Genomic DNA, 55703 nt, shown 5'->3' with positions numbered 1-55703 from the left:
GGCGCGCATCACCTCGTCGTCTCGCAGGCCGGATATGCCGCGGGCAGCCTCGGACAAGGTCTCGTTTTCCTTGTAAAAATCCGCGAAGTGCGGCGCGAAGAGACGGATCAGGCCGCGGGTCTTCTTGATCGCCTTGCGCAGGGCGTGAACCGAAGGATCGGGTTTCCCAGCCAGTTTGATGGCCGTCCCAAGCTCGCTGCGCGCGATGCGGCGAAGGGCTTTCGTTGGGGTCTTGTCGTCGGGGGATATGGCGTAGACCATCTGCGCTCCTCTCGGCTGCACTCCCGATGTGGCGCGAGGATATGACAGGCGCATGACGCTGTCATCTGCGAAGCGGGAGAGGCGGCGCGGCGCGCGGAGGTATCAGGTCTTCTTTAATCTTTCCTTCTAGCTCTTTTCGGGCTGAAGCGCGGGCGCTTTCGGCGGGTTCCGAGGCGCATGGCGCGATGCGCGGGGCGCGCGCGGGTGGAAAATGGACGAGAGGATTGCAGATGAACGTCGCGATTACCGAAGGGCTGGTGCTGACCCCGCCCGCATTCGCCGAAGGGCTGGATCAATGGTCGAGTGAAGATGGCACGCCGGGCTCCACGACCTATGAGAGCTCGGGCAATGCCGCGCTGGTTCCGGCGGATGCGGATTTCGGCGGTTGTCTGGAAATGCTCAAGATGCAGACGGTGCAGAAACTGCGCTACATGGGCGACACGCCGATCCTGCCGGGCGCCTATCTGCGCATCCGGGCGCGGGTGAAGGCGGTGAGCGGCAACCTGCCTGAGGTGAGGATTGCAGGCTATGCGGTGACGGGATCGGGTAGCCACGTGAGCGGCGTGGTCGAGGTGGGGCCGACGGTGGCGCTGCAAAGCTATGGTGAGGTGGTCGAGGTTTCTGCGATCGTGGGCACCGGCTCGCGCGACGGTGTCGATATGTCGTGGGGGCTGGATGCGATTTACGGGCATTTCGGGCTGGACCTGACGGGCGCGACTGGCGGGGTCGTGCGCATCGACGATATCGAGATCGAGGATGTGACCGAGGCCTTCCTGCGCGAGCTGATGGGCTGGGTCGATGTGAAGGATTACGGCGCGGTCGGGGATGGCGTCACGGACAACGTCGCGGCCTTCAATGCGGCCGATCAGGCGGCGAACGGGCGCAAGGTTCTCGTCTCGGAGGGGAATTATTATCTGGGCAGCTCGATCTCGATCTCGTCGCCGGTAGAGTTCGTGGGCACGCTGGTAATGCCGGTGGCGGCGAAGCTGGCGCTGATGTCGTCTTTCGACTTCCCGACCTATGCGGCGGCGTTCGGCGATGAGCTGGCTGGGTTCAAGAAGGCGCTACAGGCGCTGTTCGGATATACCGATCATAACGTGCTGGATCTGAAAGGGCGTCGCGTCGAGGTGACCGAACCGATCCGCATCGAGGAGATCGCGCCGGACCTGTCGAGCTTTTCGAACCGTCGGGTTCTGCAGAATGGGCAGATCAACGTGATCGCGGGATCTGGTTGGGACGATGATGTGGTGACGTCGCAGGCGACCTATTCGGTGAGCCAGTCGATGCAGCTGAGCTCGGTCGCCAATATCGCCAATATTCCCGTTGGCGCGCGGATCACCGGCACCGGCGTCGGGCGCGAAGTCTATGTGAGGTCGAAGAATAACGGCGCGCAGACGCTGTATCTCTCGCAGCCGCTTTATGGCGGATCTGGGACGCGGACTTATACCTTCACACGTCACCAATATGTGCTGGATTTCTCCGGGATGGAGAAGCTCGACCGGTTCAACATCGCCAATGTGGAATTCCTCTGCAACGGCGCGGCGAGCTGCATCATGCTGGCGCCCGACGGGCAGATGTTCCAGATCCGCGGAAGCTATGTGGTGCGACCCAAGGATCGCGCGATCACCTCAATCGGGCGCGGGTGCCAGGACCTGCTGATCGATGGCTGTCAGTTCCTGTCGGACGAGATGCTGGTGCCCGCGCAGGATCGCAAGTCGATGGTGCTGAACGTCAACGCAAATGACAGCAAGATCCGAGACTCACGCTTCGTGCGCTTCGGAACGACCTTCGTGCTGAATGGCTCTGGGCATCTGATCGTCGGTAATCACTGGTTTCAGGGCGACGAGGAAACCAGCGGCGTGCGCGTTGCGGGGCTCGTTTTCACGCAGACCAATGTGCAATCGGCGGTGACCGGAAATTACATCGATAACTCGGTCATCGAATGGACGAATGAACACGATGCCGAGCCGGATTTCGCGAGCGAGTACAGCTTTGGCGGGCTGACCGTGACGGGCAATACCTGCGTGTGCATCAACGTCGCGCCTTGGTTCACGTGGCTCTCGATAAAGCCCTATGGGCCGGGGCATTTCATCCAAGGGCTGAGCGTGACGAACAACGTGTTCAAGTCGCTCAACGGCAGTGTCGACCGGATCGAGAAAATCGATACGAGCTTTGCCGATATCGACCGCTCGCGGGTGCGCAATGTGGTGTTCGAAGGGAATATGTTCAACGGGATCAAAGAGATATCGCAGAACCCGGTGATGGTCGAGGTGAACCAGTCGGCTGCGCAATCGGTCTGGACGGCGGATGCGAGCGAGTACCTGCCCTTCGCGGGCTGGGCGCGCAATGTTCAAGGCCTGATCGCCGAGGGGATGGTGCGAGATAGCTCGGGCGCGCGGATCGACGCAATGCCCTATGTCGCGGTGGAGCAGGGCGCGGCCAAGAACCAGATCACGGTGAACTGGCCGGAGGCGGCGAAGGGGCGGCTGCAAGTCACGCTGCGGATGGATAACCCGATCTGACGGGGTGCTTGGGCTGTGCCGATCCGGGCCGGGGCGGACGGATTGGCGATGCGGCGCGTGGGATGAAAGTCTTGCGCGCCGTTTTCATGTCAGGTCCGCAGACATCAGGCGAAAAGCGCGGCCGAAGCCGCCATTGAGGCTGGCCGAGGTCGGGCGGAGATCGAAGAAAAAGAAATCGGGCAGGTCGATACAAAGCTTCGATTTCGGATGATCGGCGAGCCAGCGGTCGCGCATCGTCGGGAAGGCGGGGTTGTCGCGTTCGACGGCATGGGCTTCGACCTGCAGCGAGAGGCGCGGATGGGTGAGCGGATCGCCTTTCGGGCCGGGCTCTCCCAACAGCAGACCCGCGCGGCGATCCCGCAGAAGGGCTGTCGTATGCGCCGCGAGGCTGGATACGAAGATTAACAGTTCCCCCTGAGGGCCGGGCCCGAGGGCGACGCGGGTCACGACCGGCGCGCCCGTATCCGGGTCGAGCGTGCCGAGCGCCCCGAACCGGGCCTCGCGGATCAGGCGTTGCGCCAAGGCGCGGGCCTCGTCATCCGTCGGGCGAATTGGGTCGGTCGTTGGAGTTGGTTGCGGCATGGGCGACTCCTCGCGGACGTCCTAATGCTAGGACTCAGCCACGCCGTCCGCAATCGACGTCGTCGGCTTTAGGATGACGTAACGACAGATTGCGTACCGAATCACCCCGTGGTGCCATGTTCCCTCTTCTTGGTTGCCGCCCGCTTTTAACCATGAGGTCGATTTTCAGATGCGGGCTCCGCGCGCATGAAACGCTACAGGCAAGCGCTTGATTAAGCGTGACTATTTTCTGCCTCATTTCCGTGCATTTACAGCGTTAGCGCAATCGGTGTCAAAAAGTTTACAAAAAAATTCAGCGTATAAAGGGGGTTACATGAATCTTAACCTTTGAGTTACAGTGGCGCGGGGTAGAGGGCCTGCACCATGACGCGGGCGACATGCGGACACGCCGTGCCGCAAGGCGAAATTGCTGGGAGGAAACTCATGACTGCGCAAGACAAGGTGACTCAGGTTCCAGAGGTCAAAGAGGTCCCGCCGGGCTTCGAGAACGCCCATGCCGACGCTGCGAAATATCGCGAGATGTACAAGGAATCGATCACCGACCCGGAGAAGTTCTGGGGCCGCGAGGGCAAGCGCCTCGACTGGATCACGCCGTATACCAAGGTGAAGAACACCGATTTCACCTTCGGCCATGTCGATATCAAGTGGTTCGAGGACGGCGTGTTGAACGCCAGCGTGAACTGCATCGACCGCCACCTTGCGACGCGCGGCGACCAGACCGCGATCATCTTCGAGCCCGACGATCCGGAAACCCCGGCGCAGCACATCACCTACAAGGAGCTTTCCGAGAAGGTGAACCGCTTCGCCAATGTGCTTTCGAGCCAGGGCGTGATGCGCGGCGACCGCGTCGTGATCTACCTGCCGATGATCCCCGAAGCGGCTTACGCGATGCTCGCCTGCGCGCGCATCGGCGCGATCCACTCGATCGTCTTCGCGGGCTTCTCGCCCGACGCGCTGGCGAACCGCATCAATGACTCGGGCGCGAAAGTCGTGATCACCGCCGACACCGCGCCGCGCGGTGGTCGCCGCACGCCGCTCAAGGCCAATGCCGACGCCGCGCTGCTCCACTGCTCGGACAAGGTGCGCTGCCTCGTGGTGAAGCATACCGGCGACCAGACCACCTGGATCGACGGGCGCGATGTCGACGTGAAGGCGATGATGGAGAACGTCTCGCCCGATTGTCCGGCGCGTCCGATGAACGCGGAAGATCCGCTTTTCATCCTCTACACCTCGGGCTCGACCGGCAAGCCGAAGGGCGTCGTGCACACGACCGGCGGCTACATGGTCTATGCCGCGATGACGCATCAATACACGTTCGACTATCACGACGGCGACGTATTCTGGTGCACCGCGGATGTCGGCTGGGTCACCGGTCACAGCTACATTGTCTACGGGCCGCTCGCGAATGGTGCGACGACCGTCATGTTCGAAGGCGTGCCGACCTATCCGGACGCGGGCCGTTTCTGGGCCGTGTGCGAGAAACACAAGGTCAACCAGTTCTACACCGCGCCCACCGCGATCCGCTCGCTGATGGGGCAGGGGCCGGAATGGGTCGAGAAATACGATCTGTCCGCTCTCAAGGTGCTGGGCTCGGTCGGCGAGCCGATCAACCCCGAGGCCTGGGCCTGGTACGACAAGTATGTCGGAAAGGGCAAATGCCCGATCGTCGACACGTTCTGGCAGACCGAGACCGGCGGTCACATGCTGACCCCGCTTCCGGGCGCGACGCCCACCAAGCCCGGCTCGGCGACCCGTCCGTTCTTCGGCGTGAAGCCGGTCGTGCTCGACCCGCAGACTGCGGTGAAGCAGGACGAGACCGAGACCGAAGGCGTGCTCTGCATCTCGGACAGCTGGCCGGGCCAGATGCGCACCATCTGGGGCGATCACGAGCGCTTCCAGGAAACCTATTTCAGCCAGTACAAGGGCTATTACTTCACCGGTGACGGCTGCCGCCGCGACAGCGACGGTTACTACTGGATCACCGGCCGCGTCGACGACGTGATCAACGTCTCGGGCCACCGCATGGGCACGGCGGAAGTCGAGTCCGCGCTGGTCGCGCACCAGGCCGTGGCCGAGGCTGCCGTGGTGGGCTACCCGCACGAGCTGAAAGGGCAGGGCATCTACGCCTATGTCACGCTGATGAACGATGTCGAACCTTCCGACGAGCTGCGCAAGGAGCTCGAGAAGTGGGTCCGCACCGAGATCGGTCCGATCGCGAAACCGGACATCATCCAATGGGCGCCGGGCCTCCCGAAGACCCGTTCGGGCAAGATCATGCGCCGCATCCTGCGCAAGATCGCCGAGAACGATTTCGGCAGCCTGGGTGACACCTCGACGCTGGCCGACCCGTCGGTCGTCGATGAGTTGATCGAAAATCGCGGGAACAAGTGATGGCCGACAGCACGACCATGACGCGGACCAAGCCTGCGGTTCTGATCCTTCTCGGCCCGCCGGGCGCGGGCAAGGGCACGCAGGCGCGGATGCTCGAAGAGAGGTTCGGCCTCGTGCAGCTCTCGACGGGCGATCTTCTGCGGGCCGCGGTGTCGCAGGGCACCGAGGCGGGCCTCGCCGCGAAAGCGGTGATGGAGGAGGGCGGTCTCGTCTCGGACGAGATCGTTCTGGCGATCCTGCAAGATCGCATGGCGGAACCGGACGTTGCTAAAGGGGTGATCCTCGACGGGTTCCCGCGCACCGCCGGGCAGGCTGCGGCGCTCGACAGGCTTCTGGAGGAGAACGGCCAGTCGGTGACCGCGGCGATCAGCCTGGAGGTCGACGACGAGGCGATGATCGCCCGCGTCGCCGGCCGCTACACCTGCGCCAAATGCGGCGAGGGGTATCACGACGAGTTCAAACAGCCCGCGGTCGCGGGCGTTTGCGACAAATGCGGCGGCACGGAATTCAAGCGCCGGGCCGACGACAATGCCGAGACGGCGCGCGCCAGGTTGGAGGCCTATCACGCGCAAACGGCACCGCTGATCGCCCATTACAAGGCGCTCGGTGTTCTCGAGGAAATCGACGCGATGGGCTCCATCGACGAGATCGCCTCGGGCCTTGGGTCGATCGTAGAGCGCGTCTCGGCCTGATTTTTGGGGAGGGGCGGGCCCATGAGGGGCCCGTCTGGAGAGAAACTAAAGGGAGTTAGTCTCATGGCGGACAAATCCTCGTCCAACGCCTATTGGAAGGCGAATATCCGGACCATCCAGATCTCTCTGGTGATCTGGTTCATCGTGTCCTTCGGCTTCGGCATCCTGCTGCGCCCGATGCTGGCAGGCATCAAGATCGGCGGCACTGATCTCGGCTTCTGGTTCGCCCAGCAAGGCTCGATCCTCGTGTTCCTGGTGCTCATCTTCACCTATGCGTGGCGGATGAACAAACTGGACCGCGAGCACGGCGTCGAAGAGTAATCTCAGGGAGGAGAGAGGGATATGGATCAGTTTACCCTCAACCTGCTGGTGGTTGGCGCGACGTTCGTGCTCTACATCGGCATCGCGATCTGGGCCCGTGCGGGTTCCACGTCGGAATTCTACGCCGCCGGTCGCGGCGTTCACCCGGTCGTCAACGGCATGGCTACGGGCGCTGACTGGATGTCGGCCGCGTCGTTCATCTCGATGGCGGGCATCATCGCCTTTGGCGGCTACGACACCTCGGCCTACCTGATGGGCTGGACTGGCGGCTACGTGCTGCTGGCCATGCTGCTTGCGCCTTACCTGCGCAAGTTCGGCAAGTTCACCGTGCCGGAATTCATCGGCGACCGTTTCTACTCGCAAACCGCGCGCACCGTGGCCGTGGTCTGCCTTATCGTGGCGTCGATCACCTACGTTATCGGTCAGATGACCGGTGTGGGCGTCGCGTTCTCGCGCTTCCTCGAAGTCGACAACACCACCGGCCTCTTCATCGGCGCGGCGATCGTGTTCCTCTACGCGGTTCTGGGCGGCATGAAGGGCATCACCTACACGCAGGTGGCTCAGTACGTCGTGCTGATCATCGCCTACACGATCCCGGCGATCTTCATCTCGCTGCAGCTGACCGGCAACCCGATCCCGGGCCTGGGCCTGTTCTCGAACGACGTGAACACCGGCGAGCCGATCCTGTCGACGCTGAACGGTCTGGTCTCCGATCTGGGCTTCGCGTCCTATACCGGCCAGCATGACACGATGCTCAACATGTTCCTGTTCACCATGACGCTGATGGTCGGCACCGCCGGTCTGCCCCACGTCATCGTGCGCTTCTTCACCGTTCCGAAGGTCGCCGACGCGCGCTCCTCGGCGGGTTGGGCGCTGGTGTTCATCGCGCTGCTCTATCTCACCGCTCCGGCTGTGGGTGCGATGGCGCGTCTGAACCTGATCTCGACCTTCTACCCCAATGGCGTGAACGAGCCGGCGGTGGAGATGACCGCGATCGAGAACGATCAGAACCTGTCGTGGGTGCGCAACTGGGCCGCGACCGGTCTTCTGTCCTTCGACGACAAGAACGGCGACGGTCGCATCGAGTACAATGCGGGCGACACCAACGAACTGACCGTGAACCGCGACATCATCACCCTCGCCAACCCCGAGATCGCCAACCTGCCGGGTTGGGTGATCGCGCTGGTGGCGGCCGGTGGTCTGGCTGCGGCTCTGTCGACCGCTGCGGGCCTTCTGATGGCGATCTCGTCGGCAGTCTCGCATGACCTGATCAAGTCGCAGATCAACCCGGGCATCTCGGAAAAAGGCGAGCTTCTGGCCGCCCGTATCTCGATGGCCGTTGCGATCGCGATCGCGACCTATCTGGGTCTGAACCCGCCCGGCTTCGCGGCGCAGACGGTGGCTCTGGCCTTCGGTCTGGCGGCGTCGTCGATCTTCCCGGCACTGATGATGGGCATCTTCACGAAGCGCATCAACAACACCGGTGCCGTCGCGGGCATGCTGACCGGCCTGATCACCACGCTGGTCTACATCTTCCTGCACAAGGGCTGGTTCTTCATCCCGGACACCAACATGTTCTCGGATGCGAACCCGATGATCCTCTCGATCAAGTCGACGTCCTTCGGCGTGATCGGTGCGGTCCTGAACTTCATCGTCGCCTACTTCGTCTCGAACGCGACGAAAGAGACCCCGGAAGACATCCAGGAGCTCGTCGAGTCGATCCGTGTGCCGAAAGGCGCCGGTGCGGCAGTCGACCACTGAGACAGCGGCGCGGGACGGGGGAGCCCTCGTCCCGCCCCTCGAAAATCCGGCAGGCGCCCCGGGGGGGCGCCGCCACTTCCCGAAGGAAAAGATCATGGCCGCCGATCTGACCCCGATCCTCGCATTTCTCGAAGGCGTCCACCCTTACGACAATCTGCCGCGCAACGAGCTGGAGCGTGTCGCCAGTTCCTTCCGTCGCAGGGAATTGCCCGCCGGGCAGACCGTCTATTCCTATCGCGAGCCGCTCAAGGGCATCTATCTGATCAAGCGCGGATCGGTCGAAGTGACCGACCAGAACGGGGCACTGGTCTCGATCCTCGGTGCGCGCAACACATTCGGTGAGCGCGGTCTGATGCGCGACGGGCTCGCCGCAACCACCGCGCGCACGACCGCCGAGACCGTGCTGCTGGAACTGCCAGTCGACGAATTCCGGGAGCTGTCGCAGAACACCCCCGCCTTCGCGCGGTTCTTCAACCGGGTGCGCGGCGGCGAGAGCCGCACCAACTCAATCGCGACGATGAAGATCGCTGATCTGCTGGCGCAGGAGCCGATGGGCTGCGCGCCCGAGACCACCGTGACCGAGGCCGCGCGGCAGATGCGCGACGCACATATCTCCTCTCTGGGCGTAACCGATGCGAATGGCGCGCTGGTTGGGATCGTCACCGTGCGCGACCTGTCGAACAAGGTTCTGGCCGAGGGGCGCGCACCCGACACGCCGGTAGGCGAGGTGATGACGCCCGATCCGGTGACGCTGACGCCCGACGGGCTGGGGACGGACCTTCTGCATGTCATGCTGGAAAAGCGCGTCGGGCACCTGCCGATCACCGATCGCGGGCGCTTCGTGGGCATGATCACCCAGACCGATCTGACCCGCTTTCAGGCCGTGAGTTCGGCCGTGCTGATCCGCGATGTGGCGGGCGCCGAAACGGTGGCCGAAATGGCCGCCGTCACCGCGCGCATCCCGCAGCTTCTGGTGCAGCTCGTGGGCGGGCATCACGCCCATGAGGTCATCACGCGGCTGATCACCGATATCGCCGATGCAGTCACGCGCCGGCTGCTGAAGATGGCCGAAGAGACGCTGGGGTCGCCGCCTGTGCCCTATCTCTGGATGGCCTGCGGCTCGCAGGGCCGACAGGAGCAGACAGGCGTCTCCGATCAGGACAACTGCCTGATCCTCGACGATGCGGTGACCGAGGCTGATATGGAGTATTTCCGCCAACTCGCGAAGATCGTCTCGGATGGTCTGGACGCCTGCGGTTACGTCTATTGCCCGGGCGACATGATGGCGACGAACCCGCGCTGGTGTCAGCCGGTCCGGGTCTGGCGGGACTATTTCAACGGCTGGATCGCCAAGCCGAACCCCGAGGCGCAGATGCTGGCCTCGGTGATGTTCGACCTGCGCGCGATCGGCGGCAACGGGGCGGGGCTGTTCCAGCAGCTGCAGGTAGAGACCTTGGCGAAGGCGTCGAAGAACTCGATCTTCGTGGCCCATATGATCGCCAACAGCCTCAAGCATCACCCTCCGCTCGGCCTGATCCGGGGCTTCGCCACGATCCGCTCGGGCGAGCATCGCAACCACATCGACATGAAGCATAACGGCGTCGTGCCGGTGACCGATCTGGCCCGCATCTACGCGCTGCAGGGCCGCCTGCCGGAGGTGAACACCCGCGCGCGCCTGATCGAGGCGGAACATGCAGGCGTGCTGAGCCATTCCGGTGCGCGCGATCTGGTCGAGGCCTATGACCTGATCGCATCGATGCGGCTCGAGAACCAGGCGCATCTCGCGCGCTCGGGGCGCAAGCCGGACAATTATCTTGCGCCGTCGGACCTGTCCGATTTCGAACGCTCGCATCTGCGCGACGCTTTCGTTGTGGTGCGAACGATGCAATCGGCCGCCGGTCACGGCAAAGGCGCGATGAGCTGAGGAGAGCTAATGACGAACGATTTCATCTCGACCATTGCCGCGGGCCTGCTGGCCGCCCTCGTGGTCTTTCTGCTGTCGCATCTGAGCAAGCGGATCCGCGGCGAGAAGCTGCCGAAATGGGTGATGCCGGCAGCAATTGGCGCGGCGCTGATCGGCTATACGATCTGGAGCGAATATTCGTGGTTTCCCGAAATGCGCTCCGAGATGCCCGACACGGTCGTCGTGCTGCAGAAGATCGACGAAAGCGTGCCGTGGCGGCCCTGGACCTACCTTGTGCCGATGGTCACGCGTTTCATGGCGGTTGATGGCGGCAAGGTGGAACATCCCGTCGCGGGCAAGCCGGAACTGGTCGAGACCGATCTGCTGCTGATCGGACGCTGGCAGAATCTGCAGACGGTGCCGACGGTCTATGACTGCAAGACCGACAGCCGCGCCGATCTGGTAAACGGAGCCACGCTGTCGAAAGACGGAGAGCTGTCGGGCGGCGGTTGGCTGAAGCTCACGCCCGACGACCCGGGGCTGAAAGCGGTATGCGCAGGAGGATGAGACCATGCCGGGGGGGAGGAAACATCGCGTCCTGATCGTGGAGGACGAGGACAATATCGCGATCGCGCTCGACTACCTGATGAGCCGCGAGGGCTACGAGCATGACCGGATCGATACCGGGCGCGGCGCGCTGGAGAAAATCCGCGAGACCCGCCCCGATCTGGTCCTTCTCGACGTGATGCTGCCCGAAGTGTCGGGCTACGAAATCTGTGAAGGCGTGCGCGCCGACAAGGGCCTCGGCGATGTGAAAATCCTGATGATGACCGCGCGCGGCTCCGCGATGGAGCGCCGCAAGGGGCTCGCGCTCGGAGCTGACGGGTTCATCGCCAAACCCTTCGAACTGCGCGAATTGCGCGAGGAGGTCCACCGCATTCTCGACGGGGAGACGGCCTGATGGATCTCACCCGGCTCTCCCTGCGCACCCGGGTGTTCCTGTTCTTCGCCGCGCTCGCGCTTGGAAATCTGGCGGCGCTGGTGGCGGGGTTGTGGTTCGGCTTCACCCGGCTTGGCGATCCCGATTTGCTGAACGCTATGGTGATCGGCGGCACGGTCGCGGGCTTCGCGATCCTTGGGCTGATCGCCTGGATCTGGTTTCTGTTCGACGAGAACGTGGCCAAACCGATCGAGCGGCTCTCGGGGATGCTGCGCGCCCGCACCACCGCCGAGATCGAGGGCGAGATGGATGTCGATATCGCGCGCCATCTGGGCGATCTGGCTCCCGCCGCGGCCTCCGTCACGCGTCACCTGTCGGAGACCCGCAACGCCCTGACCGAAGCCGTTCAGCGCGAGACGACGCGGCTCGCGCAGGAGAAGGAGCGGCTCGAGGCGCTCCTGTCGGATGTGCCGGTGGGCGTGTTGCTCTGCACGGCCGATCATCAGCTGGCCTTCTATAACGGGCAGGCGGTGGAGCTCTTGGGCTCGGCCCATGCGCCGGGGCTCGATCGGCGCGTTTTCGATTACCTCAACCAGCCGCCCATCGCCCATGCCTATGAGCGTCTTCTGGCGACGGAAGACCCCGATGCGGCCTCGGATCTGCTGTGTTCGACCAAGGCGGAGGGGCGCGTGCTCGCCGCCCGGATGCGGCTGCTGTCGGAGGGTGAGGATCACTACGTCTCGAAGCGCCCGGGCTACGTGCTGACGCTGCGCGACGTCTCGGGCGACATGGCCGCTCATGCGCAGCGCGAGCAGTTGATGGATGAGCTGTTCGACCGCATCCGCCGCCCGGCCGCCGCGCTGCAATCGCTGATCGGGGTCCTGACCGCCGACGACGGCCCCGCCCCGGGTCCGGAGCGGGACCGGGTTCGCGAGGCCGCCAATTCCGAGGCGCATCACCTCTCCGCCGCGATCCACGAATTTTTCGAGCGCCACGAGGCAAACCGCGCCGATTGGTGGCCGCTCGCGATGATCCGCGCCTCCGATCTGGGGCAGGCGGTGGCCGCGCGGGTAGCCGCCGAGGGGGGAGCGATCCTCCCGGTCACGGCCGCGCTGATGCTGCGCTGCGAGGGTTTCGAGATGGTCGCGCTTCTGGCGGGTCTGGTGCGTCGCCTGACCGACCGGCGCGACTTCCGGCTGGAGATTACAGAGGACGGCCCCGGCGCGCTGATCGCGCTGGAATGGGAAGGCGCTCCGCTTCCGATCGGAGAGCTGGAGCGCTGGCTTGCCGAACCGCTCGACACCGGGCTGGAAGATGTGACCGGGCACCGGGTGCTCACCACCCATGCCGCCGAAATCTGGCCCGAGAAGCTGGGCGACACGCGTGCGCGCCTGTGTATCCCGCTCCGCGAGGCGCGCCATGTCACCAAACGCCCGAAGCCGGTGCCGCGCGCGGTGGTCTACGATTTCGACCTGCTTGCGCGCGAGCGCGTCGCCGAGATCGCCGACACGCCGCTGACCGATCTGACCTATGTCGTGTTCGACACCGAGACGACCGGCCTGCTGCCCACCGAGGGCGATGAGATCGTCCAGATCGCCGCGGTCCGGATCGTCAACGGGCGGCGGATCGATACCGAGGTCTTCGACACGCTCGTCGATCCCAAACGCCCGATTCCGCCCGGCTCGACCGAGGTGCATGGCATCTCGAATGCGATGGTCGAAGGCGCGCCCGACATTGCCAAGGTGGGGCGCGACTTCCATCGTTTCGCCGAGGGCGCGGTGCTGATCGCGCATAACGCGCCCTTCGACATGGAATTCCTGCATCGCAAGGAAGGCGCGATCGGAGAGCGGTTCGATCATCCGATCCTCGACACGGTGCTGCTGTCGGCGGTGGTGTTCGGGCAGTCGGAGAGCCACACGCTCGACGCGCTGACCCACAGGCTTGGCATCACCATCCCGGAGGAGGCACGCCACACCGCGATCGGCGATACGGTCGCGACGGCGGATGCTTTCCTGAAGATGCTGCCGGCGCTGCAGGCGCGCGGCTTGCGGACGTTCGGCGAATTGGTGGCGGAGCTGCGCAAGCACGGGCGGCTGCTCAAGGATCTGAACGGGTAGGGGGCTCTGCCCCCATCTCCTCCGGAGAGCCCCCGGATATTTGGGCCAAGGCGAAGTGCGGCCGCGCCCCTGATGTCAGAGAATCTCGAGAACCGTTTCCGGCGGGCGGCCGATGCGGGCCGCAGTCTCGGTCAGCACCAAGGGGCGCTCGATCAGCTTCGGGTTGGCGGTGAGCGCCGAGAGGATTTCGTTTTCGCCGGCCTCCTTGGAGAGGTCGGTATCCTTCCAGCGGATCAGGGCGGAGGCGGGCTGGCCGAGCTTCATCAGCGCGTCCTGCAGTTCGACCATGGTCGGCGGCTCTTTCTGGTAGTCGCGCACCTCAGGCGCGATCCCGCGCGCTTCGAGAAGTTTCAGCGTCTCGCGCGATTTCGAGCAGCGCGGATTGTGCCAGATCGTTACAGCCATTTGTCTCTCCCGGTGCCGATCGCCTCGGAAACGCTGGCGAAGCCGTCGCGTTCCAGAAGGGCGTCGAGGCCGCGTACGATATCTGCAGCGAGCGAGAGGCCGGAGAACACCATCGCGGTGTAGAGCTGCACCGCCGAGGCGCCCGCGCGGATTTTCTCGTAGGCCTGCTCGGCAGAGCCCACGCCGCCAACACCGATCAGCGGCAGGGCGCCCGCAGTATGCCGCGAGAGCTGGGCCAGAACGCGGGTCGATTTCTCAAACAACGGTGCGCCGGACATGCCGCCCTGATCGGAGGGGTTGGGCGAGGTCAGCCCCTCGCGCGAAAGCGTCGTATTGGTCGCGATGATCCCGTCGATCCCGCTTTCCAGCGCGACCTCGGCGATCTCGGCCAGTTCCTCGGCGCTCAGATCGGGGGCGATTTTCAGGAAGACCGGGATACGCCGCGCGAGGCCGTCGCGGGTCTCGATCACGCCTGCCAGCAGAGCCGCCAGCGCGGCTTTGCCCTGCAGGTCGCGCAGCTTCTCGGTGTTGGGCGAGGAGACGTTGACCGTTGCGAAATCGATATGCGGGCCGGCATGGGCCAGAACGGTCGCGAAATCTTTCGCGCGGTCGGCGGCGTCCTTGTTGGCGCCGAGATTGAGGCCTACCGGAATGCCCTGGGGGCGCTTTGCCAGCCGCTCGGTGATCGGCTCCATGCCCTGATTGTTGAAGCCGAAGCGATTGATCGCGGCGCGGTCAGCGGGCAGCCGCCAGAGGCGCGGAGGCAAGTTGCCTTCCTGCGCGCGCGGCGTCGTGGCGCCGACTTCGATGAAGCCGAAGCCCGCGCGCATCAGCTGCGGCACGGCCTCGGCGTTCTTGTCGAAGCCGGCCGCAAGGCCCACCGGGTTCAGAAGCGACATCCCCGCCAGATCGGTTTTCAGCCGGGGCGAAGTGATCGGGCCGGGCAGGGGCGCGAGCCCCATTCGCAACGCGCGCAGCGACAGGCCATGCGCCTTTTCCGGGTCGATCTTGTGAAAAACCGCGAGGCCCGCACGCTCGATCAGGGTGGTCACGACATTTCCTTCGGGAAGATATGGCCCGCAGCGCCCAAGGGCAGGGCGTGGTCCCAGACGACTTCGCTGAGATTCAGCGGGCGGTAAAGATGCGGGAAGAGCTGATCGCGGCGCGAAGGTTCCCACTTCAGATCGGCGCCCATCGCGGTGGAGTCGAAGGCGACCAGCACCAGATCGGATTCGCCCGCGAAATGTTTCGCAGCCGTTTCGACGACCTGATCGGCGGTGGAGAAATGGATATAGCCGTCCGCGAGGTCGACCGGAGCGCCGAGCGTGTGCCCGGCTTCGCGAAATGCATCCCATTCGGGGCGACGGAGGATTTTGTAAATCAACATGGCTTTCCCTTGCCCGAAAACGCGCCGTCCGGTCAAGCGTGGGGCTTGTGCCGCGCGCGTGGCGGCATAGCTTTGTGCCATGTGCGGACGTATGGCCAACACTCTTCCTGTCGATGCGATGGCGCGTCTGTTCAAGGCGGTGCCCGGCAATGACGTGCCCGATGGCGAGCGGTTCAACATCTGCCCGACCCAGAGCCTGCCGGTCTGCGTCTCCGGTGAGGGGCAGCGGCAGTTGCGGGCGATGCGCTGGGGCTTCATCCCGCATTGGTACAAGACGCCGACCGACGGGCCCTTGCTGATCAATGCACGCTCGGAGACAGTGGCGGAGAAGCCCGCCTTCCGGGCGGCGATCCGGTCGCGGCGCTGCCTGATCCCGGCGGATGGCTTCTATGAATGGCATCGCGAGGGGGAGGCGAAGCTGCCTTTCTACGTTTCGCGCAGGGACGGGGCGCCGATGGTGTTCGGCGGGCTCTGGCAGGACTGGGAGAAGGGCGGCGAGTTGCTGACGACCTGCGCCATCGTGACGGTGCCGGCAGGCCCGACGCTCGCCCCGATCCATCACCGCGAGCCGCTGGTCCTCGAAGAAGCCGACTGGGCGAAATGGCTGGGCGAGGAGGGCCATGGCGCGGCGACACTGATGCAGCCCAGGCCCGAGGGCATCCTGCAGGCGTGGCGCGTGGGCCAAGAGGTGAACTCGAACCGCGCCTCCGGGGCGGGTTTACGCGAACCGTTTGCCAATCCCGCTTGAATGGCGCGGCGTGGACCGCTAAGGAGAGGCCAGAGTGCGGGTGTAGCTCAATGGTAGAGCCGCAGCCTTCCAAGCTGAAGACGTGGGTTCGATTCCCATCACCCGCTCCATTTTCCCAAGATCACAGTGATACGCGTCTTCGAGACGAAAAAACCGCCCGAGGGACGATCGGGCGGCTTCAGACGTTCGGGATGTGCGGGGCGCGCAATGTTGCGCTCATTTGGTCAGGATCAGCTTGCCCGCCTTGGTGATGCGCAGCGTATAGACCTGACCGTCCAGCACGATATGGGCGAGGTTGCCCTTGCCGGTCAGCACCTCCGCGTCATGGACGGGCAAAGCGTTGGCGAAGCTTTCATTGATGCTCATCTCTGGCCTCCCTCGATCCGGTCGAGCGTCGCTTCGAGCGCGCTTTGGCCCGGGGGGAAACCGCTGCACAGCGCCTCGACGATGTCGCGCAGGCTCAGCGGCGGGTCGGTATCAACATGCGTGTCGGCCCGGTATCGGGGGCCGGGGGAAGAGGGGCGTTTCATCTCCGGTCTCCATCTCGCGATATGCGGCTCGTCGGGGATCGACTGGCTGATGGAAATAACCTGAGTGAAATTATCGGAATTGTAAAGGTGATTCTTTTAGTAGGGAATTGCGCAAGGTGCTCTGCGCCCGCAGAGATAACGGGGAACCGTTCGGAATCAGTTTGAGGGGCGGATCAGAACCACTGGCCTGGTTCGATCAGACCCAGATCCATGAGTTGCTGACTCGACCAGTTGAAGCGCTCGGAATTGACCCAAGTGAAGCTGTGCACGTCATAGGTCGAGCCGGGATTGAACTTCAGCGCCTTCGCCACCCGGAACGAGGCGGTCGCACAGGTCAGGTTATGGTGCCATGGGCAGGAATAGGTGTTGTATTCCTCGTCGTTGAACGTGTGATCGGGGCGCAGCTTCAGGCCGGGCTTGGCGCGGAACAGGGCGATCCGGTCGATCTTGCGGCGCTCGGCGGGGACGTGCTCCTCAAAACGCCAGCGCAGCCCCCCGAAGAAATCGAGCTGCCGCTCCTTCGGGTGGTCGTGGTTCTCGGGATCGAGCCGGGCGAGCGCGTAATAGCCCGCCTTGTCGAACATCGCGTTCTCGGTATCGACGCCGTTCGGATGCGCCTCCAGATCGCCGGTATAGAGGTCGATCACATAGCTCAGCATCGAGGCGCGGCGTTCTTCGGTGTGGAAGCTCAGCACCTCGCCGATCGTGCGGCTCTCGCAGAAGGGGAAGAACAGGTATTCCGCGTTGAAGCAGTAATAGAGCCATGTTCCGGCGGGCACGGCAGCGATGATCGGGTTGATCGCGAGGGGGGCTGCGTCGCGGCGGTTCAACTCGAAATCGATGCGGTGGATTTTCGTCGGGCTGTCGGCGGCCAGATCGTCCGGCAGATCCATCGCGGCATGGCCCAGAACCAGCAACACCGGGAAGCCGAGGTCGATATGGTGGCGGATCGTGCTCTCCAACTCGACCCCGTCCTCGGCTAGGATCACGCCGACCGGACCTTTGGATAGCGCTGCACTCTGACGGGTGAGAAAATCGATCAGCGAGGAATATTTCATGCCCGATTTAGCCCTTTCGCGGGGTCTTCGGGCGCAGGATCGGGGAAGGCCCGCATGAAATCAAGCCTTTACGTCCCGCGCCATGCGCGACCTTGCGGGAAAGGGCGGTTTGGCTGTATCAGGCCCGCTGGAAAGACGCGCGAGGATTGGCATGACCGACGCTCCGAAAAAGCTGCATATCAAAACCTATGGCTGTCAGATGAACGTCTATGACAGCGAGCGCATGGCCGAGGCCATGGGCGCCAAGGGCTACGAGCTGACCGACGATGTGGGCGCGGCGGATATGGTGCTGCTCAACACCTGCCATATCCGCGAGAAGGCGGCCGAGAAGGTCTATTCCGATCTGGGGCGCCTGCGTCCGTTCAAGGAGGCCAAGCCCGACCTGAAGATCGGTGTCGCGGGCTGCGTCGCGCAGGCCGAGGGCGACGAGATTTTACGGCGCTCGGATCTGGTGGATCTGGTCGTGGGCTCGCAAAGCTATCACAAGCTGCCCGAACTGGTCGCCCGCACCGACAATGGCGCGCGCCCCGTCGAGACCGAGTTTCCGCTGGAAGACAAGTTCGACCATCTGCCCGCGCGCCCCGTGCAGGCGCGCCCAACCGCGTTTCTGACCGTGCAGGAAGGTTGCGACAAATTCTGCGCCTTCTGCGTGGTGCCCTATACGCGGGGGGCCGAAGTTTCGCGCCCTGCCGAGAAAATCCTGCGGGAGGCGCAGGCGCTGGTCGAGAAAGGCGTGCGCGAGATCACGCTCTTGGGTCAGAACGTCAACGCCTATCACGGCGAGGGAGAGGGCGGTGACTGGTCGCTCGCGCGGCTTGCCCGGTCGCTCGCCAAGATCGATGGGCTGGAGCGTATCCGCTACACCACTTCGCACCCGAATGACATGGAAGACGATCTCATCGCGGCCCATGGCGACGAGCCGAAGCTGATGCCCTATCTTCATCTGCCGGTGCAATCTGGGTCGGACAAGATCCTCAAGGCGATGAACCGCAAGCATACGGTGGAGAGCTATATCCGCCTGATCGAGCGTATCCGCGCCGCGCGCCCCGACATCGTGATCTCGGGCGATTTCATCGTGGGCTTCCCCGGCGAGACCGATCAGGATTTCGCGGACACGATGTCGCTGATCCGAGAGGTCAATTACGGCATGGCCTATTCGTTCAAATACTCGCCGCGCCCGGGCACGCCCGCGGCTGGCGCGAAAGGCGCGGTGCCTGCCGAGGTCGCGGACGCGCGGCTGCAAGAGCTTCAGGCGCTTCTGACCTCGCAACAGCGGGCCTGTCAGGAGAGCATGATCGGGCGCGAAGTTAACGTGCTCTTCGAGAAGCCCGGTCGTCTGGACGGCCAGTGGGTCGGCAAATCCGATTACCTGCAGGCGGTCCATGTCTCGGGCGAGGGGCTGGGTCCCGGCATCCTGGCGAAGGTGCGGATCACCGGTACGGCGCCGAATTCGCTGGCGGGCGAGCTGATCTGAGCGCGCAACGCGTCACTGCATCAATTGAAAAGGGCCGCGTCATCCGCGGCCCTTTCTTGTTGGAAGCCTTCGCCGATCAGTTCGGGCCGGGCGGATCGTTCGCGATCGCTTTCAGAAGCTCTTTGCGCAGACCTTCCGGGTTGCCCACGAGGCTCTCGTTTCTGCAGATTTGCGTCGCGAGGCCGTTCGCATCGCCGTAATCGTAGCCGAACGCCACAAGGTCATCGACGAAGCTGCCCTGCGGGTGATCCCAGATCGTCTCGCGCCAAGGGCCACGGAAGCAGTCGATATGAATCTGTTGCTTGCGGGTCGGGCCGCAGACGGTCTTGTTGTTGACGTGATCGCGCCCCACCGGGCCGGTGTAGCAGCTCGTACCGGCCTGGGCGGCGCCAGCGAATGCCATACCGGTGAGCAGCGCGGCGGCGGTGATTGCAATGGTCTTCATCTTCAGAGACTCTCCTGATCGGGCAGCGGAATAACATAGGTGCTCGTGATCCTTCCGACCCGAGCACCATCTGCCCGCAGTTTGCCCAGATTGAACCCAAATTGGCGAGAGTTTGTCGATATTTGCCGGGCATGTGAAAACAATGGCAGGAAAAACATGGAGGATGTTTAGCCTTCCGCGACAGTTTTCCCGCTAAGGTTGTGTAAAGCTTGCCTTTTCCTACGCGATTCTGCGTCTTTGACGGGCCCTCGGTGGCTTGGCGATTCGGGGTTGTCGCGCGGGGCAACCGTGCCACGGATGTTCGACCCGCTCAGCGACTTGCGTTCCAGATCGACCCGTCTTTGCCTAAAAAACAGGCGAAGTGACCAGACGGAACCGCGCTTGGGTTTTTTCGTTTCAGTTTGATGAAATTCGATACCTCGCCTAGGAGGGCGGGAAACCAGTGCTTGCGTGAATCCCCCAAGGCAGGCACCATATCTTTACCAAACCAGCTAGGGAGACTCTGTATTTGGGCTTCAGCGCGATCACACCCCCGCCTCGCTCTCAGGATGCTCACGAGACGCTTCTTGAGTTCCCCAACAACCGGCTGCTGATCGATCTTTGCGGTGAATTCGACCGCAATCTGGCCCAGATAGAGCACAAGTTGCAGGTTCACATCCTCCGGCGCGGCAATCAGCTGGCCGTGGTGGGCGAGCCGGAGGCGCAATCGCAGGCCGCCGCCGTGCTGCATCAGCTGTATCAGCGCTTGGAACAGAACAAGCAGATCGACGCCGAAGAGGTGGATGCCGCACTGCGCATGGCCGATCTGGGTGGCACCGGGACCACGGTGGACGAGCAGCTCGAGATGTTCGAGGCGGGCAAGTTCGAGATTCGCACCCGCAAGAAGCAGGTCGAGCCGCGCACCGAGGCGCAGAAGGCCTATGTGAAGCACCTCTTCGAGCACGAGCTGGCCTTCGGGATCGGGCCTGCGGGCACCGGCAAGACCTATCTCGCCGTGGCTGTGGGCGTGACCATGCTGATCGGCGGGCATGTCGACAAGATCATCCTGTCGCGTCCGGCCGTCGAGGCGGGCGAGCGTCTGGGCTTCCTGCCCGGCGACATGAAGGACAAGGTCGATCCTTACATGCAGCCGCTCTACGACGCGCTGAACGACTTCCTGCCCGCCAAGCAGCTCGCGAAGCTGCTGGAAGAGAAGCGGATCGAGATCGCGCCGCTCGCCTTCATGCGCGGGCGCACGCTGTCAAACGCCTTCGTGGTGCTCGACGAGGCGCAGAACGCCTCGACCATGCAGATGAAGATGTTTCTGACCCGCCTGGGCCAAGGCTCGCGGATGGTGATTACCGGCGACCGATCGCAGGTGGACCTGCCGCGCGGGATGCCTTCGGGACTGCAGGATGCCGAGCGTATCCTCGGCCATGTCGAGGGGATCAGCTTCAACTACTTCACAGCGAAAGACGTGGTGCGTCACCCGATGGTCGCGAAGATCATCGACGCCTACGATCAGGCGGAAGGTACCTGAAGCCGGGAGGCTTTAACGAAGAATTAGTGATTTGCCCGCGCCTCGGCGCGGGCATTTCGCTGTGTGGTGACGTGTCTGGAAATCTGACCAAGGGCCGCGCCTGACCCTCGAGAGGGCGCTTTGTCGCGGGGGGCGTGGCGCTTTGTCTTGCAAGGCCGCATGATATCCGAACGCGCGATGATATCGCCAATGCGCCGTCCCCGGGGGCTGGTTCTCCCCGCACGGGGCCAACGAAAAACGCCCGGCCATTCGGACCGGGCGTTTTCAAATTCCATCGCGAAGACCTCAGTCTTCCTTCTTGCCTTCCAGCGCCTCGATGCGGGCCTTCAGCGCGGCGTTCTCTTCGCGGGCTTTCTGCGCCATCGTGCGGACCGCGTCGAACTCCTCGCGGGTCACGAGGTCGCGGTCGGCGAGCCACCGGTCCATCCAGCTTTTCATCGCCGTCTCGGCCTCGTCCTTCGCGCCTTGGGCAACGCCCATCGCGTTGGTCATCAGCTTGGACATCTCGTCGAACATCTTGTTGGGCGGCTGCATCGGCATCCCCTTGCGGTCAATTTCTGCTTCCCTGACTATATGGGCCGCGTCGGTGCCGCTGGCAAGGTTGACTTCCCGGCCCGCGCAGGGCTTTCTCGCGGCGATTTCTGACAGGAGACCGCCTTGCTGCCTCTGGCCATTCCCTTCCCGCAATTCGATCCGGTCGCCCTTACGATCCCCGGTCTGGGCCTGCCGATCCGCTGGTATGCGCTGGCCTATATCGCGGGGCTGATCGCGGGATGGCGGATCATCGTGGCGCTGATGAAACGCGATACGCTCTGGCCGACGAACAGCGCGCCGATGGCGCCGGGCAAGGTCGAGGACCTGCTGACGGCGGTGATCGTGGGTGTGGTGCTGGGCGGGCGGCTCGGTTTCATCCTGTTCTACGAGCCTGCATGGTATCTGGCGCATCCGCTCGACATCGTGAAAGTCTGGCAGGGCGGCATGTCTTTCCATGGCGGTTTCCTGGGCACCCTGGTCGCAGGCTGGTGGTTCGCGCGCCGTCACCACGTGCCGAAACTGCAACTCGCCGACGCGATGGCGTTGGTGGCGCCGATCGGGCTGTTTCTCGGACGGATCGCCAACTTCATCAAGCCGGAGCTTTGGGGGCGTCCGACGGACGTGCCGTGGGGCGTGATCTTCCCCGGTGAACTGGCGCAGACCTGCCTCGGGATCGCGGGGCAGGTGGACGGGTCTTGCGCGCGCCATCCCTCGCAGTTCTACGAGGCGGGGCTCGAAGGGCTGCTGCTGGGACTGATCCTCTGGGGGCTGGTGAAGTTCGGCCGTTCGCTGAAGCGTCCCGGGCTGAGCCTCGGCGTCTTCCTGATGGGCTACGGAGCCGCGCGCGCCTTCGTGGAGTTGTTCCGGCAGGGCGATCCGCAGTTCGTGACCCTCGGCAATCCCTATGGCCACGTGATCCGCTTCACGGACGGTTGGGGGCTGACGATGGGGCAGGTGCTGTCGCTGCCGATGATCGCGGTGGGGTTGTATTTCGTGATCCGCGCACTGCGCGCGCCGAAAGCATCGTGACCCCGCTGGGCGACATCCTTGCCGCGCAGATCGCGGCGGAGGGGCCTATGCGGCTCGACCGCTATATGAGCATCTGCCTGCTGCATCCCGAACATGGCTATTACGCGACCCGCGATCCGTTCGGGCGCGCGGGCGATTTCATCACCGCGCCGGAGATTTCCCAGATGTTCGGCGAGATGCTGGGCCTGTGTCTGGCGCAAGCATGGCTCGATCAAGGGCGGCCAGCGCCGTTCATCTTGGCCGAGGCTGGGCCGGGGCGCGGCACGCTGATGGCCGATATGCTGCGCGCGATGAAGGCGGTGCGCGGGATGGTGGACGCGGCAGAGGTGCATCTGATCGAAGCCTCGCCGACCCTGCGCGAGATTCAGAAGCAGAAGCTCGCGCCGCATCGGGTGGTGTGGCATGAGACCATCGACGACCTGCCAGTCTCCCCCCTGTTCCTCGTAGCGAACGAGTTTCTCGACGCGCTGCCGATCCGGCAGTTCCAACGGGTCGAGCAGGGCTGGGCCGAGCGGCAGATCGGATTGTCCGACGAGGGCGCGCTGACCCCCGGCCTCGCCCCGCCCACGCGTTTCGAGGCTCTGGAGCCGCGCATGGCTGACACCGTGCCGGGCAATGTGGTCGAGACCTGTGCCGCTGCGGTGAGTTTCACTGAAAGGCTCGCAGCGCGGATCGCGCGCCAAGGCGGCGCGGCGTTGCTGATCGACTATGGCAACTGGCATTCCAAGGGCGACACGTTTCAGGCCCTCAAGGCGCATGAACCCGTCGATCCCTTCGCGACACCGGGTGAGGCGGACCTGACCGCCCATGTCGATTTCGAACCTCTGGCGCAGGCGGCGCAAAGGGTCGGGGCCAAGGTGTCGGCGATGACCGCGCAGGGCCTTCTGCTGGAGCGGTTGGGCATCACGGCGCGGGCGCAGCGCCTCGCGCAGGCGTTATCCGGGGCCGCGCGCGAGACCCATATCGCCGCGCATCGCCGCTTGACCCATCCCGAGGAAATGGGTCACCTGTTCCAAGCTCTCGCACTGGTGGCGCCGAATGCGCCGCTGCCGCCGGGCTTCGACCCAAACACCGACTGAGCCATTGGGGGGCACGATGTCGACGATGCTCGAAATTCTGACCTCACCCGCCTTGGGGGCGGTGAAGCACGGCTTCTTCACCCGCAAGGGCGGGGCGTCCTCGGGCATTTTCGCCGGGCTCAACTGCGGCCCCGGTTCGTCGGACCAAAGCGAGGCGGTGCGCACCAATCGGGCCCGTGCCGCAGACGCGTTGGGGGTTGAGCTGAACGCGCTGCAGGGCGTCAATCAGGTGCATTCGCCCGATGTCGCAGTGATCGAAGAAATCACCGATCCGCCGCCGCGCGCCGATGCGGCGGTGACCAAGGTGCCGGGCATCGCAATCTCGATCCTGACCGCCGACTGCCAGCCGGTGCTGTTCTCGGACCCGAAAGCGGGCGTTATCGGCGCGGCCCATGCGGGCTGGCGCGGCGCGATGGAGGGGGTGCTGGAGAACACGCTCGACGCGATGGAGCGTCTGGGCGCGCATCGCGAGGACATCACCGCGGTGATCGGGCCGTGCATCTCGGTCCATTCCTACGAAGTCGGCGAGGACTTCATGGAACAGTTCCTGATGGAAGACATGGATTACAGCCGGTTCTTCTCGCCCGGACCCTCGGGCAAGCCGCATTTCGACCTGCCGAGCTTCTCGCTTCACCGGCTGCGCGAGGCGGGCGTCGGTGAGGCGGAATGGATGCGTCGCTGTACCTACCAGGAGCCCGAGCGCTTCTATTCCTACCGCCGCGCGACCCATGCGGGGGAGGCCGATTACGGGCGCCTGCTCTCGGCGATCCGCCTCTGATCGATCTGGGGGGCGCGGGCGGCGCGCCGCCCGCACATGAGATAGCTCTGAAACAATCGGCCTTGCCGCATTCGTTCGTTTCCTTGCGCGAAAAATTCCCACTCTTGCCCCATGCTGGCCCCATTGCGCGGTCACAACAGTCCTGAACCGGATCGAAGACGATCCTGAGACGAGGGGACAACAACGTGAACAAGCAACAACCGACCCGCCGCTGGATGAAAACCGCGCTGGACTCCGCACGTAAATGCGACACGCCGATGCCGTGGGCGCGCAATGCGCGCAGCGCACAGACGCGTCGCACGGCGGCGGCCGCGCCGCGGAGGGTTGGCGCCGCACAATGATCTCCCTTCTCGCAACGCGATCGCAATTGGTCATGCGGATCGCAATGCGAGACTTGGCCGGGCGCTGCCACGCCCGGCCATTTTCATCACCCGCTTCCAGTGCCTCTGGAGGCGGGTGATTCGCTTTGAATGTGGTGAGACTGTGGCGGTTTGTGCGCGCCCGGGAAACCTGCCGTTAGGGCAGGTCTCGACTGCTCGGGGATCGTGAGACAATCGCATCAAAAATTTGACGGGGTCACCGGTTTTAGCCATGTTGTGAGCGTCTCTCTGCAACCGGTGGGGGCCGATGCAGCCGTGAGAAGACCGAAAGGCCTATCGCATGAATCTACCCCACCGGACGGCAGCGGCCGCGCTCCGTCCCGACAGTTCCGAACCGCCTCTGCCGCGCCCTTTGCGTGCGAGCCCGAATGCGCCGAAACGCGCCCTGCGCGCCTCCGCGATGACGCGCCGTTATGCCGCGTGGTGGCTGGAGGCAGATGGGTTCATCGAGGAAACCTCCCGCGTCGCCCCGGCGATTCCGTTGTTCGAGGAGGCGTTCTCTGCCTTGGCGCGCGGCGCTGTGATCGCGACCGAGGAGGGCCCCGTCTCGATTGAGGATGTGGTGCCCGGGATGCGCGTCCTGACCGCCGACGAGCGGGTTGAGACTGTCACCTGGAAAGGGTCGATGACGATGTTCCCCGCCGCGAAGGACAAGGCCGCGGGGATGATCCGCGTCACCGCCGAGGCATTCGGGCATGGTCGTCCGTCGCAGGATCTGGTGTTGGGCCCCCATGCGCGGATTTGCCTGCGCGACGCGCGGCTGCGCGCGCGTCTGGGGATCGAGGCGGCCTATGCGCCGATTGCGGCTTTCGTCGACGGGGTGAGCGTGATCGAGGTCGCGCCGATCTCGCCGGTCTCCGCCTATCATCTGGTGCTGGAGCATCACGGCTCGCTCAAGGTTGGCGGCATGGAGGTCGAGAGCTTCCACCCAGGCGAAGGCTTCGAGCGGATGATCGATCCTCGGATGGCGGAACTGTTCCTCGCGCTGTTTCCGCAGATGGACAGGCTGCGCGAGTTCGGCCCGCTCGCCGCACCGCGGCTGACCCGGTTCGAGGTGGAAGACATGCTGATCTGAGCGAGGGCCTGCAAGGGGTAAAGGCTCCGGTCGGAGTTGACGGCGCTCGTGGGGAGCCGGTCACGGAAAACGCCGCGCGTTGAGAACCTCGCGCGGCGTTTTTTGTTGCGGGCCGGGGAGGGGGCTCTGCCCCCGCGCTTGCGCGCCCCCCGGGATATTTCAATCAAGGAGAAGTTCAGGCCTCCTCCATCGCCTCCAGCTCGTCGATGAAGCCTTCGATCATCGACAGGCCCTTGTCCCAGAAAGCCGGGTCGGAGGCGTCGAGGCCGAAGGGCGCGAGCAGTTCTTTGTGGTGCATCGAGCCGCCCGCTTCCAGCATCGCGAAATACTTGTCCTGGAAGCCCTCGGGCGCGGCCTCGTAGGCGGCGTAGAGCGCGTTCACCAGCCCGTCGCCGAACGCATAGGCGTAGACGTAGAAGGGCGAGTGGACGAAGTGCGGGATGTAGGACCAGAAGGTCTCGTAGCCGTCCATGAATTCGAATGCCGGGCCGAGGCTTTCGCCCTGCACAGACATCCATAGCGCGTTGATGTCCTCGGGCGTCAACTCCCCTTCGGCGCGCGCCGCATGCAGCTTGCACTCGAAATCATAGAAGGCGATCTGGCGGACGACCGTGTTGATCATGTCCTCGACCTTGCCGGCCAGAAGCGTCTTGCGCTCTTCGCGGGTCTTCGCCGCAGCGAGGAGTTTGCGGAAGGTCAGCATCTCGCCGAAGACGGAGGCCGTCTCGGCCAGCGTCAGCGGCGTGTTGGCCAGCATCTCGCCCTGTTTCGCGGCCAGCACCTGATGGACGCCGTGGCCCAGCTCATGCGCCAGCGTCATCACGTCGCGCGGTTTGCCGAGGTAGTTGAGCATCACGTAAGGGTGGACGGTCGTCACGGTCGGATGCGCGAAGGCGCCCGGTGCCTTGCCCGGCTTCACGCCCGCATCGATCCAGCCTTTCTCGAAGAAGGGCTGCGCGATATCGGCCATGCGCGGATCGAAGCCGGAATAGGCGTCGAGCACGGTATCCTTCGCCTCGTCCCACATGATGTCGCGCGGGGCTTCGGTCGGCAGCGGCGCGTTGCGGTCCCAGATTTGCAGCTTCTCGAGGCCAAGCCATTTCGCCTTCAGCTTGTAGTAGCGATGCGACAGACGCGGGTAGGCCGCGACCACGGCGTCGCGCAGCGCCTGCACCACTTCCGGCTCCACGTCGTTCGACAGGTGGCGACCGGTCTGCGGCGTCGGCATCTTGCGCCAGCGGTCCTCGATTTCTTTTTCCTTGGCCAGCGTGTTGTGGATGCGCGAGAAGGTGCGGATGTTCTCGCCGAACACGTTCGCCAGCTCCTTCGCCGCCGCTTCGCGTTTTTCGCGATTGTGGTCGGAGAGGAGCGTCGTGGTGGCCTCGAGCGACAGTTTCTCGCCCTGCACCTCGAATTCCAGCGCTGCGGTGGTCTCGTCGAAGAGGCGGTTCCACGCGGCAGCGCCGACGACTGATTGGTCGTGGAGGAATTTCTCCAGCTCGTCGGAGAGCTGGTAGGGTTTCATCGCGCGCATGCGGTCAAACACCGGCTTGTAGCGGGCGACGCGCTCATCGGCGAAGACGGCCTCGTAGGTCGCGTCCGGGATGCGGTTGAACTCAAGGCTGAAGAAGACGAGCGGCGTGGTGTAGGTGGTGATCTTGTCCTGCGCATCGGACAGCAGCTTCACCCGTGCCGGGTCGGTCGTGTTCTGGTAATAGCGCAGGCCGACATAGGACATCACGCGGCCCGCTTTCTCGTCGATTTCCTCGTAGCGCTTGATGCACTCTGCCATGCCCGCCGCGTCGAGATCGGCCAGCTTGCCTTCGTAATCGGCGGCGAACTCGGCGCAGGCTTTTTCCAGCCACGCCATGTCCTTGCTCAGTTCCGGCGCGTCGGGGGCGGGGTAGAGATCGCTGAGATCCCATTCGGGCAGATCGCCGAACGCCCCTGCATTGGCATTCGCATCGAAGACGGGGCGGCGGTGTGTCAGCGTCATGGGCATCCTCATGTATGTCTGGCTCGTGTATGTTTGGTTGTTTTCCAGATAGGGGCAGGGGCGCCGCCGTGACAAGGGCGCGGGCTCGCTGGGTGTTGCACAATTTTTCGGCAGATGCCGCGAAATGAGCGACCCCCGGGCGCGCCGCGTTGCTTAACTTTGGGCATCGCCTTTTACTCGCGAGGCACACGGCCTAGACTTAAATAAAAGACTAGGGGGGGCATATCCGGCGCGATGACAGAGTATTTCAACGAGATGTTCGACGGCGGCAAAGTGCGTCAGCCCTATAGCGGGCTCGATGGCTGGATGCGCGAAATGCCCTCCGAGCTGCGCGCGATGAAACAGGCCGAGGCGGAGGCGCTGTTTCGCCGGATCGGGATCACCTTCGCGGTCTACGGCGAGGGCGGCGACCCGGACCGCCTGATTCCCTTCGACATGTTTCCACGCGTCTTCACGCAGGCTGAATGGCGTAAGTTGGAGCGCGGGATCAAGCAGCGCACCCGGGCGTTGAACGCCTTCCTGCTCGATGTCTACGGGCGTGGCGAGATCGTGCGGGCGGGGCGTATCCCGGCGCGGCTGGTCTATCAGAACGATGCGTTCGAGCGCGCGGTTTCGGGCTTCATCCCGCCGCGCGGCATCTACAGCCATATCGTCGGCGTCGATCTGGTGCGCACGGGGCCGGATCAGTTCTACGTGCTCGAGGACAACTGCCGCACGCCCTCGGGCGTCTCATATATGCTGGAGAACCGCGAGATCATGATGCGGATGTTCCCGCAGCTGTTCCGCGAGAACCGGATCGAACCGGTGGATGGATATTCGGACGCGCTGCGCCGCACCTTGGCCTCGGTCGCACCGGCGAAATGCGAGGGCGAGCCGACGGTCGCGATCCTGACGCCGGGCCATTTCAACTCGGCCTATTACGAGCATTCCTTCCTCGCCGACCTGATGGGCGTCGAGCTGGTGGAGGGGCCGGACCTGTTCTGCGAGGGCGGCTTTTGCTGGATGCGCACGACGGAAGGCCCGAAGAAGCTCGACGTGATCTATCGCCGGATCGACGACGCTTTCCTCGATCCGCTCTGCTTCCGCCCGGATTCGATGCTGGGCATTCCCGGCCTGATGGATGTCTACCGCTCTGGCGGTGTGACGATCTGCTCGGCTCCGGGCGCGGGCGTCGCCGACGACAAGGCGATCTACACCTTCGTGCCGGAAATGGTGCGCTTCTATCTTGGCGAAGAACCACTTCTGGAAAACGTGCCGACGTGGCAATGCGCCAAGGCCGACGATTGCAAATACGTGCTCGAACATCTCGACGAGCTGGTGGTGAAAGAGGTTCACGGTTCCGGCGGTTACGGCATGCTCGTCGGGCCGAAATCGACGAAGGAGCAGATCGAGAATTTCCGCCACAAGATCGAGGACAATCCCGAGAACTACATCGCCCAGCCGACGCTCGCGCTGTCGACCACGCCGACTTTCGTGGAAGAGGGCGTGGCTCCGCGCCATGTCGATCTGCGGCCCTATTGTCTCGTCGGCGAGAAGATCGAGCTTGTCCCCGGCGGGCTGACCCGCGTCGCGCTGACTGAAGGGTCGCTCGTCGTGAACTCGTCGCAGGGCGGGGGCGTGAAAGACACCTGGGTTTTGGCGGAGTGATCGAATGCTGAGTAGAACCGCTGAAAACCTGTTCTGGGTCGCGCGCTACATGGAGCGCGCAGAGACGATGGCACGGCTTCTGGAGGTCGGCGCGCGGATCGCGCTGACGCCGTCGACCGGTCATGGCTACCGTTCCGAATGGGAGAGCCTGCTGCAAGCCTCGGGCACTGCCGATGGCTTCTCCGAGAAATACGGCGACCCGGTGCAGCGCAACATCGAGAGCTACCTGTTCTTTGATCGCGACAACCCGTCCTCGGTGATATCCTGCGTCGAGCGTGCACGGGAGAACGCGCGCATCGTGCGTACGGCGATCACCGGTCAGGTCTGGGATACGCTCAATACCGCGTTCCAGGAGATCCGCCAGATCGAGCGTCAGCCGCGCTCTGAATGGGAGATTACAGAGCTGTGCGAATGGGTGGCCCGGCAATCGGCGCTGCTGCGTGGGGCGATGGACGGAACGATGCTGCGCAATGACGGGTTCTTCTTCATGAACCTCGGCTATGCGCTGGAGCGGGCCGACAACACCGCGCGTCTGATCGACGTGAAATATTTCGTGCTCCTGCCCTCGGTGGAGATGGTGGGCTCTGGCCTCGACAATTACCAGTGGCAGGTGCTGCTGCGCGCGCTGCAATCCTATCGCGCCTTCCACTGGGCCTATGGCGGCGAGCTGACGGCGTCGAAGATCATGCATTTCCTGATCCTCAACCCGGCCAGCCCGCGCTCGCTGATATCGGCGACGCGCAAGGCGATGCACCACCTCGACAATCTCGAAAGCTTCTACGAGGTCGAGCCGGGCACCGGCCTGCCGCAGATGCGGGCCAAGGCGCTGATGACCGAGCTGAACCAGACTCAAGTCGCCGAAATTATCGAGGAAGGCCTGCACGAGTTCCTCACCCGTTTCATCGGCGAGATCGGGCAGCTTACCGCGCTCGTTCAGCAAACCTACCTGTCGGGAGATGCGCGATGATCCTCACCGTCAACCATGTCACCACCTATGATTACGACGCGCCGATGGGGGCCGCGGTGCAGTCGCTGCGCATGTTCCCCTCGCGCTTCGAGGGCCAGCGCGTCATCGAATGGGACGTCTCGGTCGAAGGCGGTCTCCGGGGCGGGTCGTTCCGCGACGGCGCCGGTGACCGTATCGAGGGCTGGTCGATCCGCCCACCGGTCGACGCGGTCGCGATCACCGTGACGGGGCAGGTCGAAACTTTCGATACCTCGGGCGTGCTGCGCGGTCACCGCGAGCTGGTGCATCCGATGGCGTACTTGCGCGAGACCGTCGCGACATGGATCGACGACAGTCTGGCGGCGCTGGCCGAAGAGGCCGTTGCAGGGGCCACGGAAAATCTCGATCGGGCGCATCGCCTCAGTGCCGCGATCTCCGAAGCGATCGCCTACAAGCCGGGCGCCACCCATTCGCACACCACAGCCGCCGAGGCGCTGGCGCAGGGCGAGGGGGTCTGTCAGGACCATGCCCATGCGCTGGTCGCGGTAGCCCGCTGTGCCGATCTGCCTGCGCGCTATGTTTCGGGCTACCTGTTCGCGGCCGATGATGGCACCCCGCACGAGGCCGCCCATGCCTGGGCCGAAATATGGATCGCGGGCATCGGCTGGATCGGCTTCGACCCGGCGAACAAATGCTGCCCGGACGAGCGCTATATCCGCCTCGGCTCCGGGCTCGATGCGCGCGAAGCCGCGCCGATCCGTGGCATCACCCAAGGCTCGGGCGAGGAGCGACTGCACGTCACAGTTGCCTTGGACCAAGTCCAGCAATAGATTGCGCGCTTGTCAGGGATCAGGGAACGAACATGACCTATTGCGTAGGCCTCTTGCTGAACGAGGGGATGGTGCTGCTGTCGGACACGCGGACGAATGGCGGGCTCGACAACATCGCGACCTATCGCAAGATGTTCACCTTCGAAGAGCCGGGCGAACGGGTGATCGCGATCATGACCGCGGGCTCGCTCTCGGTCACGCAAACGACGCTGGCGCGGTTGCGCGAGGCAGCGGATGCGAGCGACGCGACGGGCGACAGCTCGATCATGGAAGCGCCGACGATGCTGAAAGTGGCCGAGATCATCGGCAACACGATGGCGGGCGTGCGCAAGGACATCACCAGCCGGATGGATGCCGAGCGGGTTTCGACCTCGGCCTCGATGATCGTCGCGGGCCAGCGCGCGGGCGGTGAGATGCGGATGTTCCTGATCTACCCGGAGGGCAACTTCATCGAAGCCACCGAGGACACGCCCTTCCTGCAGATCGGCGAGCATAAATACGGCAAGCCGATCCTCGATCGCGTGGTCCGTCCGGACACCAACCTGATCGATGCGCAGAAGGCGGTACTCCTTTCGATGGATTCGACGCTGCGCTCGAACCTCTCGGTGGGGATGCCGCTCGATCTGGCGGTGATCAAGAAGGACGAGTGCCGGATCTCCAGCCAGCGCCGCATCGAGGCGGGCGACAATGATTTCGCGGAAATGTCGGAAGCCTGGTCGAACGCGCTGCGCGACAGCTTCACGCAGATTCAGCTTTGACCGGGTCGCGGGCGTCCAGCCCGCCCGCCGCGTCGAACAGCGCGGTGCAGCCGTCGTAGAAACGTTTCCGCGTTGCGGGGATTTCCATCATCAATTCGTGCTCGGCGTCGGGGATCACGTCCAGCGTGCCCTTCGGCCAACGCCCCATCCGGTCATGGACCGAGGGCGTGTGAACGATCTTCTCCGCCCCGCCCAGGCCGCAATAGCAGGGCATGTCGGGGGAGGGCAGGGCCGCTAGCGCCTCGCATTCCAGCAGGCTCTCGGCGACCCAGTGGATCGTCGGGCCGGCCAACGTCAGTTCGGGGCGCTTCGCGGCCTGCTCGAGCAGCCAGGCCCACATCCCGGGATCGCGGGTCAGGCGGTTCGCCTCGAAACTGTCGCGGTAGACATAGGTGGTGCCGTTCATGCCGGGCGGATAGTTGTTCGCGAGGAAGCCGTCGCCCAGAAGGTTTGCCAGCACGATGCGGAACGGGTGCAGCAGCGGCGAGGTGGCGATCCCCCACATCGGCGCGGAGAAAGCCACCGCGCTGAAGCGATGGTGTTCATGCATCACCGCGCGCAGCGCGATTGCGCCGCCCATCGAATGGCCCACGATGTAATAGGGTTGCGGCAGACCGAGCTCGTCCGCAGCGTCGATCACCGCATGCAGATCCCACTGGTAATCCTGCAAGCCGCCGACATGGCCCTTCTCGGGTGCGTCGGGCAGAAGCCGGTCGGCCAGGCCTTGCCCGCGCCAGTCGATGGCGAGCATGGCATAGCCCCGGGCCGCGAATTCCGCGGCCGCAGGGCCGTATTTTTCGACATATTCGGTGCGCCCGCATCCCAGAAAGACCGTGCCGCGTGGTTGGGGCGGTGCTGGCCAATGTGCGAAGCGTATCCGCACCCCATCTTCCGCCGTCAGCCAATAGGCAGCGCCGCCCTCGGGGCCGCGCGCGATCTCTTCGAAAATCGGGGCGCGTTCCATCAGGCCAGAGCCGCACCCAGCTGCATGGCGAGGCCCATCGAGCCGTCGACCGAAAGTTTGCCGGACATGAAGGCCGCGGTCGGGTTCACGTCGCCGTTGAGCATGCCTTCGAAGGTCTCGCGATCGGCGGTCAGAACGACTTCCGCGTCGTCGTCGCCTTCACGCACGCCGTTCTCGTCGGCAATGATCGAGCCTTCGCCTTCGATCACGAATTTTGCAGTCGAAGAAAACCCATCGGGCAGTTTCGCCCGCAGCGCCTCAACGGCCTTGTCGATAACCTCGCTCATCGCGTCCTCCAATTTTGATGGCCGGGCTCTCGCATTCTCCGGCAATTGCATTACAGTCATGATTTATGTGGCAGCGATTTGACAGATACAAATGTGTCGTCACGGCATTTTGCTTTTCGGCGATGCTGGGAACAATGGCGGCATTCCCCGCCAGCGCCGAAACCGCAGGTCTGGACCCGTATTTCAAAGAGTTGGCTGATCCCAACGATCCGGGCTGGTCGCGCGCCGAGGCGGACATCCGCAGGGCGTGGTCGCGGTCGGGATCTGCGGCGATGGACCTGCTCCTGAAGCGCGGCGAAGAGGCGCTGGACGCCGGCGATACCGAGGCCGCGATCGAGCATTTCACGGCGCTCACCGATCACGCGCCCGATTTCGCCGCTGGCTGGAACGGGCGGGCGACCGCCTATTTCATGGCCGGGCTCTATGGCCCGTCGGCGGCGGATATCGCGCGTACCCTGAAGCTGGAGCCGCGACATTGGGGCGCGCTTGCAGGTCTGGGGGCGATCCTCGAGGAGATGGGCGACGACAAGCGCGCGCTTGAGGCCTATAAGAAGTCTTTTGCCTTGAATCCGCATCAACAGGATGTGAAAGACGCCATTGCGCGCCTCGACGAGGCGCATCAGGGCACGGCTCTCTGAGAGCTGGAACGGAGCTGCGATGCAAGGCGGGCGGATCACGGCCGTTCTGGGGCCGACCAATACCGGCAAAACCCATTACGCAATCGAGAGGATGCTGGCGCATCGGACCGGCGTCATCGGACTGCCGCTGCGGCTCTTGGCGCGCGAGGTCTATGACCGGATCGTCGCGCAGCGCGGCCCCTCGGTCGTGGCGCTGGTCACCGGCGAAGAACGTATCGTGCCCGAGCGGACGCAATATTGGGTCTGCACGGTCGAGGCGATGCCGACGGGGATCGGCGCTGATTTCCTTGCCATCGACGAAATCCAGCTATGTGGCGATCCCGAGCGGGGCCATGTCTTCACCGATCGGCTGCTGCATGCGCGCGGGCTGCACGAGACGCTGTTCCTCGGCTCCGAGACGATGCGCGGGGCGATCGCGGCGCTGGTGCCAAAGGTGCAGTTCACCAAGCGCGAGCGGTTTTCCGAGCTGACCTATTCCGGTTCGAAGAAAATCTCCCGGATGAAGCCGCGCTCGGCCATCGTGGGGTTTTCGGTCGAGAATACCTACGCGATCGCGGAACTGATCCGCCGCCAGAAGGGCGGCTGCGCGGTGGTGATGGGGGCGCTCTCGCCCCGCACCCGCAACGCGCAGGTCGCGATGTATCAAAATGGCGACGTCGACTATCTGGTCGCCACCGATGCGATCGGGATGGGGCTCAACCTCGATATCGACCATGTCGCGTTTTCGGCCACGTCGAAATTCGACGGGCGGCGGATGCGTCCGCTTTTCCCGCATGAACTTGCGCAGATCGCAGGTCGCGCCGGGCGCCACACCACCGATGGCACTTTCGGGGTGACCGGCGAGGCGCGGCCGCTGCAGCCCGAGGTGATCGAGGCGGTCGAGAACCACCGTTTCGCGCTGCTGCAGAGGCTGCAATGGCGCAACGCGCGGCTCGAATTCGGTACCGTGGACCGGCTGATCCAATCGCTCGACGCGCGGCCCGCCGAACGCGATGGCGGCGAATGGCTGACCAAGGGACGCGAGGCCGACGATGCGCGCGCGCTCAAGGTGCTGGCCGAGGATCCGGCGATCCGCGACCGCGTCACCAGTCCAAAGGACGTGCAGCTTCTCTGGGATGTCTGTCGAATCCCCGATTTTCGTTCGATTTCCGAGGCCGAACATGCAACGCTTCTGGCGCGCATCTTCGAGTTCCTGCAATCGGGCAAGGGCGTGCCCTCGGACTGGCTCGCGCGCCAGATCGAGCGTATCGACAGGACGGGCGGCGATATCGACACGCTCTCGCGTCGTCTCGCCTTCATCCGCACATGGACCTATGTTGCGCAACGCAAAGGGTGGGTCGATGATGAAAGCCATTGGCGCGAGGCGACCCGCGCTGTAGAAGACCGCCTGTCGGACGCGCTTCATGGCGCGCTGACGCAAAGATTTGTGGACCGGCGCACCTCTGTGTTGATGCGCCGGCTCAAGCAGAAGGAGACCCTCGTGGCCGAGGTGAACGACAAGGGCGAAGTGACGGTGGAAGGCGAATTCGCGGGCCGTCTGGAAGGATTCCGGTTCAAGCAGGACGAGACCGGCTCGCCAGACGAGGCGAAGATGCTTGCCCGCGCGGCGTATGAGGCGCTCGCGCCCGAGTTCAATCTGCGCGCGGACCGCTTCTACAATGCGCCCGATACGGAGATGGATTTTACCGAGCAGGGCGGCCTGATGTGGGGCGACACCGCTGTCGGCAAGCTGGTAAAGGGGCCCGATGTCCTGAAGCCGACCGTGCAGGCTTTCGTCGACGACGAGGCAGGCGCGGATGTGGCCGAGAAGGTTACGCGCCGTCTACAGCATTTCATCGACCGCAAGGTTGCCGCCCTGTTCGAGCCGCTTCTGGCGATGAGCCGCGACGAAGAGCTGACGGGTCTCGCCCGTGGCTTCGCGTTCCGCATGGTGGAATCGCTGGGTATCATCCCGCGCGAGCAGGTCGCCGCCGAGGTGAAGGATCTCGATCAGGACGCGCGCGGTTCTCTGCGCAAGCACGGCGTGCGCTTCGGCCAATACACGATCTTCATGCCCGCGCTTCTCAAGCCCGCGCCGACGCGTCTGCGCCTCGTGCTGGCCTCGCTCTGGTCGGGCGCGGATGAATTCCCCGAAAGCCCGCCTCCGGGCCTCGTGACGATCCCGAATATCGATGCGTTCGATGCCGAGACCTATCGCCTGTCGGGCTACCGCCCCGCCGGCGCGCGGGCGATCCGCATCGACATGCTCGAACGTCTCGCCGATCTGCTGCGCACGCAGGATAGCCGCGGCGGGTTCGAAGCCAATCCGGACATGCTCTCGATTACCGGCATGACGCTGGATCAGTTCGCCGATCTGATGGGCGGTCTGGGCTACAAGGCCGAGAAAGGCGAGCGCGCGAAGGTGAAAGCCGCCGATCTCGAGAAGGCCGAAGAGCAAGCCGGTGCCGAGGCCCTCAAGACCGAGCAGGCCGACGAGGCGAAAGCCGAGGCCGGCGGCGGCGAGCAGCCTGCCGAGACCCATCCCGAGGCGGAGGCTGCGGCCGAGGCCGGCGGCGACATGGTGGCAGCCGATGACGTGACCAGCGACGAGGTCGAGGTCTTCTACACCTTCACCTGGGCGCCGCGTCCGCGCGGCAACCGTCCGCCGCGTCGCGATCAGGGGCAGGGTGGCAAGCCCGGTGGCGAACGTGGCGAGCGCAAGGGCGGCGGCAAGCCGCATGGCAAGCGCGACGGCAAAGGCAAGAAGGGTGGCAAGCCGCAAGGCGCGCGCAACTTCGAGGCTCGTCCGCCCAAGAAGGACAAGCCGGTTGATCCGGACAACCCCTTCGCGGTTCTGGCAGCCCTCAAGGACAAGAAGTAACGTCCCGCCATGGCTGACGCGCCCGAGCGCATCCGCATCGACAAATGGCTCTGGCAGGCGCGGTTCTGCAAGTCCCGCGGCCTCGCGCAGGAGCTGGTGCAGGGTGGCAAGGCGCGCGTCAACGGTCAGCGCATCGACAAGCCCGGTCGGGCGATCGGCCCGGGCGATGTGCTGACCTTGCGGCTCGGCAAGGGCGAAGACGCACGAATCTGTGTGCTGCGGGTACTGGAATGCGGCACACGGCGCGGCCCCGCGGTCGAGGCTCAGACGCTTTACACCTTGCTCGAACCGGAGGGATAGGCTGTGCGCAATGCCGCAGCGAAAAGCCGGGCCTCTCTCTTGAAAGAGGGTTCATCCCCCGCTAGGACGGGGCAGGAAGCTGTTCAATCGGGGTTTCACCAATGACCTACGTCGTCATCGATAACTGCATCAACTGCAAATATACCGACTGCGTCGAGGTCTGCCCGGTGGATTGCTTCTACGAGGGGGAGAACACGTTGGTGATCCATCCCGACGAATGCATCGATTGTGGTGTCTGCGAGCCCGAATGCCCCGCCGATGCGATCCGTCCGGATACCGAGCCGGGAATGGAATCCTGGGTCGAACTAAACCGGAAGTATTCCGAGCTCTGGCCGGTGATCACCCAGAAGAAAGATCCGATGCCGGAAGCCGAGAAATACGACGGCGAGAGTGGCAAGTTGGAGAAGTATTTCTCCGAGGCGCCTGGCGAAGGCGACTGACGGGTCGGTGATTCTGACCAATTTTTCCCGATTCTCTGGGAATTGGGGCGGTTTACGCTGCGGCATTTTGTCAAAATCCCCTGCGTAACTCGTTGAAAACGCATCATATTACATATGCGCGACAGTTACGCGCTTTGAAATTCATGCGATTCTTGCTATATTACTGTCACAAATGAGTTCGACCCCACCTTTTGCGTCGCCCGCTCGCCCGCAAAAGAGATCTCGTGACTGACTGACGAACGCGGAGCTAGAGAGCCCCGTGGGCGTCGTATGCTCGCTGGATACCGGGGTTCGTGACCGGCTGCAAGGAAACGAACCGCATGACCAAAACCAAGAAGACCGAATTCCGCCCCAACGATTTCGTCGTCTACCCGGCGCATGGCGTAGGGAAGATCATGTCCATCGAAGAACAGGAAATCGCCGGGCTCAAGCTCGAACTTTTCGTGATCTCCTTCGAGAAGGACAAGATGACCCTCCGCGTGCCGACGCACAAGGCGACCGAAGTCGGGATGCGCAGCCTGTCTTCGCCCGACATGGTGACCAAGGCCCTCGAGACCCTCAAGGGTAAGGCCAAGGTCAAGCGGGCGATGTGGTCGCGCCGTGCGCAGGAATACGAACAGAAAATCAATTCGGGCGACCTGCTCGCGATCGCTGAAGTGGTGCGCGACCTGCACCGCAGCGACGATCAGCGCGAGCAGTCCTACTCGGAGCGCCAGCTTTATGAAGCCGCGCTCGAGCGTCTGACCCGCGAAGTGGCCGCCGTTTCGGGCACCGACGAAGAGCGTGCCGCGAAAACCGTTGACGAGGTTCTGGTCGGCCGCGCCGCCTGATCGCGCACACGCGGAACTTTTCCAACGCGAGGCTTGCGAGCCTCGCGTTTTTTCATGGGCGAAGGGCAGGGGAGCCGTTGCCCGCGATCACGCTTCCGGCCCGGTCTTTTCGTTGCCCGGGGCCTCGCGATCGCTTTCGTCGCGCTCGCCGCGGCGGCGGAACTGCTCCATCATTGCGGCTTCCAGCTCTGCGTTGAGCTCCTTCGTGCGCGCGATGTACTCGGCGTTCTGTTCGACCGGCACGCCCGGCTTCCAGACCTGCGCCAGGTCGCGCACGGCGGCCCGGTCGAGCTTGAAGAACAGTTTCTCCAGCTCCGAGGCTTCGAAGGCCGACAGTCCTGCGTTCTCGAGCACATACCGCCCGGCGCGCAGGGAGCTGTCGAACATCTCGCGCACGATGTCATTCGCGCCGGCTCGATACAGATCGAACACATGCGTCCGGTCGCGCGCGCGGGCGACAATGTGAAGGTCGGGCCGGATGCGGCGCGCATAGGCCACGAGCTTCGTGGTCTGTTCGCGCCCGTCGAGCGCTGCGACCAGCACCCGCGCCTGATTGATGCCGGCCGCGGCGAGCAGGTCGGGGCGCGTCGGATCCCCGAAATAGCCCTTGAAGCCGAAGGTTCGCATCAGCTGGATCGTCTTGAGATCGGCGTCCAGAACGGTCGTGCGCATGCCGGACATCGTCACCAGACGGTTCACCACCTGCCCGAAACGGCCCACGCCTGCGATGATGATCGGCTGCTGCTCGTCGATCGCGTCCGGGTCGGGGCCCGGCGGCTTGCGCAGCCTGAGGCCGATCTGCTCGTGCAGGATGAACAGCAAGGGCGTGATGAGCATCGACAGCGCGATCACCACCAGAAGCTTCTCGGCCAAGGCATTCGGCAAAATCCGTTGGCCGACCGCGAAGGAGACCAGCACGAAGCCGAATTCGCCGGCCTGCGCGAGACTCAGCGTGAATAGCGAACGATCCGGCCCGCGGATCTTGAACAGCACCGACAGCCCGTAAAGCACGGCCGATTTCAGCGCGACCAGCAGGAAGACCAGCGCGAAGATATTCGCGGGCTGCGCGGTGATGACGTCGAAATTGATGCCCGCGCCCACGGTGATGAAGAACAGGCCCATCAGCAGGCCCTTGAAGGGCTCGATATCGGATTCCATCTCGTGTTTGAACTCGCTGTCGGCCAGCACGACCCCGGCGAGGAAAGTCCCGAGCGCGGGCGAGAGACCCACGAGGTTCATCAGGCTCGCGATGCCCACCACGATCAGCAGCGCCATCGCCGTGTTCACCTCGCGCAGCCTTGCGCCTTGCACGAACCGGAACAGCGGGCGCACTAGGTAATGCCCGATCAGCACGGTGAAGGCGACCGCGGCCAGCGTGATCACCGTGACGCCCCAGGCGGGCAACGAGTCGATCACGCGCGCCACGACGTGATCGCCGTGCCCAGCCTTGGCCACCGCCCGCGCGCCGGGCAGGGCCAGAAGCGGCATCAGCGCCAGCATCGGGATTACCGCGATATCCTGCGTCAGCAGCACCGCGAAGGAGGACCGCCCGCCCGCCGTCTGCATCAGTCGCTTCTCGTTGAGAGTCTGCAACACGATAGCCGTCGAGGACAGTGACAGCGTCATCCCGATCGCGAGCGAGACGCGGAAATCCTCGCCCATCGCCATCACGATCGCGGTGACGAGGATCATCGTGACCAGCACCTGCAACCCGCCGAGACCGATCAGCTTGTCGCGCATCGCCCATAGCGCACGCGGCTCCAGCTCCAGTCCGATCAGGAACAGCATCATCACCACGCCGAACTCGGCGAAATGCTGCAGGTCGGTCATCTCGGCGCCGGAGAGCCCCGTGACCGGGCCGATCAGGATGCCCGCGATCAGGTAGCCCAGCACAGAGCCAAGGCCGGCACGGGTGGCCAGCGGCACTGCGATCACCATCGCGAGCAGGTACAACGTGGCTTGAAAGAGAAAGCTTTCCATCGGCGGCTTGTTTCCTTGGGCGGTGCGCGGGAGGGGGAGGGGCGCGACGCGTCTACGTCCCAGCGTAATCCAGCGCAGACCGTGCGCAAGGGTTCAAGGTCGCGAATGATTACGCCGCGCGCGTTTAGCCCTCTTGCAGCAGCTTCAGCGTCAGGCTGCGCGACCCTTTCTTATAGGTCAGCGCATTGGAGCCGATCTGCGTCACCCGCCCGCCATCCAGCCGGTCGCCCACCCCCACTTTGACGAAGCGCCCGTTCGAGAGCCGCACGAGGGCGCGGCGGTTCGACGAGGAGCCGTAAAGCCCGATCAGGTTGATCTTGCGCAGGTTGATGACGTTCTTCTCGGTCGCTTGTCTGGCGACGGAGGCAGAGGTCGGCAGGCGCGTCGGCGCGGCAGTGGGTTCCGGCTCGTCGAGATCGGCGGGCCGCGGGTCGGGCACGGGCGTGGCGACCGGGGCGCGCGCGGCAGCGGCGGCGACCGTTTGCGCGGGCTCGGCGGCGATCGCAGCGGCAAGGGCGTTCTCGACGGAACGCGAGAAGTTACGCGGTTTCGTCGGCGGGACGGCGGAGCGCGCCACCGCCAGAGCGGTCGCGCCGGCGAAGGGATCGGCGTTCTCGGCGACGGCTTCATCTTGCGCCTGCACGGCGGCGGCGACCGACTCCTGGATCGATGCCGGACGGCGCGGTGGCCGCAGTGCCGCGAGTTCAGGGTTCGCGACCGCTGCGGATTCCGAGGCGGGCGCCTGCGTTGTGGCGAGCTTGGTCACCGCGTCGGGGCGAGCCGTCGGGCGCGTCGTCTGGAGTTCGGGATTGGGCTGAAGTGCCGGGTCGAGCGCGCCTTGATCGTTCGGATCAGCCTGCGTGGCGGGATCGGTCTCATTTGGCGCTGCGGTTGCGCCGGTGAGGTCGGCGGGCTTGTCCGCGGGGCGGAAGCCCGACAGCGACGGGATCGCGCCGAGCGTGCCTTCCGGCGTGATCGGCTGGGTCGCGGCATAGGCCTGCGCGACGGCTTCGGGGCGGGGGCCCGGCGTGACGGCGGGCGCGCCCGCGTAAAGCGTGAAGCCGCCCGGCATTTCCACTCCGTCCTCCGTCGGCGTGACAGGCGGGGTGTCTGGGGGCTGCGTGTCGCTCTGCAGCGTATCGGCGCTCGGCGGGGCGAGCGGCGTCGCGGTGAAGGCGGGAAGCTCTGCGGGCGGCGTCGCAGGCAACGCGGTCTGCGCCTCGGTTGCGGGAGCTTCGGTCGCGTCGCTTTGTGCGGTTTCGCTGGCGGTCGTGTCGTTTGCCGCAACGTCTGTTTGCGTGTCGGCCGTGGCGTCCGGAGTCTCTGCCTGCGAATTGGGCATGGTGTCGGGGGCGGTGTCGCCCGTGTCGGACGCCGTGATGTCCGAAGCGGTCGCCTGTGCGTCGGCGGGCGGCTCTGCCGCAGCCGTATCGGCAGGCTGCGTGTCAGAGGGCTGTGCGTCGGCGCCGCTCTGCGTGGGCGCCTGATCCTGCGCTGGCGCGGCGGTGGCGGGCGCTGCCGTGGTGACCGCGTCGCTTTGTTCCGACGGGGCGGGTTGCGCATCAGCCGGGGCGAGCGCCGCGACTTGCTCGTCTTGAGGAGCGGGTTGGTTGGCCTGAGCCTGAGCGTCGGATTGCGTTGCCTCGGGGGCCGCCACGTCAGGAGTGGCCGGGGCAAGGGCGGTCTGCTCTGGCGCGTCACCCGCAGCCGGGGCGGGCGCTTCGGCGATGGCGTCGACCGGCGCATCGACCGGTGCGGGATCGTCCAGCAGTGTGGTCCAGAGCGCGATGATCGCCAGTACCAGCACCAGCGCGCCGGTGAGCATCAGCCCGAGATGGCGCGGCTTGCCGCCCGTCGTCGGCCGCTTGGTGCCGCCGAAAACAGTCTTGTCGCTCGTACGCTCGACGATCGGGGCCGGGGTGGCGGTGCTCGCATCCGGCCCGTCCTTCGCCTCCTCGCGCAGCAACGAGGTCGCGGATTTCGCGCCGAGCGCGGTCGTCCCGCCGATCCCCGTGCGCGCCGAGGGGGCTGTAGCCTTGCCCGCTTTCGCCCCGGTTTTCTGCGGTTCTTTCGGCGTGAAACGCGGATCGGGCTCGTCGAAATCGAGCGTGGGCGCGGTGATCTTGGCGTCGCCCGATGCGATCTTGCTGCGATCGGGCATCGGGCTGAGCCGCGTGGCCCCGCCGAGCCGCGGTGGCGTGTCGTTCACGGTCACCGTCGCCGCGTGGTCGCGGCGCGAAGCGAAGGCGGCGGCGATAACGCTGGCGTCGGATTTCGGCAGATCGTCGTCGTCCTGGTCGCTTTCGAGAGCCTCGGATTGGTCGCTCTCCGCGTCGTGCGCCGCATCCTCAGGTTTGGCATCGGCCTCCGCGGCGGTTGGCAAGGCCGGTGCGGCCGCAAGGCCAGCAGCGGCGAGGGCTGCGTCCGAGGTTTCCTCGGCACTGTCCGCCTCCGCGTCGTCGGAGGCGCCATCCGGCTCGCCCTCGGCAAATTCGACCGCATCCGCAGCCTCGGTTTCCTCGGGTGCGACTTCGCCAGCCGCCACCGCTTCGGCGGCCTTGGCGGCGGGGCTTGCCGCAGCGGGCGTGTCCTCGCTCGGCGCGCCTTGCTGCGCGTCGGGCTCGGCTCTCGTCGCATCGAGCAACTCGGAGAATTCGCCCGGCTCGTCCGGCAGCGTGAGATCAGCCTCTTCCGCCGTGGCCTCCGCTCTCGCCGGCTGATCCAGCGCGCTCAATTCTGCCAGTTCGGTTTCCGAGACTGCGCTGTCGTCGGAGAGCTCCGCCATCTCGCTCTGCGCAGCGGCGGTTTCCACCTCGGTGGCCTCCGTCTCCGTGGCTTCTGACGGAACGGCCTCCGCCGGCGTCTCGCTTGCCTCCTCGGACAGATCGACAGCCACGATCAGCGCGGATTTGTCGGGCTCGACATGCGCACCTTCGGGAATGTACTGCGCGACCGAAGAGGTCAGGCCGAATTGCGGCTCGCCGGGGAAGTCGCCGGGTTCGGGGGCGGCCACGAAGCTGACCGGATTGAAGCCGTTCTCCTGCGCGAAACTCTCGGCTTCCTTCAATGTCTCGCGTGCGATCACGGCGACCTGCACGGTCTGGCCGGGGCCCGCGAAATCATAGACTAGCTCGCTGACGGGGTAGGGCGTCATGCCTTCCAGCGCCGCTTCGATCTGTTTCTTGCGCTGCGCCGGGCTGGGACCGGGCGCGTAGATCGCGGTATAGAGAATCTGCGTATCCGGCAGCACGAGCTTCGAAGTGAAGCCGCGCGGAGCCTGCGCCCGGGCCTTGTCGCGCAGGGCCGCGACCTCGGCCATCGGGTCGTCCCCTTCGAGCGCGGCCTCGCCCAGAAGCGTCCAGCCCTCTTTCGCGCGGTGCACCAGAGCGATGCCATCATGCGAGAGGATCAATGCAAAATCGGGTTTCATGGGTGCTGCGCGCGCCTCGGGGCGGTCCGGTCCAAGTGTTCACATCTTGGTAAAGGAGATTCGATCTTCTGAAAAGCGCCGCGACGGGGACGGAGCGGGCATTTGCCGGTTTTCCACCGTTTCAACGGCGCAGACGCGGGGAGCGAAGCAAGAAATGTCGGAAATGCAATCCGCGGTCATTGATGGCGCGCCGACATTGCGGCGCGCCGTCTGTGTTATCAGCTGGTTGCGGCGCTCAGCGCCTGATCGAGATCGGCGATAAGGTCGTCCGCATTCTCGATCCCGATCGACAGGCGCACCACGTTCGGCGCGGCCCCTGCGGCGATCTGCTGCGCTTCGGTCAGCTGGCGGTGCGTGGTTGAAGCCGAGTGGATGATCAGCGAGCGCGCATCGCCAAGGTTGGCGACGTGGCTGAACAGCTTGAGATTGTTCACCAGCTTCACGCAGGCGTCGTAGCCGCCTTTGACCGCGACGGTGAACAGCCCGCCCGCGCCCTTCGGCGAGACGGTCTTCATACGCTCATGCCACGGCGAGCTCTCCAGCCCCGCATAGGTGACGTAATCGATGCGCGGGTCCTTTTCGAGCCATTCGGCAATCGCTTTGGCGTTGGCGTTGTGCTTGTCCATCCGCAGGCTCAGCGTCTCGATCCCCATCAGCGTGTAATGCGCGCCTTGCGGGTTCATCGTCATGCCGAGATCACGCAGCCCGACCGCGATCGAGTGGAAGGTGAAGGCCATGGGCCCCAGCGCCTCGTGGAATTTCAGCCCGTGATAGGCAGGCTCGGGTTCGCTCAGCGACGGGAACTTGCCCGAGGCGGACCAGTCGAACTTGCCGCTATCGACGACGCAGCCGCCGGTGACGGTGCCGTTGCCGGTCATGTATTTCGTCAGCGAGTGAACGACGAGGGTCGCGCCATGTTCGATCGGGCGGCACAGGTAGGGGGTGGCCAGCGTGTTGTCGACGATCAGCGGCAGGCCGACCTTGTCGGCCAGTTTCGCCACCGCCGGAAGGTCGGTGATGTAGCCGCCCGGATTCGAGATCGACTCGCAGAAGATCGCGCGGGTGTTCTCGTCCACAGCCGCTTCCAACGCGTCGAGATCGTCGAAATCGACGAAGGTGCAGGACCAGCCGAAGCGCTTGATCGTGTGGCTGAACTGGGTGATCGAGCCGCCATAGAGCCGCGTCGAGGCCACGATGTTCAGCCCCGGCCCCATCAGCGGGAAGAGCGCCATGATCTGCGCCGCATGACCCGAGGAACAGGTCACGCCGCCTGCCGCGCCTTCAAGGGCCGCGACACGTTCGGCCAGCTTCATCACCGTCGGGTTGGTCAGGCGCGAATAGATGAAGCCGACTTCCTCGAGATTGAACAGGCGCGCCGCGTGGTCGGCGTCTTTGAAGGCGTAGGATGTGGTCTGGTAGATCGGCACCTGAACCGCGCCCGTCGCGGGATCGGGATCGGCCGCGGCGTGGATTTGCAGGGTGTCGAATGCGTAGTCGGACATATCGGGGCTCCTCTTTTCTTGCCGAGACGTTAGCGGCACCGGGAGAGGCCGACAAACACATTCGTTTTCGGTGATAAGAGGCCAGAGAAGGACCGCGCGGCTCAGCGCATCCAGAGCTTCGCGCGCTTGATCCGGTTACGCAGCGCCTTCTCATGCCGTGGCATGCCTTCCTCCGCGATGATCCCGCGCAGCTTCCGGCCCTTACCTTGATAAATCAGCTTCTTGGCAGGCTCGTAAGCCTTCAGCACTTTCTTGACCCTGTTCGGGGACGTCAGCTCTTCGACGGTCGCGATCACGGTGTCGCTCTCGCGCGCGTACATCAATGGCAGCGCGCGGTAATGACAGCTGACATCGCCGTCGAGCCCATCGAGCTCGGGTCCCGGGCGCCCGCCGCCGAAGGAATGGATCACCAGCGGCAGCGCAACCTGATCGAGCCACGGATCGAGCGATTGGCAGGCCAGCTCATCCGGCGTCTCGTCGCGGATGTCGCGGGCGTAGCGCAGGAAACGGTCGCCGAACTCCGCCGGGTCGGGACCGAAGAACCAGCCTGCGTTGAAATACATGTAGCGCCGCCAGTATTCGTCCGGCTGGCTCAGATCGAGCGTCTCCTCGAACCCGTCCAGCCCGAATTTGTCGTAGAGCGACTTCCAGATGCCGGTATAGCCCGGACCGTAAAGCGGCGGCTCGGGCCAGGTGCCGGTGCGGCGCATCGAGGCTGATGGACGGTCGAAGTCGAAACCGACCTGCGACAGCGGCCCGGTAAAAACCGTATCGGTGTCGAAGAATACGAAGGGCATCCCCGCGGGCAGGGCGGCGAGCGCCTCGATCTTGTTGCCATGGGGGTAGGTCTGGCCGAAGACCTTCGACTCGAAGGGCGCGATCTCGGCGCCGACCTCTTCGAGCAGCGCCCGGACCGGACCGGAGATCCGCGTCTCCTCGGACCAGCGCGGACCGGGTTGCGGCTCGGCGATCAGCAAGCGCCCAGCGAAGTCCGGATTGGCGGCGCGGAAACTCAATACGAACAGAATCGCTTCGAATTCCAGCCGTCCCGCCTGTGCAACACAGAAGATGTTGTAGGGTTGTGAAGTCCGGTCGTTCGCCGCCATACTGCCGCCTGTCGGAGGATTTGAGCGCAGTATAGCGAGAAAGTTCAGGGGTAAAAGGTGATACGGATAAGCAAGTTAGCCGCGTTGGCGCTGTGTGGTGTCGCATTGAGCGGCCCCGCGAACGCGCAGAATTTTACCACCGCTGCCGAAGTGCGCCCGATTCTCGGCATGACCCGCGACTCCTGGGTCGCGATCCGGGAATACGGTGGCAAGGATCTGGTCTACTTCACCCATCTTCTGGCGTGGCGCTGCGGGCTGAGCGAGATTCGCTACGGTTTCAATGGTGCGCCGCCCACCAAATCGTTCAAGATGGAGAAATGCCACGAGGGCGCAGCCCAGCCCAACGCGATCTCGGGCGACAATGTCTATGTCAGCCAGCCGCAGGGCTCGGTCTCCGAGGTACGGGTGAAGCTGATCTATGACGATGGCAGTTCGGAAGAAGCACGGTTCAGCCGCAAGGCGGTGCTGCAATAAACGGCGCAACGAATGGGCGTTATTCAACACAGCGGCCCCCGTGGGAGCCGCGTGTCACCAGTTCCTGAAAGGGGGAAGTGGTGGGTGACCCTGGAATCGAACCAGGCGTGGGTCGCCCCGGCGGAGTTACAGTCCGCTGCCGCACCTTGCAGCACGTCACCCGACGCTGGGCGGGAGATACAAAAGGGGGCGGGGGGCGTCAAGAGAGAGTTTGCCGAAAAATCGCGCTCCGGATCAGAGCTTGCCAAACGAGGTCATTCCGCGCAGGTAGGGACCAAAGGAGACCCGCGATGAAAAAGCCAGCCTGGGTGATCGATAAGGAACGCGCCAAGCGCGCTGCGGCCGCCGAGACCGTGTGGCTCTTCGGCCTGCATGCGGTGCGCGATGCACTGCAGAACCCGATGCGCGAGCGTCTACGGTTGGTCTGTTCGAAGAACGCCGCCGACAAACTGGCCGAGGCGATCGAGGCGTCGGGCATGGAGCCCGAGATCGTCGATGTCCGCAAGTTCGACAAGTTCGTACCGATCTCGACCGACTCCGTCCATCAGGGCGCGGCGCTCGAGGTGAAGCCGCTCGATTGGGGCGCGCTGAAGGATGTCTGCTTCGGGGCGCGCCGTGTGGTGCTGCTCGACCGCGTCACCGATCCGCATAACGTCGGCGCCATCCTGCGCTCGGCCGAGGTGTTCGGCGCGGCCGCCGTGATCGCGCCGCATCGCCATTCCGCGCCCGAGACCGGCGCACTCGCGAAAACCGCCTCCGGCGCGCTCGAGCGTCAGCCCTATCTGCGGGTGAAGAACCTCTCCGACGCGATGGAGGAGCTTCGCCAGATGGGCTTCCGGCTGATCGGGCTTGCGGGCGAGGCGAAGATGTCGCTCGAAGACGGGCTGTCCGAGGCGGGAATGGAGCCGGTGGCGCTCGTTTTGGGCGCCGAGGGACCGGGCCTGCGCGAGAAGACCCGCGAGACCTGCGACCGTCTGGTGCGAATCCCCTTCGCGGGCGAATTCGGTTCGCTCAACGTGTCGAATGCCGCCGCGGTGTCTCTTTATGCATCCGCAAGTCGGTAATGGTCACAAAATCGCGATCATGAGGGCCTGGACCTTAAAAGCGGCGGGATGCGTTCCTATCTCGATGTCTGAGGCGCAGCTTCGGAACCGCTGCGTCTCTAGTTCACTGTCCCTCGTTCCGCCACTGTTGCGCCCAGCCTTCAAGGCTTGGGCGCATTTTTCTTAGAGGGCTGCGACAAAGGAGAGGTTTCAGATGCAAGACGAGATTCGCGACATTCTGGAAAGTACCAAGATCATCGCCGTGGTCGGCATGTCCCACAAGCCGGAGCGCCCCTCATATGAAGTGGCGCGGTTTCTGCAATCCAAGGGGTATCGTGTGATCCCGGTCAATCCTGGGCTCGCGGGGCAGCAGCTGCTGGGCGAGACGGTCTATGCCGATCTCGGCGCGATCCCCGACGAGATCGCGGTGGATATGGTCGACGTGTTCCGCCGTTCCGAGGCGGTGCCGGAGGTCGTGGACGAGGCGCTGGCGCATCTGCCCCATCTCAAAACGATCTGGATGCAGCTTGGCGTGTCGCATGACGCTGCCGCCGAGAAAGCCCGAGGGCAGGGGGTGAAAGTCGTGATGAACCGTTGCCCGAAGATCGATTATCCGCGCGTGATGGTTGCGTAAGGCGAGGGGGGCTCTGCCCCCTCGGCCTGACGGCCTTGCCCCTGGGATATTTCGATCAAGGAGAAGACCGGATCAGCCCTTCACGGCTTTGACGGCCTCGAGAATCGCATCGGCGATGTAATCGAGATCGGGCTGCTTGAGCCGCGCGGGCAAGCGCGTATCGCAAGCGCGCATCAGCATCTCTCGGGTCTTCGGCAGCTCCGGCACGTCGCCGAGGAACTGCCAGTTCCAGAAGGCGCGCGCATTGTCTTGGCTGAGGCCGAAGACCTGCACGCTGACGCCGCGCGCTTTCGCTTCCGATTGCATCGTGCGGGCTTCGTTATCCGACCAATCGCCCGCGAGGTTGAACTGCAGCGAATCCGGGGCGCGGGTTTCGGGGCCGAGGGGCGGCGGCACGTCGAGCCAGTCGCTCGTGTTCAGCCGCTCCGCGACATAGTCGTGGTTGGCGCGACCATCATTCACGCGGCGCTCCACTTCCGCGATCTGCGGGCGGATGACGGCGGCGGAGAGGTTCTGCATCCGGCAATTGTATAGCGGCAGCTTGTTCTGCCAGTGATGGAAGCTGTTCTGCAGGCCGGGATGCTTCTTCCAATTATGCTCATAGGCGCCCGACATGATGACCGCGCGGGCGGCGAGCTCCGGATCGTCGGTCAGCAGGATGCCGCCTTCGCCCGCATTGATCAGCTTGTAGGACTGGAAGGAGAGGCAGCCGATCTTGCCGATGGTGCCGATCTTCTTGCCGTTCCAGAGCGTTCCGAGCGAGTGCGCCGCATCCTCGATCACCGGCACGTCCTTCTCGGCGGCCAGTTCCATGATCGCGTCCATATCGGAGGTGTGGCCGCGCATGTGAGAGATTAGCACCGCGTCGATGCTGTCGTCGAATTTGGCCCGGAAATCGTCGAGGTCGATGCGGAAATTGGAGCCGACTTCGACCAGAACCGGGACGCAATCGGCGTGGACGATGGCGGAAGGGACGGCAGCGAAGGTGAAGGCCGGGACCAGCACGCGCGCGCCGCGCGGCAGGTCGAGCGCCTTCATCGACAGGAAGAGGGCTTGCGAGCAGGATGACACCGCCACGGCGTATTTGACGCCCATGAATTCCGCGAACTCGGCTTCCAGCTTGGCGACCGGCGCGTCTTCCGAGGTGTAGCGGAACAGGTCCCCGCTGGTCAGAAGGCGATCGATTTCGGCCCGGGCGGCCTCGGGAATGGCCTCGGCGTCGTAGCAATTCGGGGCGGTCTGTCCGTCACGCGGCATGGCAAGATATCCTGAAACTGACTTTCAGAAATGCTTACACTGCAGGGGGCGAATTCTCCAGTGACCTTTTCATGACGAAACCGAGACCGGCTCAAATCCCCAGTTTGTCGCGCATCGAGAACCACGTCATCGCGGCGACCAGAAGCGGGCTGCGCAGGAGCGATCCGCCCGGGAAGCCCGGCACGTCGAGGCTGGCCATCAGGTCGAAGCGTTCGGCTTGACCTGCGACTGCCTCGGCCATGATCTTGCCCGCCATCGTGCCCATCGCGACGCCATGGCCGGAAAAGCCGCTGGCCGAGAGCGCGTTTTTCAAAGGCCGTGCGAAATAGGGCATCCGGGTGCGGGTGATGGCGAGCGTGCCGCCCCAAGCGTAGTCGATCTTTACATCGGCAAGGGAGGGGTAGACCTCCAGCATCGGTTTGCGCACGGTCTGCACGATGTCGGGGAACTTGTAGCCATAGCTTTCGCCGCCGCCGAAGAGCAGGCGATTGTCGTCAGAGAGCCGCCAGTAATTCACCACGAATTTCGTATCCGCCACGGCGACGTTCTCGCGCAGCACTTCAGCCACGCGCGGGCCCAGCGGCTCTGTCGCGACGATGAAATTGTTGATCGGCATCACATGCGAGGCCACACGCGGCGCGAGGTTTCCCAGATAGCCGTTGGCCGCGAGGATCAGGTGATCGGCATCGATATGGCCGTGTTCGGTCTGCACGCGCACCGGCGCGCCGGGACGGATATGATGGACGAGCGAGCCCTCGTGGATTTCCACGCCGGCCTTGTCGCAAGCGAGCGCCAGGGACTGGGCGAAGTTCAGCGGATGCAGGTGCCCTGCGCCCCGGTCGATATCGCCGCCAAGATAGGCGTCCGACGGCAGAATTGCGTGCAGCGCCTCGCGGGAGAGCGGCTCCACCTGATCGTAGCCGTAATCGCGGGCCAGTTTCTCCGCCATGTGGTGGGAATGCGCGACCTCGGATTGCGTCCGGCAGGCATGGGCAATGCCGGGGTGGAAGGTCACGTCCATCTCGTATCGTGCGATCAGGTCGCGGATCAGCGCTTTCGCGTCCTCTCCGATGTCCCAAAGCCTGCGCGCCATTTCGGGGCCGTGGGCTTTCTCCAGATCGTCCTGCTCCAGCCGCTGGCCCGAGCCCACCTGCCCGCCATTGCGTCCCGACGCCCCGAAGCCTACGCGATGGGCCTCGAGCAGCCGCACCGAATAGCCCTTTTCCGCCAGATGCAGCGCCGCCGAGAGGCCCGTGAAGCCGCCGCCCACCACGCAGACATCCGCCCGGTGGCGGCCCTTCAACTCGGGCCAGCGCCGGTCGGTCAGCGCGGTCGCCGCGTAATAGCTCGGCGCGTGCTCGCCCTTGCGGTCATTGGCGAAGAGCAGGTTCATCGCATCACACGTTCATCAACAGGTGCTCGCGCTCCCACGGCGAGATCACCTGTAGGAACTCCTTGTATTCGTTGCGCTTCACGGCCTCGTAGACGGCGCAGAATTCCGGCCCCAGCACGTCGCGGATCGGGGCGCTTTCCGAGAACAGATCGAGCGCATCGCCCAGATTCACCGGCACGTCTTCGGCCGACATATAGGCGTCGCCCAGGCATTCGGGCTTCGGCATCTGCTTTTCCTTGAGGCCCAGATAAGCGCAAGCGAGCGAGGCCGCGAGCCCGAGATAGGGGTTGCAGTCCATTCCCGCGAGACGGTTTTCGATCCGCCGCGCCGCTGGGCCGGAGATCGGCACGCGCAGGCCCGTCGTGCGGTTGTCACGGCCCCATTCAAGATTGATCGGGGCCGCGAAATCCGGGACGTAGCGGCGATAGCTGTTCACGTAGGGCGCCAGCAGCGCGATCACCGCGGGCAGGTGCGTCTGAAGCCCCGCGATGCAATGCAGGAAGGCCTCCGTCTCGCCGCCCCTCTCGTCCGAGAAGATGTTCTCGCCGGTCTTGGTGTCGATCACCGATTGGTGGATATGCATGGCCGAGCCCGGCTCGCCCTCGATCGGCTTCGCCATAAAGGTGGCAAAGCAATCCTGACGCAGGGCGGCCTCGCGGATCAGCCGCTTGAAGTAGAAGATCTGGTCGGCGAGTTCGACCGGGTCGCCATGGGCGAGGTTGATCTCGATCTGCCCGGCACCGCCTTCCTGCAAGATGCCGTCGATCTCGAAACCCTGAAGCTCGGCGAAGTCGTAGATATCGTCGATGACCTTGCCGTATTCATCGACCGCCGACATCGAATAGGCCTGCTTGGCGGCCGCGCGACGACCAGACCGCCCCATCGGCGGGATGATCGGCTGGTTCGGATCCACATTACGTGCAACGAGGAAGAATTCCATTTCGGGGGCGACGACCGGCACCCAGCCCTCGGCCTCGTAAAGCGAAAGCACGCGCTTGAGCACGTTGCGTGGGGCGATCGGCACCGGGTTGCCCTGCTGGTCCTCGACGTCGTGGATGATCTGCAAGGTCCAGTCCGCCGTCCAGGGCGCGGCCGTCGCGGTCGAGAAATCGGGCGTCAGGATCATGTCCGGCTCGGTGAAGGCGCCCGCGGGGTTGTCAGTCCACTCGCCGGTGATCGTCTGCAGGAAGATCGAGTTCGGCAGGAAGAAGCGATCCTGGAACTTGAATTTCGACGCGGGCATCGCCTTGCCGCGCGCGACCCCTGCTATATCGGCGACAATGCATTCAACCTCGTCGAGACGCCGACCCTCGATGTAATCGCGTGCGGCTTGCGGGATGCGGTCGGTCCAGTCCTTCATGTCGCTCATCGGTCAGCTTTCCGGGTGCGCGGGCACCCTTGTCTTGAGGAAGAAATCGGCGATGCGCTCGGCGATCCGGGGCGCGCCGTTGGGCCGGCCCAGCCGCGTGCGGGCCGCCTCCATCAACTCGTCGGGCACGACGCCGCGCCCGCGTGTGTCCATCAACCCTTCCACGAATTCGTCGCGAAACTCGGGATGGGGCTGAACGGTGAAGATCGTGTCGCCATAGGTAAGCGCTGGATAGGCGCAGAAATCATTGCCCGCGATCGGTGTCGCACCCGGCGGCAGCTCTGTCACCTGATCCTGATGCCACGCGTTGAGTGCGATCACCTCGCCGCCGAAATCGTAATCCTGCGGGCCTACGGCCCAGCCGCCGGAGAATTTCTCGACCTTGCCGCCAAGCGCCTGCGCGATGATTTGGTGGCCGAAACAGATGCCAACCATCGGCACCTTCTCGGCATGAGCGTCGCGGATGAACGTCTCGAGTGGCTTGATGAAGGGATGATCCTCGTAGGCGCCGTGACGGGAGCCGGTGATCAGCCAGCCGTCGCATTCATGCACGTCTTTCGGGAAGTGCATATGCTCGACGTCGTAGCGTTGGAATTCGAGGCCGCGCCCGGCGAGCAGGGCTTCGAACATGTCGGGATAATCGCCCGCCTTGTCGCGCAGAACGTCGGGGGATTGGCCGGTTTGGAGAATGCCGATACGCATGGGAGGTCCGCTCGTAAGCTCTTGTTGACGAAGCGTAGTGCGGGCCGTGAGCGGCGGCAAGGGGGGGCGCTGCTGGTTCGCCGGATCGCGACCGGAAGGCGCGAAGGGGGCTCCGCCCCCGGCGCGTGCGCGCCTCCCCCGGGATATTTCCATCAAGAGGAAGATCCGTTTCGGCTTGGGCGAAATATCCCGGGGGGAGGGCGATAGCCCGAGGGGGCAGCGCCCCCTCTTCGTTTGGTTTTGTCGCTCTCCGGCGACGGGGGCAGAGCCCCCGTTCTCGACGCTTAACGCGAGCGGATCATTCCCATGATCTCGAGCGTCTGGCCCAGGATCGGCTGTGCGATCTCGTCGGCCCGGTTCGCGCCATCGCCCAGGATATTGTCGATCTCGGAAGGGTCGTTCATCAGCCGGGTCATCTCGTCCGAGATCGGGGCGAGCTTCGCGACTGCGAGCTCCGCCAGCGCCGGTTTGAACTTGCCGAAGCCCTCGCCGCCATATTCGCCCAGCACTTGGGTCGGCGTCATGTCGGCCAGCGCGGCGTAGATGTTCACGAGGTTGCGCGCCTCGGCTCGGTCCTTGAGCCCCTCGATCTCGGAGGGCAGGGGCTCGGGGTCGGTCACGGCCTTGCGAATCTTCTTGGCGATCGTGTCGGCATCGTCGGTCAGGTTGATGCGGCTCGCGTCCGAGGGGTCGGATTTCGACATCTTCTTGGTGCCGTCGCGCAGGGACATCACCCGGGTAGCGGCGCCTTCGATCAGCGGCTCGGGGGAGGGAAAGAACTCGGTCCCGTAGTCGTGGTTGAACTTGGCCGCAATGTCGCGGGTCAATTCGACGTGCTGCTTCTGATCCTCGCCCACCGGCACCATCGTCGCGTGATATAGCAGGATGTCGGCGGCCATCAGGGCGGGATAGGCATAGAGGCCCAGCGAGGCCTTCTCGGCATTCTTGCCCGCCTTGTCCTTGAACTGGGTCATCCGGTTCATCCAGCCCAGACGCGCGACGCAGTTCAGCGCCCAGGCCAGTTCGGCATGGGCCGACACTTGCGATTGGTTGAACAGGATCGAGCGTTTCGGGTCGACGCCCGAGGCGATGAAGGCGGCAGCTGCCTCGCGGGTGTTGCGGCGCAGCGCCTCGGGCTCTTGCCAGACCGTGATCGCGTGCAGGTCGACGAGGCAGTAGATCGTCTCGATTCCTTCGTCCTGCTTCTGGGCGAAGCGCTTGAGCGCGCCCAGATAGTTGCCCAGCGTGAGCCCGCCCGAGGGCTGGATGCCGGAGAAGATCCGCGGTTTGAAATTGGCGTTGAGGGGTTGCGCTTGCTCGCTCATCTGATGCTCCTGATCTGCGGGGGGTGGAAGCCCGCCATTGAGGATCTCCCGGGGTGGAAATCCGCTCTCCGCTCGCTTATCGCTAAAGCGCAAAGGGCGCAACTGAGCCCGCGAGCAGGAGACCATTATGCGCGACGGCTATGACGAACACCCGATGAACCCGCTGCCGCCAGTGGTCTGGCTTCTGGCGCTGCCGATCATCGCGACGGAGCTGTTCTTCGCGATGGGCCAGTCGGGGCTGATCGGCGGGGCGCAGGCGGCGGGCTGGCGGCTCGACGCGCTGCAGAAATTCGCCTTCTCGCCGCAGGTGATGCGCGCGATGGTCCAGACCGGGCAATATCCGCCCGAGCAGATGATGCGAATTCTGACCTATCCGTTCGTCAACGCTTCGGTGACTCAGGCGATCTTCGTGCTCGTGTTCCTCTTGGCGCTGGGCAAGATGGTGGGCGAGGTGTTCTCGGGCCTCGCCGTGGCGATCGTCTTCTTCGGGGCGACGATCCTTGGCGCGCTTGTCTATGCGGCGCTGCCCTTTACGCAGATCGGGCTCTATGGCGGCTATCCCGGCGATTACGGGCTGATCGGGGCGTTCACATGGATTCTGTGGACGCGACTGGGGCAGGAAAATGCGAACCAGTTCCGGGCCTTCTCGTTGATCGGCGCACTGATGGGCATTCAGCTGCTGTTTGCGATGATCTTCGGCGCGCGGCCCGACTGGATCGCGGATATCGTCGGGTTCGTGGCAGGCTTCGTGCTGAGCTTCTTCGTGGCGCCCGGCGGAATGCAGCGGACGTTGCAGCGGCTGCGGCGTCGGTGAGCCTTCCTGGCCAGGGGCGACTAGCCCCGGGCTGCGCCCGACCCTCCCACCGGGAGGGCGCATTGGCGAAGTCGGCGCAGGCATTAGCGGCCGTCGGGCATGAGAGATAAAGCGCCCAGCGAGAGACGGATTAAAGTGCCACCCAAGGGTCGGGCGCGGCCCTTACGCCCCGCCCGGACCGCGCCGCATCGCACCTTTCAGATCGGCCATATGCATCGCACCGATCGCGATGGCCGTGCCGAAATAG

The 55703-nt window shown here is 64.5% G+C and carries 53 protein-coding genes and 2 tRNA genes (2 of these 55 only partly in view); 30 read left to right on the top strand and 25 right to left on the bottom strand.

Going from position 1 to position 55703, the window contains the following annotated elements; genetic code table 11:
• On the bottom strand, nucleotides 1-261 hold the 5' end (the start) of the coding sequence (locus DEM26_RS01555; protein WP_158275068.1) for a CHAD domain-containing protein. The gene continues 594 nt to the left of window position 1, outside the view; only the first 261 of its 855 coding nucleotides appear in the window; the start codon lies at nucleotides 259-261; its stop codon lies off the left edge, out of view.
• Between the two features lie 230 nt (nucleotides 262-491).
• Here DEM26_RS01555 and DEM26_RS01550 point away from each other — a divergent pair, with 230 nt between their 5' ends.
• Nucleotides 492-2783: a glycosyl hydrolase family 28-related protein gene (locus DEM26_RS01550; RefSeq protein WP_109171554.1), complete on the top strand. Its 2292-nt coding sequence runs from the start codon at nucleotides 492-494 to the stop codon at nucleotides 2781-2783.
• Nucleotides 2784-2867: 84 nt separating this feature from the next.
• Here the strand turns inward: DEM26_RS01550 and DEM26_RS01545 are convergent, their stop codons facing one another.
• Complete coding sequence (locus tag DEM26_RS01545; RefSeq protein WP_109171553.1) at nucleotides 2868-3365, bottom strand: HugZ family pyridoxamine 5'-phosphate oxidase; 498 nt, start codon at nucleotides 3363-3365, stop codon at nucleotides 2868-2870.
• 423 nt (nucleotides 3366-3788) lie between these two features.
• On the opposite strand from DEM26_RS01545, the gene acs reads away from it, so the two are divergent.
• The 8 genes from acs to DEM26_RS01505 all read left to right on the top strand — a co-directional run bounded on the left by acs (nucleotide 3789) and on the right by DEM26_RS01505 (nucleotide 13490).
• Nucleotides 3789-5756: an acetate--CoA ligase gene (gene acs, locus DEM26_RS01540; RefSeq protein ID WP_077701305.1), complete on the top strand. Its 1968-nt coding sequence runs from the start codon at nucleotides 3789-3791 to the stop codon at nucleotides 5754-5756.
• The gene (locus DEM26_RS01535; protein ID WP_075774059.1) at nucleotides 5756-6448 is read left to right on the top strand and encodes an adenylate kinase; all 693 of its coding nucleotides are present in this window, start codon (nucleotides 5756-5758) and stop codon (nucleotides 6446-6448) included. The genes acs and DEM26_RS01535 overlap by 1 nt, the downstream gene beginning before the upstream one ends.
• 63 nt (nucleotides 6449-6511) lie before the next feature.
• Nucleotides 6512-6769: a DUF4212 domain-containing protein gene (locus DEM26_RS01530; RefSeq protein ID WP_075774060.1), complete on the top strand. Its 258-nt coding sequence runs from the start codon at nucleotides 6512-6514 to the stop codon at nucleotides 6767-6769.
• A gap of 21 nt (nucleotides 6770-6790) precedes the next feature.
• Nucleotides 6791-8530 (top strand): sodium:solute symporter family protein, encoded by a 1740-nt coding sequence (locus DEM26_RS01525; RefSeq protein ID WP_075774061.1) that lies wholly within the window; start codon nucleotides 6791-6793, stop codon nucleotides 8528-8530.
• A gap of 94 nt (nucleotides 8531-8624) precedes the next feature.
• A complete protein-coding gene (locus DEM26_RS01520; protein WP_109171552.1) occupies nucleotides 8625-10454 on the top strand; it encodes a DUF294 nucleotidyltransferase-like domain-containing protein in 1830 nt (609 codons plus the stop codon).
• A gap of 9 nt (nucleotides 10455-10463) precedes the next feature.
• Entirely contained in the window at nucleotides 10464-11000 is a 537-nt protein-coding gene (locus DEM26_RS01515; RefSeq protein WP_088725492.1) for a hypothetical protein, read from the top strand.
• Nucleotides 11001-11004: 4 nt separating this feature from the next.
• Nucleotides 11005-11394 (top strand): response regulator transcription factor, encoded by a 390-nt coding sequence (locus DEM26_RS01510; RefSeq protein WP_075774064.1) that lies wholly within the window; start codon nucleotides 11005-11007, stop codon nucleotides 11392-11394.
• The gene (locus tag DEM26_RS01505; protein WP_109171551.1) at nucleotides 11394-13490 is read left to right on the top strand and encodes a 3'-5' exonuclease; all 2097 of its coding nucleotides are present in this window, start codon (nucleotides 11394-11396) and stop codon (nucleotides 13488-13490) included. Before DEM26_RS01510 ends, DEM26_RS01505 begins: the two co-directional genes overlap by 1 nt.
• A gap of 75 nt (nucleotides 13491-13565) precedes the next feature.
• Here the strand turns inward: DEM26_RS01505 and arsC are convergent, their stop codons facing one another.
• Genes arsC through DEM26_RS01490 form a run of 3 tightly spaced genes read right to left on the bottom strand, consistent with a single transcriptional unit; the run spans nucleotide 13566 to nucleotide 15282 of the window.
• Nucleotides 13566-13895, bottom strand: a complete 330-nt coding sequence (gene arsC / locus DEM26_RS01500; protein ID WP_075774066.1) for an arsenate reductase (glutaredoxin) — start codon at nucleotides 13893-13895, stop codon at nucleotides 13566-13568.
• A complete protein-coding gene (locus tag DEM26_RS01495) occupies nucleotides 13886-14938 on the bottom strand; it encodes a quinone-dependent dihydroorotate dehydrogenase (protein WP_109171666.1) in 1053 nt (350 codons plus the stop codon). The genes arsC and DEM26_RS01495 overlap by 10 nt, the downstream gene beginning before the upstream one ends.
• Before the next feature lie 5 nt (nucleotides 14939-14943).
• Nucleotides 14944-15282, bottom strand: coding sequence for a DUF952 domain-containing protein (locus DEM26_RS01490; RefSeq protein ID WP_078520541.1), 339 nt, complete (start codon nucleotides 15280-15282; stop codon nucleotides 14944-14946).
• A gap of 79 nt (nucleotides 15283-15361) precedes the next feature.
• Between DEM26_RS01490 and DEM26_RS01485 the strand changes: the two genes are divergently transcribed.
• Both DEM26_RS01485 and DEM26_RS01480 read left to right on the top strand, forming a co-directional pair.
• Entirely contained in the window at nucleotides 15362-16030 is a 669-nt protein-coding gene (locus DEM26_RS01485; RefSeq protein WP_088722354.1) for an SOS response-associated peptidase, read from the top strand.
• 36 nt (nucleotides 16031-16066) lie between these two features.
• Nucleotides 16067-16140 (top strand) — tRNA-Gly (locus DEM26_RS01480).
• A 106-nt stretch (nucleotides 16141-16246) separates the two neighbouring features.
• Here the strand turns inward: DEM26_RS01480 and hemP are convergent.
• From hemP to DEM26_RS01470, 3 genes are all read right to left on the bottom strand, one after another.
• Nucleotides 16247-16396, bottom strand: coding sequence for a hemin uptake protein HemP (gene hemP / locus DEM26_RS01475; RefSeq protein ID WP_075774069.1), 150 nt, complete (start codon nucleotides 16394-16396; stop codon nucleotides 16247-16249).
• Entirely contained in the window at nucleotides 16393-16560 is a 168-nt protein-coding gene (locus DEM26_RS20285; protein ID WP_157771603.1) for a hypothetical protein, read from the bottom strand. Before DEM26_RS20285 ends, hemP begins: the two co-directional genes overlap by 4 nt.
• Nucleotides 16561-16733: 173 nt before the next feature.
• On the bottom strand, nucleotides 16734-17618 hold the full coding sequence (locus DEM26_RS01470; protein WP_088722355.1) for a glycosyltransferase family 2 protein: 885 nt from the start codon (nucleotides 17616-17618) through the stop codon (nucleotides 16734-16736).
• Nucleotides 17619-17769: 151 nt separating this feature from the next.
• On the opposite strand from DEM26_RS01470, the gene miaB reads away from it, so the two are divergent.
• Nucleotides 17770-19092 (top strand): tRNA (N6-isopentenyl adenosine(37)-C2)-methylthiotransferase MiaB, encoded by a 1323-nt coding sequence (miaB, locus tag DEM26_RS01465; protein ID WP_109171550.1) that lies wholly within the window; start codon nucleotides 17770-17772, stop codon nucleotides 19090-19092.
• Between the two features lie 76 nt (nucleotides 19093-19168).
• On the opposite strand, the gene DEM26_RS01460 is transcribed toward miaB, so the two are convergent.
• Together DEM26_RS01460 and DEM26_RS20620 are read right to left on the bottom strand one after the other, a co-directional pair.
• Nucleotides 19169-19537, bottom strand: coding sequence for a hypothetical protein (locus tag DEM26_RS01460; RefSeq protein ID WP_075774072.1), 369 nt, complete (start codon nucleotides 19535-19537; stop codon nucleotides 19169-19171).
• Nucleotides 19538-19847: 310 nt separating this feature from the next.
• Nucleotides 19848-20192 carry a hypothetical protein gene (locus tag DEM26_RS20620; RefSeq protein WP_233243005.1) on the bottom strand — a complete coding sequence of 115 codons (345 nt, stop codon included), beginning with the start codon at nucleotides 20190-20192 and terminating at the stop codon, nucleotides 19848-19850.
• Between DEM26_RS20620 and DEM26_RS01455 the strand changes: the two genes are divergently transcribed.
• A complete protein-coding gene (locus DEM26_RS01455) occupies nucleotides 20124-21056 on the top strand; it encodes a PhoH family protein (RefSeq protein ID WP_233243001.1) in 933 nt (310 codons plus the stop codon). The genes DEM26_RS20620 and DEM26_RS01455 overlap by 69 nt on opposite strands.
• A gap of 285 nt (nucleotides 21057-21341) precedes the next feature.
• Here the strand turns inward: DEM26_RS01455 and DEM26_RS01450 are convergent, their stop codons facing one another.
• Nucleotides 21342-21590: an accessory factor UbiK family protein gene (locus DEM26_RS01450; protein ID WP_088719767.1), complete on the bottom strand. Its 249-nt coding sequence runs from the start codon at nucleotides 21588-21590 to the stop codon at nucleotides 21342-21344.
• Between the two features lie 126 nt (nucleotides 21591-21716).
• On the opposite strand from DEM26_RS01450, the gene lgt reads away from it, so the two are divergent.
• The 4 genes from lgt (at nucleotide 21717) to DEM26_RS01430 (ending at nucleotide 25931) form a co-directional block, all read left to right on the top strand.
• On the top strand, nucleotides 21717-22619 hold the full coding sequence (gene lgt, locus DEM26_RS01445; protein ID WP_369907716.1) for a prolipoprotein diacylglyceryl transferase: 903 nt from the start codon (nucleotides 21717-21719) through the stop codon (nucleotides 22617-22619).
• A complete protein-coding gene (locus DEM26_RS01440) occupies nucleotides 22616-23698 on the top strand; it encodes a class I SAM-dependent methyltransferase (protein ID WP_109171549.1) in 1083 nt (360 codons plus the stop codon). Before lgt ends, DEM26_RS01440 begins: the two co-directional genes overlap by 4 nt.
• 25 nt (nucleotides 23699-23723) lie before the next feature.
• A complete protein-coding gene (gene pgeF / locus DEM26_RS01435) occupies nucleotides 23724-24476 on the top strand; it encodes a peptidoglycan editing factor PgeF (protein WP_088725543.1) in 753 nt (250 codons plus the stop codon).
• A 660-nt stretch (nucleotides 24477-25136) separates the two neighbouring features.
• Entirely contained in the window at nucleotides 25137-25931 is a 795-nt protein-coding gene (locus tag DEM26_RS01430; protein ID WP_088719615.1) for a Hint domain-containing protein, read from the top strand.
• 175 nt (nucleotides 25932-26106) lie between these two features.
• Here DEM26_RS01430 and DEM26_RS01425 read toward each other — a convergent pair whose 3' ends face one another.
• Nucleotides 26107-27927: a M3 family oligoendopeptidase gene (locus DEM26_RS01425; RefSeq protein WP_088725510.1), complete on the bottom strand. Its 1821-nt coding sequence runs from the start codon at nucleotides 27925-27927 to the stop codon at nucleotides 26107-26109.
• A gap of 234 nt (nucleotides 27928-28161) precedes the next feature.
• On the opposite strand from DEM26_RS01425, the gene DEM26_RS01420 reads away from it, so the two are divergent.
• Genes DEM26_RS01420 through DEM26_RS01405 form a run of 4 tightly spaced genes read left to right on the top strand, consistent with a single transcriptional unit; the run spans nucleotide 28162 to nucleotide 32108 of the window.
• Nucleotides 28162-29574 (top strand): circularly permuted type 2 ATP-grasp protein, encoded by a 1413-nt coding sequence (locus DEM26_RS01420; RefSeq protein WP_075774078.1) that lies wholly within the window; start codon nucleotides 28162-28164, stop codon nucleotides 29572-29574.
• Nucleotides 29575-29578: 4 nt separating this feature from the next.
• The gene (locus DEM26_RS01415; RefSeq protein ID WP_075774079.1) at nucleotides 29579-30541 is read left to right on the top strand and encodes an alpha-E domain-containing protein; all 963 of its coding nucleotides are present in this window, start codon (nucleotides 29579-29581) and stop codon (nucleotides 30539-30541) included.
• Nucleotides 30538-31350, top strand: coding sequence for a transglutaminase family protein (locus DEM26_RS01410; RefSeq protein ID WP_109171548.1), 813 nt, complete (start codon nucleotides 30538-30540; stop codon nucleotides 31348-31350). Before DEM26_RS01415 ends, DEM26_RS01410 begins: the two co-directional genes overlap by 4 nt.
• A 32-nt stretch (nucleotides 31351-31382) precedes the next feature.
• Nucleotides 31383-32108, top strand: a complete 726-nt coding sequence (locus tag DEM26_RS01405; protein WP_075774081.1) for a peptidase — start codon at nucleotides 31383-31385, stop codon at nucleotides 32106-32108.
• Here the strand turns inward: DEM26_RS01405 and DEM26_RS01400 are convergent.
• Together DEM26_RS01400 and DEM26_RS01395 are read right to left on the bottom strand one after the other, a co-directional pair.
• Complete coding sequence (locus DEM26_RS01400; protein ID WP_109171547.1) at nucleotides 32089-33072, bottom strand: alpha/beta hydrolase; 984 nt, start codon at nucleotides 33070-33072, stop codon at nucleotides 32089-32091. The genes DEM26_RS01405 and DEM26_RS01400 overlap by 20 nt on opposite strands.
• A complete protein-coding gene (locus DEM26_RS01395) occupies nucleotides 33072-33359 on the bottom strand; it encodes an SCP2 sterol-binding domain-containing protein (RefSeq protein ID WP_075774083.1) in 288 nt (95 codons plus the stop codon). Before DEM26_RS01395 ends, DEM26_RS01400 begins: the two co-directional genes overlap by 1 nt.
• Before the next feature lie 134 nt (nucleotides 33360-33493).
• Here DEM26_RS01395 and DEM26_RS01390 point away from each other — a divergent pair, with 134 nt between their 5' ends.
• The 5 genes from DEM26_RS01390 to DEM26_RS01370 all read left to right on the top strand — a co-directional run bounded on the left by DEM26_RS01390 (nucleotide 33494) and on the right by DEM26_RS01370 (nucleotide 38427).
• Nucleotides 33494-33997, top strand: a complete 504-nt coding sequence (locus DEM26_RS01390; RefSeq protein ID WP_233242988.1) for a tetratricopeptide repeat protein — start codon at nucleotides 33494-33496, stop codon at nucleotides 33995-33997.
• 19 nt (nucleotides 33998-34016) lie between these two features.
• Nucleotides 34017-36857: a helicase-related protein gene (locus tag DEM26_RS01385; protein ID WP_109171546.1), complete on the top strand. Its 2841-nt coding sequence runs from the start codon at nucleotides 34017-34019 to the stop codon at nucleotides 36855-36857.
• Between the two features lie 9 nt (nucleotides 36858-36866).
• Complete coding sequence (locus DEM26_RS01380) at nucleotides 36867-37157, top strand: RNA-binding S4 domain-containing protein (RefSeq protein WP_075774086.1); 291 nt, start codon at nucleotides 36867-36869, stop codon at nucleotides 37155-37157.
• Nucleotides 37158-37258: 101 nt separating this feature from the next.
• Entirely contained in the window at nucleotides 37259-37597 is a 339-nt protein-coding gene (gene fdxA / locus DEM26_RS01375) for a ferredoxin FdxA (RefSeq protein ID WP_075774087.1), read from the top strand.
• Nucleotides 37598-37917: 320 nt separating this feature from the next.
• Complete coding sequence (locus DEM26_RS01370; protein ID WP_075774088.1) at nucleotides 37918-38427, top strand: CarD family transcriptional regulator; 510 nt, start codon at nucleotides 37918-37920, stop codon at nucleotides 38425-38427.
• An 87-nt stretch (nucleotides 38428-38514) separates the two neighbouring features.
• Here the strand turns inward: DEM26_RS01370 and DEM26_RS01365 are convergent, their stop codons facing one another.
• From DEM26_RS01365 to DEM26_RS01350, 4 genes are all read right to left on the bottom strand, one after another.
• On the bottom strand, nucleotides 38515-40407 hold the full coding sequence (locus DEM26_RS01365; protein ID WP_109171545.1) for a monovalent cation:proton antiporter-2 (CPA2) family protein: 1893 nt from the start codon (nucleotides 40405-40407) through the stop codon (nucleotides 38515-38517).
• Nucleotides 40408-40531: 124 nt separating this feature from the next.
• On the bottom strand, nucleotides 40532-43837 hold the full coding sequence (locus DEM26_RS01360; RefSeq protein ID WP_109171544.1) for a hypothetical protein: 3306 nt from the start codon (nucleotides 43835-43837) through the stop codon (nucleotides 40532-40534).
• Nucleotides 43838-44055: 218 nt separating this feature from the next.
• The gene (locus DEM26_RS01355; protein ID WP_075774091.1) at nucleotides 44056-45339 is read right to left on the bottom strand and encodes an O-acetylhomoserine aminocarboxypropyltransferase/cysteine synthase family protein; all 1284 of its coding nucleotides are present in this window, start codon (nucleotides 45337-45339) and stop codon (nucleotides 44056-44058) included.
• Nucleotides 45340-45440: 101 nt separating this feature from the next.
• The gene (locus tag DEM26_RS01350; protein ID WP_109171543.1) at nucleotides 45441-46445 is read right to left on the bottom strand and encodes a hypothetical protein; all 1005 of its coding nucleotides are present in this window, start codon (nucleotides 46443-46445) and stop codon (nucleotides 45441-45443) included.
• Between the two features lie 168 nt (nucleotides 46446-46613).
• Between DEM26_RS01350 and DEM26_RS01345 the strand changes: the two genes are divergently transcribed.
• Nucleotides 46614-46919, top strand: a complete 306-nt coding sequence (locus tag DEM26_RS01345) for a hypothetical protein (RefSeq protein WP_233242987.1) — start codon at nucleotides 46614-46616, stop codon at nucleotides 46917-46919.
• Nucleotides 46920-46997: 78 nt separating this feature from the next.
• Here the strand turns inward: DEM26_RS01345 and DEM26_RS01340 are convergent.
• Nucleotides 46998-47081 (bottom strand) — tRNA-Tyr (locus tag DEM26_RS01340).
• 128 nt (nucleotides 47082-47209) lie between these two features.
• On the opposite strand from DEM26_RS01340, the gene rlmB reads away from it, so the two are divergent.
• Entirely contained in the window at nucleotides 47210-47983 is a 774-nt protein-coding gene (gene rlmB, locus DEM26_RS01335) for a 23S rRNA (guanosine(2251)-2'-O)-methyltransferase RlmB (protein WP_109171542.1), read from the top strand.
• Between the two features lie 193 nt (nucleotides 47984-48176).
• On the top strand, nucleotides 48177-48596 hold the full coding sequence (locus tag DEM26_RS01330) for a CoA-binding protein (RefSeq protein ID WP_109171541.1): 420 nt from the start codon (nucleotides 48177-48179) through the stop codon (nucleotides 48594-48596).
• A gap of 72 nt (nucleotides 48597-48668) precedes the next feature.
• Here the strand turns inward: DEM26_RS01330 and DEM26_RS01325 are convergent, their stop codons facing one another.
• The 5 genes from DEM26_RS01325 to trpS form a co-directional block, all read right to left on the bottom strand.
• Complete coding sequence (locus tag DEM26_RS01325; RefSeq protein WP_109171540.1) at nucleotides 48669-49853, bottom strand: DegT/DnrJ/EryC1/StrS family aminotransferase; 1185 nt, start codon at nucleotides 49851-49853, stop codon at nucleotides 48669-48671.
• 91 nt (nucleotides 49854-49944) lie between these two features.
• The gene (locus DEM26_RS01320) at nucleotides 49945-51246 is read right to left on the bottom strand and encodes an NAD(P)/FAD-dependent oxidoreductase (RefSeq protein ID WP_109171539.1); all 1302 of its coding nucleotides are present in this window, start codon (nucleotides 51244-51246) and stop codon (nucleotides 49945-49947) included.
• Nucleotides 51247-51250: 4 nt separating this feature from the next.
• Nucleotides 51251-52606 (bottom strand): glutamine synthetase family protein, encoded by a 1356-nt coding sequence (locus DEM26_RS01315; protein WP_109171664.1) that lies wholly within the window; start codon nucleotides 52604-52606, stop codon nucleotides 51251-51253.
• Between the two features lie 12 nt (nucleotides 52607-52618).
• A complete protein-coding gene (locus DEM26_RS01310; protein WP_075774097.1) occupies nucleotides 52619-53317 on the bottom strand; it encodes a type 1 glutamine amidotransferase in 699 nt (232 codons plus the stop codon).
• A 284-nt stretch (nucleotides 53318-53601) separates the two neighbouring features.
• Nucleotides 53602-54642 carry a tryptophan--tRNA ligase gene (gene trpS / locus DEM26_RS01305; protein ID WP_088719627.1) on the bottom strand — a complete coding sequence of 347 codons (1041 nt, stop codon included), beginning with the start codon at nucleotides 54640-54642 and terminating at the stop codon, nucleotides 53602-53604.
• A gap of 127 nt (nucleotides 54643-54769) precedes the next feature.
• On the opposite strand from trpS, the gene DEM26_RS01300 reads away from it, so the two are divergent.
• A complete protein-coding gene (locus DEM26_RS01300) occupies nucleotides 54770-55456 on the top strand; it encodes a rhomboid family intramembrane serine protease (protein WP_075774099.1) in 687 nt (228 codons plus the stop codon).
• Between the two features lie 162 nt (nucleotides 55457-55618).
• Here DEM26_RS01300 and murJ read toward each other — a convergent pair whose 3' ends face one another.
• Nucleotides 55619-55703, bottom strand: partial view of a murein biosynthesis integral membrane protein MurJ gene (murJ, locus tag DEM26_RS01295; RefSeq protein ID WP_088719628.1) — the 3' end only. It continues 1469 nt past the right edge of the window; the window shows 85 of its 1554 coding nt (coding positions 1470-1554); its start codon lies off the right edge, out of view; its stop codon occupies nucleotides 55619-55621.

The organism is Thioclava sp. NG1 (assembly GCF_003122275.1).
GTDB lineage: Bacteria > Pseudomonadota > Alphaproteobacteria > Rhodobacterales > Rhodobacteraceae > Thioclava > Thioclava nitratireducens.
Note: the sequence above shows the minus strand (reverse complement) of the source record. Positions and strands in the feature narration are given on the sequence as shown.

Coding starts and splice junctions, on each gene's coding strand:
- DEM26_RS01550 (WP_109171554.1), top strand. CDS start 492: ATGAACGTCGCGATTACCGAAGGGCTGGTGCTGACCCCGCCCGCATTC.
- DEM26_RS01545 (WP_109171553.1), bottom strand. CDS start 3,365: ATGCCGCAACCAACTCCAACGACCGACCCAATTCGCCCGACGGATGAC.
- acs (WP_077701305.1), top strand. CDS start 3,789: ATGACTGCGCAAGACAAGGTGACTCAGGTTCCAGAGGTCAAAGAGGTC.
- DEM26_RS01535 (WP_075774059.1), top strand. CDS start 5,756: ATGGCCGACAGCACGACCATGACGCGGACCAAGCCTGCGGTTCTGATC.
- DEM26_RS01530 (WP_075774060.1), top strand. CDS start 6,512: ATGGCGGACAAATCCTCGTCCAACGCCTATTGGAAGGCGAATATCCGG.
- DEM26_RS01525 (WP_075774061.1), top strand. CDS start 6,791: ATGGATCAGTTTACCCTCAACCTGCTGGTGGTTGGCGCGACGTTCGTG.
- DEM26_RS01520 (WP_109171552.1), top strand. CDS start 8,625: ATGGCCGCCGATCTGACCCCGATCCTCGCATTTCTCGAAGGCGTCCAC.
- DEM26_RS01515 (WP_088725492.1), top strand. CDS start 10,464: ATGACGAACGATTTCATCTCGACCATTGCCGCGGGCCTGCTGGCCGCC.
- DEM26_RS01510 (WP_075774064.1), top strand. CDS start 11,005: ATGCCGGGGGGGAGGAAACATCGCGTCCTGATCGTGGAGGACGAGGAC.
- DEM26_RS01505 (WP_109171551.1), top strand. CDS start 11,394: ATGGATCTCACCCGGCTCTCCCTGCGCACCCGGGTGTTCCTGTTCTTC.
- arsC (WP_075774066.1), bottom strand. CDS start 13,895: ATGGCTGTAACGATCTGGCACAATCCGCGCTGCTCGAAATCGCGCGAG.
- DEM26_RS01490 (WP_078520541.1), bottom strand. CDS start 15,282: ATGTTGATTTACAAAATCCTCCGTCGCCCCGAATGGGATGCATTTCGC.
- DEM26_RS01485 (WP_088722354.1), top strand. CDS start 15,362: ATGTGCGGACGTATGGCCAACACTCTTCCTGTCGATGCGATGGCGCGT.
- hemP (WP_075774069.1), bottom strand. CDS start 16,396: ATGAGCATCAATGAAAGCTTCGCCAACGCTTTGCCCGTCCATGACGCG.
- DEM26_RS20285 (WP_157771603.1), bottom strand. CDS start 16,560: ATGAAACGCCCCTCTTCCCCCGGCCCCCGATACCGGGCCGACACGCAT.
- DEM26_RS01470 (WP_088722355.1), bottom strand. CDS start 17,618: ATGAAATATTCCTCGCTGATCGATTTTCTCACCCGTCAGAGTGCAGCG.
- miaB (WP_109171550.1), top strand. CDS start 17,770: ATGACCGACGCTCCGAAAAAGCTGCATATCAAAACCTATGGCTGTCAG.
- DEM26_RS01460 (WP_075774072.1), bottom strand. CDS start 19,537: ATGAAGACCATTGCAATCACCGCCGCCGCGCTGCTCACCGGTATGGCA.
- DEM26_RS01450 (WP_088719767.1), bottom strand. CDS start 21,590: ATGCAGCCGCCCAACAAGATGTTCGACGAGATGTCCAAGCTGATGACC.
- pgeF (WP_088725543.1), top strand. CDS start 23,724: ATGCTCGAAATTCTGACCTCACCCGCCTTGGGGGCGGTGAAGCACGGC.
- DEM26_RS01430 (WP_088719615.1), top strand. CDS start 25,137: ATGAATCTACCCCACCGGACGGCAGCGGCCGCGCTCCGTCCCGACAGT.
- DEM26_RS01425 (WP_088725510.1), bottom strand. CDS start 27,927: ATGACGCTGACACACCGCCGCCCCGTCTTCGATGCGAATGCCAATGCA.
- DEM26_RS01420 (WP_075774078.1), top strand. CDS start 28,162: ATGACAGAGTATTTCAACGAGATGTTCGACGGCGGCAAAGTGCGTCAG.
- DEM26_RS01415 (WP_075774079.1), top strand. CDS start 29,579: ATGCTGAGTAGAACCGCTGAAAACCTGTTCTGGGTCGCGCGCTACATG.
- DEM26_RS01410 (WP_109171548.1), top strand. CDS start 30,538: ATGATCCTCACCGTCAACCATGTCACCACCTATGATTACGACGCGCCG.
- DEM26_RS01405 (WP_075774081.1), top strand. CDS start 31,383: ATGACCTATTGCGTAGGCCTCTTGCTGAACGAGGGGATGGTGCTGCTG.
- DEM26_RS01400 (WP_109171547.1), bottom strand. CDS start 33,072: ATGGAACGCGCCCCGATTTTCGAAGAGATCGCGCGCGGCCCCGAGGGC.
- DEM26_RS01395 (WP_075774083.1), bottom strand. CDS start 33,359: ATGAGCGAGGTTATCGACAAGGCCGTTGAGGCGCTGCGGGCGAAACTG.
- DEM26_RS01390 (WP_233242988.1), top strand. CDS start 33,494: ATGGCGGCATTCCCCGCCAGCGCCGAAACCGCAGGTCTGGACCCGTAT.
- DEM26_RS01385 (WP_109171546.1), top strand. CDS start 34,017: ATGCAAGGCGGGCGGATCACGGCCGTTCTGGGGCCGACCAATACCGGC.
- DEM26_RS01380 (WP_075774086.1), top strand. CDS start 36,867: ATGGCTGACGCGCCCGAGCGCATCCGCATCGACAAATGGCTCTGGCAG.
- fdxA (WP_075774087.1), top strand. CDS start 37,259: ATGACCTACGTCGTCATCGATAACTGCATCAACTGCAAATATACCGAC.
- DEM26_RS01370 (WP_075774088.1), top strand. CDS start 37,918: ATGACCAAAACCAAGAAGACCGAATTCCGCCCCAACGATTTCGTCGTC.
- DEM26_RS01365 (WP_109171545.1), bottom strand. CDS start 40,407: ATGGAAAGCTTTCTCTTTCAAGCCACGTTGTACCTGCTCGCGATGGTG.
- DEM26_RS01360 (WP_109171544.1), bottom strand. CDS start 43,837: ATGAAACCCGATTTTGCATTGATCCTCTCGCATGATGGCATCGCTCTG.
- DEM26_RS01355 (WP_075774091.1), bottom strand. CDS start 45,339: ATGTCCGACTACGCATTCGACACCCTGCAAATCCACGCCGCGGCCGAT.
- DEM26_RS01350 (WP_109171543.1), bottom strand. CDS start 46,445: ATGGCGGCGAACGACCGGACTTCACAACCCTACAACATCTTCTGTGTT.
- DEM26_RS01345 (WP_233242987.1), top strand. CDS start 46,614: ATGACCCGCGACTCCTGGGTCGCGATCCGGGAATACGGTGGCAAGGAT.
- rlmB (WP_109171542.1), top strand. CDS start 47,210: ATGAAAAAGCCAGCCTGGGTGATCGATAAGGAACGCGCCAAGCGCGCT.
- DEM26_RS01330 (WP_109171541.1), top strand. CDS start 48,177: ATGCAAGACGAGATTCGCGACATTCTGGAAAGTACCAAGATCATCGCC.
- DEM26_RS01325 (WP_109171540.1), bottom strand. CDS start 49,853: ATGCCGCGTGACGGACAGACCGCCCCGAATTGCTACGACGCCGAGGCC.
- DEM26_RS01320 (WP_109171539.1), bottom strand. CDS start 51,246: ATGAACCTGCTCTTCGCCAATGACCGCAAGGGCGAGCACGCGCCGAGC.
- DEM26_RS01315 (WP_109171664.1), bottom strand. CDS start 52,606: ATGAAGGACTGGACCGACCGCATCCCGCAAGCCGCACGCGATTACATC.
- DEM26_RS01310 (WP_075774097.1), bottom strand. CDS start 53,317: ATGCGTATCGGCATTCTCCAAACCGGCCAATCCCCCGACGTTCTGCGC.
- trpS (WP_088719627.1), bottom strand. CDS start 54,642: ATGAGCGAGCAAGCGCAACCCCTCAACGCCAATTTCAAACCGCGGATC.
- DEM26_RS01300 (WP_075774099.1), top strand. CDS start 54,770: ATGCGCGACGGCTATGACGAACACCCGATGAACCCGCTGCCGCCAGTG.